Raw genomic sequence first — 56,744 nt, forward strand, 5'->3', positions numbered from 1 at the left:
GTGGCTTACGGCGTGCGGCGGGGGCCGGGGGCGGGCCGTGGCCGGTAGCCGTGGCGGGCCCGGGTGCGAGGAGCGCCGTGCTCGCGGGTGCGGCGGGTTTCCCGGGCGTGTCCGGGCCCTCGGGCCTCGCTCTCCGGGACGTCTTTCGTACGTCCTCCCGGGGTGCCGCGGTGGTCTCCGCGGAGCCCGGTCAGGACGCCGGAGTCGACGCCCCGCGGCCCGCGAAGCCGGTCCAGGGGGCCGGCTCCGTCCCCTCGCTCTCCTCCTCGTACCAGCCCGTGCCCCCGGATCCGGGAGTGGAGCCGGTCCGTGAGGCCGGGCGCGTCGAGGAGCCAGGCGTGGTCGGGGTCGCCCGGGTCGGGATCGAGGAGGAGGACGGTGGCCCGGGGCGAGCGGCAGTCCGCACAGGCCTACATGCCGCAGCCCCAGTGGGATATGGGCAGCACTCCCTCGGGCCAGGGCCGGCCGGGGTCCTCGCGGCCGCTCTCGTGGTGGGCGAGGTGCTGGGTCACGGCGGCGGGTTCACCGGAGGGTGCGCTGTCCAGCAGGGGCGGCAGTCCGTACTCGGGGCCGAATCCGCCGTCCGCTACGCGCAGCTGGAGCTCGTCGAGCAGCGGGGGCAGGGCGGAGCCCGGCGTGGCCTCGGCACGTGCCGGGGCGGCCGCGTCGATGGGGCCGGGGAGGGAAGGCCGACCCCATGGACGGGTGTTGCGGACCTTGTCCGCCACCTGTGTCGGCAACTGCTCGTGCTCGGTCATGGGTTCATGATGCGGGGCGCCACTGACATGCGCGCGGGCCTGTGGACAACCTCCGGGCTGTGGACGACTCCCGGCCCGTGGCGTGGCCGACGGCTGCGCCTTCCGGCCGGTCAGCGCTGTGTGAACGGCTGGTCGGTGCGCACGATCTCCCGGCCCAGCGGGAACAGCGAGACCGGGATCAGCTTGAAGTTGGCGATGCCGAGCGGGATTCCGATGACCGTCACGCACAGGGCGATGCCGGTGAGGATGTGGCCGAGCGCCAGCCACCAGCCCGCGAGAAGCAGCCACAGCACGTTGACGAGGAAGGAAGGGGCTCCCGCGTCCCGGCGTTCGACCGTCGTGTACCCGAAGGGCCACAGGGCGTAGACGCCGATGCGGAACGCGGCGACGCCGAAGGGGATGCCGATGACCGTGATGCAGAGCAGCGCGCCCGCGAGCAGGTAGCCGAGGAACAGCCAGAAGCCGCTGAAGACGAGCCATATGAGATTCAGGATGGTCTTCACTGGTGGTGACCTGCCATCTTCTCGAGCCGGGCGATGCGTTCCGCCATCGGCGGGTGGGTGGAGAACATTTTCGAGAGCCCCTGGCCCGGACGGAACGGGTTGGCGATCATCATGTGGCTGGCCGTCTCGATGCGGGGCTCGGGGGGCAGGGGGAGCTGTTTGGTGCCGTGTTCCAGTTTGCGCAGGGCGCCGGCGAGGGCGAGCGGATCGCCGGTGAGCTGGGCGCCGGAGGAGTCGGCCTCGTACTCCCGGGAGCGGCTGATGGCCAGCTGGATGAGGGACGCGGCGAGCGGCCCGAGGATCATGATCAGCAGCATGCCGAGGAGACCGGGGCCGTCGTCGTCGTCCGAGCGGCCGATCGGGATCAGCCAGGCGAAGTTGACCAGGAACATGATCACGGAGGCGAGGGCGCCGGCGACCGAGGAGATCAGGATGTCGCGGTTGTAGACGTGGCTGAGCTCGTGGCCGATGACACCGCGCAGCTCCCGCTCGTCGAGCAGGCGCAGGATGCCTTCGGTGCAGCACACGGCGGCGTTGCGCGGGTTGCGGCCGGTGGCGAAGGCGTTGGGGGCCTCGGTCGGGGAGATGTACAGGCGCGGCATGGGCTGGCGGGCCTGGGTGGAGAGCTCGCGGACCATGCGGTACAGCCCCGGGGCCTCGAACTCGCTCACCGGGCGGGCGCGCATCGCGCGCAGGGCCAGTTTGTCGCTGTTCCAGTACGCGTACGCGTTGGTGCCCAGCGCGATCAGGACGGCGACGACGAGCCCCGTGCGGCCGAAGAAGCCGCCGATCACGATGATGAGTGCGGACAGTCCCCCGAGGAGGACCGCTGTCCTGAGCCCGTTGTGCCGGCGGTGCACGGTACGCCCTCCAAATCGTGCGACAGGGGGACCCTCGCTTGCTGATCTTCCTTCTGACCTGCGCTGTCCACCGGTCCGGTGGTGTCACGTCCAGTGGACCCTCCCGTACCCGTCAACGCGAGGCGAAGGGCACTAGTTCCCTTGTGCGCGCGGTGGCGCGTGTCAACCGTCCGGGTGACGACCCGTCCCGGGCGTTCCTGGACCGCGCGCGTGGGGGTCGGGTGCCTCCACGCGCGTGCCGGGCGGGGCCCGGTGGTCAGAAGAGCCCGGTGCCGGTGAAGCGCAGGACCAGCTGGGGGGCGCCGGACAGGGCGACGCCGAGGACGCCGGTCAGGGCGAGGGCGGCGGTGAGGGGGGCGGGGAGCCGGTGCCTCACCGGTTCGCCCTCGGGGGCGCGGAACAGCAGGGCCGTCCACCGGAGGTAGTAGACCAGCGCGATGACGACGTTGACGGCCATGACGACGGCGAGCCAGCCCAGTCCGGCGTCGACGGCCGCGGAGAAGACGGTGACCTTGGCGAAGAGGCCGATGACGCCCGGCGGGAGCCCGGCGAGGCAGAGCAGGAAGAAGCCCAGGAGGAGCGCGGTGAGAGGGCTGGAGGCGTAGAGGCCGCGGTAGTCGGCGACGCGGTTGAGCCGGTGCGCGCGGCCGACGAGGGCGGCCACGGCGAACGCGCCCAGGTTCACGGCGCCGTACATGAGGGCGTAGGCGACGGTGGAGCCGATCGACCTCTCGGCGTCGTCGGAGTACGCGGCGGCGGCGATCGGCACCAGGAGGTAGCCGGCCTGGCCGACGGACGACCAGGCGAGGAGGCGTACCGCGCTGTGCGCGCGCGTGGCCTGCTGTCGCAGGGCCCCCACGTTGCCGACGGTCATGGTGAGGGCGGCCAGCGCGGCGAGGGCCGGGCCCCAGACGTCGGCGTACGACGGGAGGGCGACGACGGTGACGAGGACGATCCCGGAGAAGCCGACGGCCTTGCCGATGACCGACAGGTAGGCGGCGACGGGCAGGGGGGCGCCCACGTAGGTGTCGGGGACCCAGAAGTGGAAGGGGACGGCGGCGGTCTTGAAGGCGAAGCCGACGAGGGTCAGGACGACGCCGGTCTGCGTGAGGGTGTGGAGCTGTCCGTCGACGTGCTGGACGCGTTCGGCGACCAGGGTGAGGTGGAGGGTCCCGGTGGCGGCGTAGACGAAGCTGATGCCCAGCAGGCTGACCGCGGTGGCGGTGACGGAGGACAGGAAGAACTTCAGGGCCGCTTCGGAGGACTTCCGGTCCCCGTGCCGCAGGCCGACCAGGGCGAAGGCGGGCAGGGAGGCGACCTCCAGGGCGACGACGAGGGTCGCGAGGTCGCGGGAGGCGGGCAGGAGGGCGGCGCCGGCCGCGGAGGAGAGGAACAGGAACCAGTACTCGCCCTCGGGGAGCCGCTTGCCCTCGTCCTTCAGGACGGTGACCGACAGGAGGGCGGCCAGGAGGGCGCCGCCGAGGACCAGGAACTGGATGACGAGGGTGAAGCGGTCCGCGGTGTAGCTGCACGCGCCTGCGTCGCCGGCCAGGCAGAAGGTGCTGCGGTCGGCGTCGAGGAGGGGCAGCAGCATGAGCGTGGCGGCGGCGAGTCCGGCCACCGGGAGCAGGCCGAGGAGCGGCTTCCTGGCCTCGCTCACGAAGAGGTCGGCGACGAGGACGACGAGTCCGACGACCGCCGCGATGGTGGGCGGCGCGATGGCCAGCCAGTCGACGGACTGGACGAGGGAGCTCATCGGGTGCCTCCTGCGAGGAGCTGCTGCACGGCCGGGTCGGTCAGTCCGAGAAGGATCTTGGGCCAGAGCCCGGCGACGACGGTGAGGACGACGAGCGGGGTCCAGGCCGCGAACTCGTGGGAGCGCACGTCGGTGAGGCGCGGGGTGTCCTGGGGTGCGGCGCCCATGCAGACCCTGCGGACCACGATCAGCAGGTAGGCGGCCGTCAGCAGGGTGCCGAACGCGCCGATGGCCATGAAGGTGAGGAAGGCGGGGCGGCTGAGGCCTTCGGCGGGGTCGAAGGCGCCGAACAGGGCGAGCATCTCGCCCCAGAATCCGGCGAGGCCGGGCAGGCCGAGGGAGGCGACGGCGGCGAAGGCGAGCAGGCCGCCGAGGCGCGGGGCCCTGCCGTAGAGGGCGGCGCCGGTCTCCTTCGCGAGGGCGTCGAGGTCGGTGCTGCCGGTGCGGTCCTTGAGGGCGCCGACCAGGAAGAACAGCAGGCCGGTGATGAGGCCGTGGGCGACGTTGGCGAACAGGGCTCCGTTGACGCCGGTCGGGGTCATGGTCGCGATGCCGAGGAGGACGAAGCCCATGTGGCCCACGGAGGAGTAGGCGATGAGGCGTTTGAGGTCGCCCTTCGCGCCCCGCTTGGCGAGGGCCAGGCAGGCGAGGGATCCGTAGATGACGCCGACGACGGCGAACGCGGCGAGGTACGGCGCGAAGGTGCGGAAGCCGTCCGGCGCGGCGGGCAGCAGGATGCGGACGAACCCGTACGTGCCCATCTTCAGCAGGACGCCGGCCAGCAGGACGGAGCCGACGGTCGGGGCGGCGGTGTGGGCGTCGGGCAGCCAGCTGTGCAGCGGCCACATCGGGGTCTTGACCGCGAGCCCGATCCCGATCGCCAGTACGGCGATGACCTGCACGGACGCGGTCAGCGACCGGCCGTTGTCAGTGGCGAGTGCCACCATGTCGAACGTGCCCGCCTCGATTCCGATCAGGAGCAGGCCGAGCAGCATGACCACGGAGCCGAGCAGCGTGTAGAGGATGAACTTCCAGGCGGCCTCGGCCCGGCCCTCGCCGCCCCAGCGGGCGATGAGGAAGTACATCGGGACGAGGACCGTCTCGAAGGCGAGGAAGAACAGGATCAGGTCGAGGACGGCGAAGGTCGCGAGGGTGCCGGACTCGAGGACGAGCAGCAGGGCGACGAAGGCCTTCGGGGACGGTCCCGTGGGCGGCTTGACGTACGAGTGGAGCGCGCAGAGGAAGGCCAGCAGCGCGGTCAGGACCAGGAGGGGGAGGGAGATGCCGTCGGTGCCGAGGTGGATGCGCACGTCCAGTGCGGGGATCCAGCTGATGTCGGTCGTGGCCTGCATCTTCGACGGCTGGTCGTGGTCGAAGCCGAGCGCGAGGACGATCGCCGCGACGAGGATCGCGCCGGTGACGGTCACGCCGTGGCGGAGCACCGCCTGGTCGGGTGACTTCCCCTTCAGTCCGGGCGGGGCCGGCAGGAGGGCGGCGGCGGCGCCGAGGAGCGGGCCGACGACGATGAACGCCAGGAGGAACCGCATCACGGACTCGTTGATATCGATCACGCCTGCTCACGCTCCCGTGGCGACGAGGACGGCGGCGACCGCGAGGACGACGGTGCCGGCGAGCAGCACGCTCACATAGGTCTGCAGATTGCCGGTCTGGGCCCGTCGCACGGCGGCGCCGAGCCAGCGGGGCAGTGTGCCCGCGCCGCGTACGTAGGTGTCGACGACCTCGCGGTCGAGGAACCGCACGAGGCTCGCGCCGGCCCGGACCGGGCGGACGAAGAGCGCCGTGTACAGGGCGTCCAGGTGGAAGCCGGCGGCCGCGGGGCGGTGCAGCGGGCCGAGCAGCAGCCGCCCGGGGTCCGACGGGTCGGGTGCGTACGCGATGTCCCCGTAGGCCGGTTCGTGGGTGGCGATGGCCTCCGCCTCGACCAGTCCGGCGTCGCCCTCGGGGTGGGCGGCGACGGCTCCGAGGGGGACACGGGCCGCCGCGTGCGCGGTGGTGTGCCGCCAGGTGGCGTAGGTGATGATGCCGCCGACCAGGGCCACGCCCGTGCCGAGCACGGAGGTGGTGGGTGTCGGGGTCAGGTCGTGGCCGTCGAACCAGTCGGGCAGCACGCGGAAGGCGAGGCCGCCGAGCGCGAGGGACGGGACGGCGAGCACCCACAGCACCGTGGTCATCGTCAGCGGCTGCCTGCCGTGGTCGGGTGCTTCGGCGCCGTACCCGCGGAAGGCCAGCAGCCACAGGCGCATCGCGTACGCGGCGGTCAGCAGGGCGGTGACGAGGCCGGCGAGGAGGACGATCCAGCCCGCCGCGGCGGGCGCGTGTCCGGTGTGGCCGGTGACGACGTGCTCGGCGGCCCCGAGGACGGCCTCCTTGGAGAAGAAGCCGCTGAACGGCGGGATCGCGGCGAGCGCGAGGAGCGCCACGGTCATCGTCCAGTAGGCGTCGGGGACCCGGTCCCGCAGGTGGCCCATGCGGGACATGGTGGCCAGCGAGTTGGTGCCGGCGGCGTGGATGATCACGCCGGCCGCGAGGAACAGCAGTGCCTTGAAGGCGCCGTGGGACAGGAGGTGGAAGACGGCGGCCCCGCGGTCGGCGACGGCGAGGGCGCCGGTCATGTAGCCGAGCTGACCGATCGTCGAGTAGGCGAGGACGCGTTTGATGTCGTCCTGGGCGAGCGCGGCGAGCGCCGAGCCCGTCATGGTCACGGCGGCCATGACGGCGAGGACGGTCATCGCGGCCTGCGAGGCCTCGAAGAGCGGGAGGAGACGGGCGATGAAGTAGACACCGGCGGCGACCATGGTCGCGGCGTGGATCAGCGCGGAGACGGGGGTGGGGCCCGCCATCGCGTCGGGGAGCCAGGTGTGCAGCGGGAATTGCGCGGACTTGCCGGCCACGCCCGCCAGGAGCAGCAGGGCGATGAGCGTGGGGTGTTCGATGCCGCCGTTCGCGACGGCGGCGAGGATCCGGGTGACGCGGAAGGACCCGGCGTCGGTGGCCAGGGCGAACAGGCCGATGAGGAAGGGGACGTCGCCGAGCTTGGTGACCAGGAAGGCCTTGAGGGAGGCGGCGCGGGCCTCGGGGGTCTCCCAGTAGTGGCCGACGAGGAAGTAGGAGCAGATGCCCATGACTTCCCAGCCGACCAGCAGCACCATCAGGTCGCCGGAGTAGACGACCAGGAGCATCGCGGAGGTGAACAGGGAGACGAGGGCGGCGTAGGAGGGGTAGCGCGGGTCGTCGCGCAGATAGCCCGTCGAGTAGATCTGCACGCAGGCGGCGACGACGGTGACCAGGACGGCGGTCAGCGCGGCGAATCCGTCGATGTACAGGGCGAGTTCGATCGGGACCGAGCCGGTGGGGGTGAGCTCGGTCGCGGTGTCGACGGCCTGGCCCCCGCCCTGGCGCCAGGCGACCGTGGCGGCCAGGGCGAGGGAGGCGAGCGTCGGCAGGACGGCGAGCGGGCGGACGAGGCCGGGGACCGTGCGGCCCAGGAGCAGCCCGGCGAGCGCGCCGAGGAACGGAAGGAGGGGAACAAGGACGGCGAGGGTGGTCGTGGTCACGCGGTGGCCTCGGCCTTCTCGCCGGCCGTCCGGGGTACGGGGGTCTCGCGGCCGGTGGCGTCGCTGTCGGGGCCGTCGGGCTCGTGGCCCTCGGCGGTGTCGCGGAGCTTGTCGATGTCCGAGGTGCCGCGGTTGCGGTACACGGCGAGGACGATCGCCAGGCCGATGCCGATCTCGGCGGCGGCGATGGCGATGGTGAACAGGGTGAGGGCCTGGCCGGAGTGCAGGGTCTCCTCGGCGGTCCGGCTGAGCCAGACGTCGAAGGCGACCAGGTTCAGGTTGACGGCGTTGAGCATCAGCTCGACCGACATCAGGACCAGGATCGCGTTGCGGCGGGCGAGGACGCCGTACAGGCCGGTGCAGAAGAGGAGGGCGGACAGGACGGCGGGATAGGCGAGGTGCATCAGCGGGCCCCTTCCGTGTCGCGCCGGGCGTCCGTCGCGCCGGACGCGGCGTCGGCCTTCGCCTTGCGGGACAGGACGATCGCGCCGACGAGGGCGGCGAGGAGGAGGACGGAGAGTGCCTCGAAGGGGAGGACCCAGTGCTGGAAGAGGCTCGCGCCGGTCACCTCGGTGGAGCCGGCGGGGGCGCCGTCCAGGTCGATCCAGGTGGTCCGGAAGGCGTCCACGACCACCCACACCAGGGCGGCCGCGGCGGCGACGGCCACGGCCAGGGCGACCCGGCGGTTGCCGGAGTCGGCGTCCGGTGAGCGGCCGATGGGGGCCCGGGTGAGCATCAGCCCGAACAGGAGGAGGACGACGACGGAACCGACGTAGACGAGGACCTGCACCCAGGCGATGAACTCCGCGGTGAGCAGGAGGTACTCGACGGCGAGGCCGCCGAGGGCCACCACCAGCCACAGCGCGGCGTGCACCAGCTGCCGGGTGGTGACGGTGATGACGGCGGCCCCGAAGGTGACCAGGCCGACGAGGAGGAAGGCGATCTCCACCCCGGTCGGGGAGAGGAAGCCGCGGGACTCGGCCGCCAGGTTCACGGTGCCGGCCGCGAGGCCGCCGAGGGTCGCTGCGGGGGTCATTCCCGGCCCTCCTGCCGCGGCTGGTCCGCCTGTTGCTTCGACTCGCCCGCCGGTCGTGCGGGCGACTCGGCGGCACGGGCCTGTTCGTCGGCGTGCGGCTCCGTGCCGGCCGATGGCGCCGAAGGCGGGGCCGTCGCCTCCGCGGCCTGGGCGGCGAGCTTGTCGGCGGTCTTGCGGGCGGCGGCGAGTTCCTTCGGCTCCTCGGCGCCGGGGTCGAGGGCGGGCGGGGCCGGGACGGTCCACATCCATGCGCGGAGCTTGTCGCGCTCGTGGGTGAGGTCGCGGATGTCGGTCTCGGCGTACTCGAACTCCGGGGACCAGAAGAGGGCGTCGAAGGGACAGACCTCGATGCAGATGCCGCAGTACATGCACAGGGAGAAGTCGATGGCGAAGCGGTCGAGGACGTTGCGGCTGCGTTCGCGGCCGCCGGGGGCCGCCGCCGGGACCGTCTCCTTGTGGGAGTCGATGTAGATGCACCAGTCCGGGCACTCGCGGGCGCACAGCATGCAGACCGTGCAGTTCTCCTCGAACAGGCCGATCACTCCGCGGGTGCGGGGCGGGAGGTCGGGCTGGGTGTCCGGGTACGGGGCGGTGACGGACTTCCTCGTCATCGTCCGCAGGGTGACGGCCAGGCCCTTGGCCAGGCCGGAGCCGGGGATCGGGGCCACTAGAGGAACACCACCTTGACGACGCCGGTGAGGGCGATCTGAGCGAGGGACAGGGGGACGAGGAGGGTCCAGGAGAACTTCTGGAGCTGGTCCTCGCGCATGCGGGGGTAGGTGACGCGGAGCCAGATGACGACGAAGGCGAGGACCGCGGTCTTCAGCAGGGTCCAGACCCAGCCGAGCCCGTCGGCGCCCCAGGGGCCGTGCCAGCCGCCCAGGAAGAGGACGGTGGTCAGGCCGCACAGGACGACGATCCCGGCGTACTCGGCGAGGAGGAAGAGGGCGAAGCGCAGGCCGGTGTACTCGGTGTACGCGCCGAAGATGATCTCCGAGTCGGCGACCGGCATGTCGAAGGGCGGGCGCTGGAGTTCGGCGAGGCCGGCGACGAAGAAGACGAGCGCGCCGGTGATCTGCCAGGGCAGCCACCACCACTCGAACGCGTCGAGGATGCCGACGAGGGAGACGGTGCCGGCCGCCATCGCCACCGAGGCGGCGGTGAGCAGCATCGGGAGTTCGTAGGAGAGGAGCTGGGCGGCGGTGCGCAGGCCGCCGAGGAGGGAGAACTTGTTGGCGGAGGCCCAGCCGGCCATGAGCGAGCCGAGGACGCCGACCCCCATGACGGCGAGGACGAAGAACACGCCCGCGTCGATCACCTGGCCGACCGCGCCCTCGCCCGGTCCGATCGGAAGGGCGAGCAGGACGAGGAGGTACGGCAGGAGGGCGACGGCGGGGGCGAGCTGGAAGACGCGCCGGTCCGCGCCGGCCGGGACCACGTCCTCCTTCTGCGCGAACTTCACGCCGTCGGCGATGAGCTGGGCCCAGCCGTGGAAGCCGCCGGCGTACATCGGGCCGAGGCGGCCCTGCATGTGGGCCATCACCTTGTGCTCGGCCTGGCCCACGATCAGGGGGAAGGTGAGGAAGACGAGGAACACGACCAGGAGTCGCAGGGCGACGTCGAGCACGTCGTTCACCGCGCGCCTCCTGAGGGGTCTTCGGGGGTGGGGTTCCCGGGGTCGCCTTCGGTCTCCGGGCGGGGCTCGGGGGCCGCGTCGGCATCGGCGTCGGGAGCCGCTTCGGCCTCGCGTGCCGGACCGGGGCCGGCCTCGGTGCCGGCCTCGGGCTCCGCCTCCGCCTCGGGTCGGGTGAAGGCCGGGCGGGCGTGGTGCCAGGGGGCGTCCGGGCTGCGGGGAGCGGCGGGAGGCCTTCGGTCCCGGCTGTCCTCGGTGGGCACGGGGGCGGACGCGTCGCCCGCTGCCGCGGGTTCGCCGGACGCTTCCGGAGCCCTCGATGCGGCGCGCCGGCTCGCGGACCCCTCGGACGCGGTGCGCGCCCGGCGGGGGCCGTCGGCCGCGGGAGTACCGGAACGCTGCGACGCCGACCCCTCGCTCGCGCTCCGCGCACGTCGTGCGGGGGCGGCGGTCGGCTCGGGGGACGCCTCCGCGGCCTGGCTCGCGGAACCCTCCGCCGCCGTGCGGGTGCGGCGGGGCGGGGCCGTGGGCCGGTCGGGGGCCTCCGGGGCGGCCGACTGGCTCGCCGAGCCCTCCGCCGCCGTGCGGGTGCGGCGCGGGCGGTCTCCTGCCGCTCCTGCCGCTCCTGCCGCTCGTGTCGCGCCTGCCGCCGTCCGGCCCGCGCCCCGGGCCGGGCGGGCCGGGGCCGGGGGGAGCCGGCCCTTGAGAGGGCCCCATTCGTTCGGGTCGGGGACGCCGGGGGGAAGCATCTGGCGGCGCTTGGGGCCGCCGTGCGCCGCGCCCGCCGCGGGCTCCCCGGGTTCCTTGGCGCCGGGCCAGGCCTTGGCGACCCGGGCCGCGAGGACGAAGTCCTTGCGCAGGGGGTGGCCCTCGAAGTCGTCCGGCAGGAGGAGGTGGTCCAGGCCCGGGTGGCCCGTGAAGTCGACGCCGAACATCTCGTGCGTCTCGCGTTCGTGCCAGGCCGCGCCCGCGTAGACGTCCACCGCGGAGGGCAGCACCGGGGCCTCGTGCGGCACCGTGGTGCGCAGCAGCAGGCGCCGTACCGGGGCCAGGGCGGCGACGTGCGCCGTGACGCGGAACCCGGCGCCGGGTTCGTCGACCGCGCTCAGCCAGTCGAAGAAGGTGCAGCCGACCCGGTCGCGCGCGGCCTCCAGCGCGGTGATCCAGGAGGCGGGCGGTACGTCGACGGTCAGGACGCCGTACGACTCCTCCGCCGTGGCCCCCGGCCCGAACAGCTCCTCGGCGCCGGCGGGGAGCCAGCCGGCCGCGGTCATCGGCCCTCCCCCTCACCGGACGGCGCCGGCGGCCGGACCGGCCCGCTCCGCAGCGCCGCCGCGGACGGCCGCGCGCCGCCGCCGGATCCGTACCGCTCCCCCAGCGACTCCCGTGCGATCTTCTCCTGGAGCTTCAGGATCCCCTGGAGCAGCGCCTCGGGCCGGGGCGGGCAGCCGGGGACGTAGACGTCGACCGGGATGATCTGGTCCACGCCCTTGGTGACGGAGTAGGAGTCCCAGTACGGGCCGCCGCAGTTGCTGCACGCGCCGAAGGAGATGACGTACTTGGGCTCGGGCATCTGCTCGTACAGGCGCTTCACCGCGGGCGCCATCTTGTCCGTGACCGTGCCGGAGACGACCATCAGGTCGGCCTGGCGCGGTCCGGGCGCGAAGGGGATGACGCCGAGGCGGATGAAGTCGTGGCGGGCCATCGACGCGGCGATGAACTCGATCGCGCAGCAGGCGAGGCCGAAGTTGAAGACCCACAGCGAGTAGCGGCGGCCCCAGTTGAGGACCACCTTCATCGGCTCGGGGGCGAGCCGGGCGAGCGCGCCGAGCCGCTTCGGTTCCGGGAGCAGGACGGGCTCGGGGGCGGCGGGGTTCACGTCCATGTCAGGACGCCCTTCTTGTATGCGTACAGCAGTCCCACGGCGAGGAAGCCGAGGAAGACGAACATCTCCACGAGGGTGGTCGCGCCGTAGCCGTCGGCGGCGAAGACGGTCGCCCAGGGGAAGAGGAAGATCGAGTCGACGGCGAAGATCACGTAGAGGAAGGCGTAGACGTAGTAGCGGACCTGGGTGTGGGCCCAGCCCTCGCCGACGGGGTCGACTCCGCACTCGTACGTCAGGAGCTTCTCGGGCGTGGGGACCACCGGCCGCAGCAGGCGTCCCGCCCCGAAGGCGACGGCGACGAACAGCAGGCCGACGACGGCGAGCAGTCCGACGACCGAGTAGGACTGGAAGTAGTCCGCCGCGACGACGGTCGTTTCCCGCACGTCCGCCCCTCACTCCCTTGATCGGCGCCCTGACCCGTGTCTGTGCCGTGCCCGTGATCCGTACCGGTGAACGTCACGGTTCGGCGATCCGTACGCACGGGAGTCTAGGCCCTCATAAATGCACCGTAAGCAGCCCGTCATCGCTCGGCATGCGGGGGTGGGGTTTTCCTCAGTGCGTCCTGGCGGTCCGCCTCATGGCGCGGGCCCCCGGTTCCGGGCACGCTGGGCCCATGACCGAACCTTTCCCGAGTCCGGGCACGCCCGTGACGGCAGTCGCGGAACCGGCCGACCGCGGCGACCGCCCGCCACCGGCCCGCTTCGCGTACGACGTGCACACCTGGAAGGAGGTCGCCCACCTCCTGGCGAACCTGCCGGCGTCGCTGGCCGGCTTCGTCTACACGGTGACCATGCTGTCCACCGGCGCCGGGCTGACCGTGACGGTGATCGGGTTCCCGCTGCTCGCGCTCGGGCTGATGGGCTCCCGGCTGCTGGGCAGGATGGAGCGGGCGCGGGCGAGGAAGCTGCTCGGGGTGCGGGTGGAGGAGCCGAGCCGGCTGCCGTGGGGCGGCGGCACCGGAGGGTTCTGGCAGTCGCTGTGGATGGCGCTGCGGGACCCGGTGGGCTGGCGCACGGTGCTGTACGCGCTGATACGGCTGCCGTGGGGCGTCCTCACCTTCACCGTCACGCTGACCGGTCTGTTCGTGCTGTGGCCGGTGCTGCCGTTCGTCGTGCGGGGCCTGGCCAACGCCGACCGGGCGATGGTGCGCGGTCTGCTGTCGCCCTCCGACGAACTGGAGCGGCGCATCGCCGAGCTGGAGTCCGACCGGGGCGTGGTGGTCGACACGGCGGCGGCGGACCTGCGGCGCATCGAGCGCGATCTGCACGACGGGGCGCAGGCCCGGCTGGTCAATCTGGCGATGGGTCTGGGCCTGGCCAAGGAGAAGCTGCTGGAGGATCCCGACGCCGCGGCCTCGATGGTCGAGGAGGCGCACGGCGAGGTGAAGCTGGCGTTGCAGGAGCTGCGGGACCTGGCCCGCGGCATCCATCCGGCGGTGCTGACCGACCGGGGCCTGGACGCCGCGCTGTCCTCGGTCGCCTCGCGGTGCACGGTGCCGGTGCGGGTGACGGTCGACCTCGACGAGCGGCCGGCCGCCGCCATCGAGGGCATCGCCTACTTCACCGTCTCGGAGCTGCTGCAGAACATCAGCAAGCACAGCCGGGCCCGGTCGGCCTCGGTGGAGGTGTGGCGGTCGGAGGGCCGGCTGCTCGTCCAGGTGTGGGACGACGGGCGCGGGGGCGCGAGCCTGGACGGCGGGACGGGCATGCGGGGGCTCGCCGACCGGATGGGCGCGGTGGACGGGCTGTTCGTCGTGGACTCGCCGGAGGGCGGTCCGACGACGGTGACGGCGGAGCTGCCGTGGCGCGACCGTTCCGGCGCCCTGGCCGGGGACACGGGCAGGGCCGGGAGGACGGCCGAGAAGGCGTCCGTCCGCGGCCGGGGGTAGGGAAAACCCCCGCCCGGGACTGCGACGGCCTCCATGGTCCGCCGGCCTGCGGCCAAGGAGTCTGGAGGTACGACAGCACAGCCGCCGGACGAGGAGAAGGACGAAGCCGATGGCCACGGACTACGGACAGGGCTACGGGCTCCCCACGGAGCCCGGACACCCCGGGCACGCCGAGGGACGGCGGCACCGGCTGCCGGCCGCGCTGCGGGCGCCGGTCGAGGGACGCGCCTGGCGCGAGCTGGGATACGTGCTGCTGAGCCTGCCGATCAGCATCCTGCTGTTCACCTACGCGGTCACGATGGTGTCGCTGGGGGCGGGCCTGCTGGTGACGTTCCTCGGTGTCCCGGTGCTGGCGGCGGCGCTCGCCGGCTGCCGCGGGTTCGGGGCGGTGGAGCGGGCGCGGGCGCGGGGGCTGCTGGGTCTGGAGGTGGCCGAGCCGGAGCCGCTGCGGATGCGGCGGCAGGGGTTCATGGCGTGGATCGGGGCCGTGCTCAAGAGCGGCGCCTCCTGGCGGGCCCTGCTGTACGCGGTGCTGCGGCTGCCGTGGGCGGTGCTCTCCTTCGTCGTCGGCGTGACCGTCTGGACGGTGGGCTGGTCACTGCTGACGTATCCGCTGTGGTCCTGGGTCCTCCCGATGCACGCCGGGCAGGACGGCATACAGCTGTACGGCGACGAGCACCGCCAGATCTATCTGGACAACCCGTTCGAGATCGCGGTGACCGCGGGGGTGGGTCTGCTGTTCACCCTCGCCACGCCGTGGATCGTGCGGGCGCTGACGATGGTGGACCGGGTGATGGTGCACGGGCTGCTGGGACCGTCGCGGCTGGTCACGCGGGTGGTGGAGCTGGAGTCGGACCGCGGGGTCGTGGTGGACACGGCGGCGGCGGACCTGCGGCGCATCGAGCGCGATCTGCACGACGGGGCGCAGGCCCGGCTGGTGGCCCTGGCCATGGATCTGGGGCTGGCGAAGGAGAAGCTGCGGGAGGATCCGCGGGTCGCGGCGCGGATGGTGGACGAGGCGCACGGCGAGGTGAAGACGGCGCTGCAGGAGCTGCGGGACCTGGCCCGCGGCATCCATCCGGCGGTGCTGACCGACCGGGGTCTGGACGCCGCGCTGTCCTCGGTCGCCTCGCGGTGCACGGTGCCGGTGCAGGTGGAGGTGGACCTGGCGGAGCGGCCCGCGCCGGCCATCGAGGGCATCGCCTACTTCACCGTCTCGGAGCTGCTGCAGAACGTCGGCAAGCACGCGCGGGCGACCTGGGCGGCCGTGGAGGTGTGGCGGACGGAGAACCGGCTGATGCTCCAGGTCGTGGACGACGGCGTGGGCGGCGCCGAGGTGTCCGAGGGTTCCGGACTGGCCGGGCTGGCGGAGCGGCTGGACGCGGTGGACGGGATCCTGGTGGTGGACTCGCCGGCGGGCGGTCCGACGCGGGTGACCGCCGAACTGCCGTGGCGGGAGGAGCGGGCGCGGTGAGGACGGGCTGAGACCGGCGGGCCGGCTTTTCGCCGGCGGAACCGGAGGGCGGGTGCGGGCCACGGGCCCGCACCCGCCCTCCGTCGACGGCCCCCGATCGTGCGGCCCCGCCGCATCCCCTGCCGGATGCTGGAATGCTGGACCCGACGACCGGGCCCGCCACAGGGGTGGGCGCGGATCAGGGGCATGGGGGCAGAGGGACGTGGAGGACAGGGTGCGGGTGGTCATCGCCGAGGATTCGGTGCTGCTGCGGGAGGGCCTGACCCGGCTGCTGACCGACCGTGGGCACGAGGTCGTGGCCGGTGTCGGTGACGGTGAGGCGTTGATCAAGACCATCACCGAGCTGGACGGGGAGAACCTGCTCCCGGACGTCGTGGTGGCCGACGTGCGGATGCCGCCGACGCACACGGACGAGGGGGTGCGGGCCGCGGTGCAGCTGCGCAGGACGCATCCGGGCGTCGGGGTGCTGGTGCTGTCGCAGTACGTGGAGGAGCGCTACGCCACGGAGCTGCTCGCGGGTTCCAGCCGTGGCGTCGGTTACCTGCTCAAGGACCGGGTGGCCGAGGTCCGCGAGTTCGTGGACGCGGTGGTGCGCGTGGCCCGGGGCGGCACGGCCCTGGATCCCGAGGTGGTCGCGCAGCTGCTGGGGCGCAGCCGTAAGCAGGACGTGCTCGCGGGGCTCACCCCGCGTGAGCGGGAGGTCCTGGGGCTGATGGCGGAGGGCCGGACGAACTCGGCGATCGCCAGGCAGCTGGTGGTCAGCGACGGCGCCGTGGAGAAGCACGTCAGCAACATCTTCCTGAAGCTGGGGCTGTCCCCGAGCGACGGCGATCACCGGCGGGTGCTGGCCGTCCTCACCTATCTCAACTCCTGAGCGGGGACGGCTCGACGTCGTGTCCATCATGCGAATGACCCGAGGAAGGCGGCCCTTACGGACGTAGGGTTTATGCGGGGAAGGCCTGCGGGAAGGCCGTCCCGGACAGCCGCCCTCGAGGAGGTCCAGTTCAGTGACCAGTCAGGTCAGCAGCACAGCGGAGCAGGCCGACGGAGCAGTCGTAGGGGAACAGCGCACAGCGGCGGGGGCGAAGGACGTCCGCCGGCTCGACCGAGTGATCATCAGGTTCGCGGGGGACTCGGGTGACGGTATGCAGCTCACCGGTGACCGTTTCACCTCGGAGACCGCGTCGTTCGGCAACGACCTCTCCACGCTGCCGAACTTCCCGGCCGAGATCCGCGCGCCCGCCGGCACCCTGCCCGGCGTGTCGTCCTTCCAGCTCCACTTCGCCGACCACGACATCCTCACCCCCGGCGACGCGCCGAACGTGCTGGTGGCGATGAACCCGGCGGCGCTGAAGGCCAACCTCGGGGATCTGCCGCGCGGGGCGGAAATCATCGTCAACACGGACGAGTTCACCAAGCGGGCGATGCAGAAGGTCGGCTACGACAGCAGTCCGCTGGAGGACGGCTCGCTGGACGGCTACAGCCTGCATCCGGTGCCGCTGACCACGCTGACCGTGGAGGCGCTGGGGGAGTTCGACCTCACCCGCAAGGAGGCCGAGCGCAGCAAGAACATGTTCGCCCTCGGGCTGCTGAGCTGGATGTACCACCGGCCCACCGAGGGCACGGAGAGATTCCTGCGGTCGAAGTTCGCCAAGAAGCCCGAGATCGCCGCCGCCAACATCGCGGCCTACCGGGCGGGGTGGAACTTCGGCGAGACGACGGAGGACTTCGCGGTCTCCTACGAGGTGGCCCCGGCGGCGAAGGCGTTCCCGCCCGGCGTCTACCGCAACATCTCCGGGAACCTGGCCCTGTCCTACGGCCTGATCGCCGCGTCCCGCCAGGCGGACCTGCCGCTCTACCTCGGCTCCTACCCGATCACCCCGGCCTCGGACATCCTGCACGAGCTGAGCCGGCACAAGAACTTCGGCGTGCGGACCTTCCAGGCGGAGGACGAGATCGCCGGCATCGGCGCGGCGCTGGGGGCGGCCTTCGGCGGTTCGCTCGCGGTCACCACCACGTCCGGGCCGGGTGTGGCGCTGAAGTCCGAGACGATCGGGCTCGCCGTCTCGCTGGAGCTGCCGCTGCTGATCGTGGACATCCAGCGCGGCGGCCCCTCCACCGGTCTGCCGACCAAGACCGAGCAGGCGGACCTGCTGCAGGCGATGTACGGCCGCAACGGCGAGGCGCCGGTCCCGGTGGTCGCGCCCCGCACTCCGGCCGACTGCTTCGACGCCGCGCTGGAGGCGGCCCGTATCGCCCTCGCCTACCGCACGCCGGTGTTCCTGCTCTCGGACGGCTACCTCGCCAACGGCAGCGAGCCCTGGCGCGTCCCTGACCTCCAGGAGCTGCCGGACCTGACCGTGCGGTTCGCGCAGGGGCCGAACCACGCGCTGGACGACGGCACCGAGGTGTTCTGGCCGTACAAGCGGGACCCGCGGACCCTGGCCCGCCCCTGGGCGATCCCCGGCACCCCGGGTCTGGAGCACCGCATCGGCGGCATCGAGAAGCAGGACGGCACGGGCAACATCTCCTACGACCCCGCCAACCACGACTTCATGGTCCGCACCCGGCAGGCGAAGATCGACGGCATCGACGTCCCCGACGTCGAGGTCGACGACCCGGACGGGGCGAGGACCCTGGTGCTGGGCTGGGGGTCGACGTACGGGCCGATCACGGCCGCCGTGCGCCGTATCCGCAAGGAGGGCGGCCGGATCGCGCAGGCCCACCTGCGCCACCTCAACCCCTTCCCGCGCAACCTCGGCACGGTCCTCGAAAGGTACGGCAAGGTGGTGGTCCCGGAGATGAACCTGGGGCAGCTCGCCACCCTCATCCGGGCGAAGTACCTGGTGGACGCCCGCTCCCACAACCAGGTCAACGGCATGCCGTTCAAGGCGGAGCAGCTCGCCGCGGCGCTGAAGGAGGCCATCGATGACTGACGCCAACGCCCTTCTCCAGCTGGTGCCCAAGGCCGAGGGCCGGCAGTCGATGAAGGACTTCAAGTCCGATCAGGAAGTGCGCTGGTGCCCCGGTTGCGGCGACTACGCCGTCCTCGCCGCCGTGCAGGGCTTCATGCCCCAGCTCGGCCTGGCGAAGGAGAACATCGTCTTCGTCTCCGGCATCGGCTGCTCCTCCCGCTTCCCGTACTACCTGAACACCTACGGGATGCACTCCATCCACGGCCGCGCCCCCGCCATCGCCACCGGTCTGGCCACCTCCCGCCGCGACCTGTCCGTCTGGGTCGTCACCGGCGACGGCGACGCGCTGTCGATCGGCGGCAACCACCTCATCCACGCCCTGCGCCGCAACGTCAACCTCAAGATCCTGCTGTTCAACAACCGGATCTACGGCCTGACCAAGGGGCAGTACTCCCCCACCTCCGAGGTCGGCAAGATCACCAAGTCGACGCCGATGGGGTCGCTGGACGCGCCGTTCAACCCGGTGTCGCTGGCGATCGGCGCGGAGGCGTCCTTCGTGGCCCGCACCGTGGACTCCGACCGCAAGCACCTCACCGAGGTGCTGCGCCAGGCCGCCGACCATCCCGGCACCGCCCTGGTGGAGATCTACCAGAACTGCAACATCTTCAACGACGGCGCCTTCGAGGTGCTCAAGGACCGGCAGCAGGCCGAGGAGGCGGTGATCCGCCTGGAGCACGGGCAGCCGATCCGCTTCGGCGCCGACGGCTCCAAGGGCGTCGTCCGGGACCCGGCCACCGGTGATCTGAGGGTCGTCGCGGTGACGGCGGAGAACGAGGCCGACGTCCTGGTCCACGACGCCCACGCCGCGTCCCCGACCACGGCCTTCGCGCTGTCCCGGCTCGCGGACCCGAACACCCTGCACAACACCCCGATCGGGGTGTTCCGCTCCGTCGGCCGGCCCGTCTACGACACCCTCATGGCCGACCAGCTCGACACCGCCGTCGAGCAGCGGGGCAAGGGCGACCTCGCCGCGCTGCTCGCCGGCGGGGACACCTGGACCGTCGTCGGCTGAGTCCCGCCGGCGGTCGCGACGAGGCCCGGGCGCCCTACGGCGTCCGGGCCTCGTCGTACGCCTGCCGGGCGGCGAGGACGTCGGCCATGCGCCGGTCGGTCCACCGGGCCAGCTCGCGCACCTGCTCGGCCGCCTCGCGGCCCAGGCCGGTCAGGGAGTAGTCGACGCGGGGCGGGATGACCGGCTTGGCGTCGCGGTGGACCAGGCCGTCGCGCTCCAGGGTCTGGAGGGTCTGGGTGAGCATCTTCTCGCTGACCCTGCCGATCGCCCGGCGCAGTTCGCTGAAGCGGTACGGGCGCTCCAGCAGCCGGATCAGCACCAGGACGCCCCAGCGGCTGGTCACGTGCTCCAGGACCAGCCGGTGCGGGCACATCGCCTCGGCTTCGCTCCGCCGACCCTCATCACTTACCGCCATGCCAGTACCTTACTCCAAAGTGGGTACTTTCTATTAGTTAGTGCAACTCCTAGGGTGGGTGGCACACCCGCGCACACCCCCTACAGGAGTTCCGCATCATGAGCATCGTCGTCACCGGCGCCACCGGACACCTCGGCCGTCACGTCGTGGAACAGCTGCTGGAGAAGGTTCCGGCCGAGCAGATCACCGCCGTCGTCCGCAGCGCCGAGAAGGCGGCCGGCCTCGCCGGGCGCGGGGTGCGGATCGCGGTCGCCGACTACAACGCCCCCGAGACCTTCGACGGCCTGTTCGCGGCCGGCGACAAGGTCCTGCTGATCTCCGGCAACGAGTTCGACAAGGGCCGGGTGGGCCAGCACCGGACCGTCATCGACGCCGCGAAGGCCGCGGGGGTCGCCCTGCTCGCGTACACCAGCGCCCCCGGCACCCTGACCGCCGCGCTCGCCGACGACCACCGCGGCACCGAGGAGGCGCTGCTGGGCTCGGGCGTGCCGTACGTGCTGCTGCGCAACGGCTGGTACCACGAGAACTACACCGAGAACCTCGCCCCGGTGCTGGAGCACTCCGCGGTCGTCGCCGCCGCCGGCGAGGGCCGGATCTCCTCCGCCTCGCGGGCCGACTACGCGGCCGCCGCGGTCGCCGTGCTGACCGGCGAGGGACACGAGAACACCGTGTACGAGCTGGGCGGCGACGAGGCGTGGAGCTTCGCCGAGTACGCGGCCGAGCTGAGCCGGCAGACCGGTGAGGAGATCGTCTACAGCCCGGTCACGACCGAGGCGCTCGCCGGCATCCTGGCCGGCGCCGGGGTGCCCGGGCCGATGGCCGCCGTGCTGGCGGGCGTGGACGCCTCGATCGAGAAGGGGGAGCTGGTCGTCGACAGCGGCGACCTGTCCCGGCTGGCCGGCCGCCCGACCACCCCGCTCGCCGAGGCCGTCGCCGCCGCGCTCAAGGGCTGACCCGGAGGGCCGCCGAACCCGCCACCCCCGCCCGTCATGACCGTATGCCGGTACGGACATGACACGCGGGGGTGTCCGGCGTTACCGTCGTCCGGCGAGCACCGCGCGCGCGTGCGCGGGCGTCGCGGGAGAACAGGGCACGCGTCGGACACGAAGGAGGGTCCCGTGACCGGGAAGCCGGCCGCAGAGCGGCGCACAGGACTGCTGAACGGCTTCGCCGCGTACGGGATGTGGGGGCTCGTCCCGCTGTTCTGGCCCCTGCTCAAGCCCGCCGGGGCGGTGGAGATCCTGGCCCACCGGATGGTCTGGTCGCTGTTCTTCGTGGCCGCCGCCCTGCTCTTCATACGCCGCTGGGCCTGGCTCGGCGAGCTGCTGCGGCAGCCGCGCAGACTGGCGCTGATCACGGTCGCCGCGGCGGTCATCACCGTCAACTGGGGCCTCTACATCTGGTCCGTGAACTCCGGGCACGTCGTCGAGGCCTCCCTCGGCTACTTCATCAACCCGCTGGTCACGATCGCGATGGGCGTGCTGCTGCTGAAGGAACGCCTGCGGCCCGTCCAGTGGGCGGCGGTCGGGGTGGGCGCCGCGGCGGTGCTCGTCCTCACCCTCGGTTACGGCCGGCCGCCGTGGATCTCGCTCTGCCTCGCCTTCTCCTTCGCCACGTACGGGCTGGTGAAGAAGAAGGTCAACCTCGGCGGCGTCGAGTCGCTGGCCGCCGAGACCGCGGTCCAGTTCCTGCCCGCGCTCGGCTATCTGCTGTGGCTGGGCGCCCGGGGCGATTCCACGTTCGCCGCCGAGGGGCCGGGGCACACCGCGCTGCTCGTCTCGACCGGGATCGTCACGGCGCTCCCCCTGGTCTGCTTCGGCGCCGCCGCGATCCGCGTGCCGCTGTCCACGCTGGGACTGCTGCAGTACCTGGCGCCGGTCTTCCAGTTCCTGCTCGGGGTCGTCTACTTCAAGGAGGCCATGCCGCCCGAGCGGTGGGCCGGTTTCGCACTGGTGTGGCTGGCGCTCGCCCTCCTCACCTGGGACGCGCTGCGCACCGCCCGCCGGGCCGCCCGCGCGCTCGCCGGGGGGACCGGCGCGGCCGGGACCGGCGTGCCGGCCGGGACGGTGGGCGCGGCTCCGGCCCCGGACACCGGGAGCGTGCCCGCCGCGGCCGAGGCGGACCGGGTGGAGGCCAGGCCGTAGCGCCGGGCGTTGTCGGAGCGGGGCCCTATAACTGGTGGCATGACGCAGACACCGACACCGGCCACTCCCGTGCACTGGAAGATCGTCATCGACGCGGCCGACCCGCACGCGCAGGCCGACTTCTGGGCCGCCGCCCTCCGGTACGTGGTCGAGGACAACAGCGCGCTCATCGGGAGACTGCTGGGCGCGGGCGCCGTCCCGGCCGAGCTGACCGTCGAGTCCCACGGCCGCCGGGCGTGGCGCGACCTGGCGGCGGTACGGCACCCCGACGACCCGTACGAGGAGGAGAGCGGCACCGGCCGTGGACGGCGGCTGCTGTTCCAGCGCGTACCGGAGGAGAAGACGGTCAAGAACCGGCTCCACCTCGACCTGCATCCCGGCGCGGGGCGCCGTGAGGAGGAGCTCGCCCGGCTGGAAGGGCTCGGCGCGCACGTGCTGCGGCGGGTGGAGGAGCCCTCCGGGGGATGGCTCGTACTGACGGACCCGGAGGGCAACGAGTTCTGCCTGCATTAGGGGCTTCGCCCGGTCCTCCCCGGCGGCAAGGGCTCCTCAGGACCGCCGGGCGCGGGCGCGTCCGGTCAGCCGGCCCATGCGGGCGCGGGCGGACTCCAGTTCCTCGATCTCGCCGGCGGCGGGCCCGTCCTCGGCGGTGAGCTCGGTCCACAGGGCGATCAGCTCGTGCCCGAGCTCCAGTCCGAGCAGCGGGTCGCGCACCGCGCGCCATGCGGTCGCCGCGCTGCGGACGTTGCCGTAGGCGGCCTCCGCGTCCCCCGCGCGGCGGCAGATCCCGGCGAGGTCGAGGGAGATCCGGAAGGCGCGCAGCGGCTCACCGGCCAGGTAGGCGATGTACGCGGCGAGTTCGCGCAGCCGCAGCACCTCCGGGTGCTCCGGCCCCAGGGTCCCCGAGGCCTCCGCGACGGTCTCCTCGGCCAGCCCGGCCGCCTCGTCGATCCTGCCCGTCCGGACGGCGTCGTTGATCCGGGCCACGGGTCCGGCGAGGTGGCTCTCGCCGGCGACGGGGGGTTCGTCACCGAGCACCGCCTCCGCCACGGCGTCGAACCCGCGGGGCGGGGTGGGCCCGGGATCGGGGTCGGGGTCGGGCAGGGGCTCGGGGGCCGGTGCGGCCTCGGGCGCCCGGAGCCGGCCGGGAAGCGGCCGCGCGTCCATGGCCGGGGGCGGGCCGAACTCGCCCGTCGGGGGCGCGACCGTGCCGGGCGGCGCGGCCTTCGCCGACCCGGGGACGGCCCGCGGTTCGAACGTCGGCACGACGTCCCGGGGAGCCTCCGGCGCGGGCACGGGGCGCAGCTCGAAGGTGGGGGTGGCGTCCCGTACGGGAGCCGGTCCGGACGTCCCTTCCGGCGTCGGCTCGGACGCGGGGCGCGAAAGGCTCACCGGCCGGTCCGCGCCGGACTCCGGCGCCGTCAGGACGGGCTGGGCCGTGAAGTGGCTGGAGCCGTCCGGGTCGACCCGGAGCGGGACGACGCAGCCGAGGCGTTCGTCGTGCACGGTGGCGAGGACGGCGTGACCGGAGGCGATGGCGATGCGGTGGAGGCGGTTCAGCACCGCCTGCTGAATCTCCTCGCCGGGTCCGGCGATCACCGTCACCCCGCCGACCGACGCCCCGCCCGCGCCGCCCACGGGGACACGGACGTCGATCGGTGCCGCCGCAAGGTTCGCCGCATGCGCGGCCTGCTGCTGTTCCCGCTTCTTCTCGCGGCTGAGTCGAGACATCGTTCCCTCATTCGGGTCGTACACCTGCCGTCGAGTGTGTCCGCTCGCCCGCGTTTCTCACGTCACCGCGTTGTCACAGGCTCGTCCCAACGGCCGTCCGCGGCGGTTCCCCGTCCGCCGGGCGGCATGAAGACCGAGGTGACGAGCAGGATGGGGACATGGAACAGGGACCGGAGATCTGGATCCGAGGGCCGGTGGCGGTACCGGAGACGGCCCCGCCGGAGCCCGCCCACGCGCGGGCGACGGCCCGCCGCTTCTGCTGGGTCGGCCTGCACGGCGGCGCGGGCGTCTCCACGCTCGCCGCGGTCTACGGCGGTCATGACGGCGGACGTGCCTGGCCCGGCCCCGCCGGTCCGCCGTCGGTGCTGCTCGTCGCCCGGACCCACGCGGCCGGCCTGGACGCCGTGCTGCCGGTGGTGGACGCGGCCCGGCGCGGCGGGGCGCCGCGGGGAGTCGGCCTGGAGGCCGTGGTCCTGGTGGCGGACGCGCCGGGACGGTTGCCGCGTCCCCTCGCCCACCGGATCCGGCTCGTCGAGTCGGTGGTCGACGTGTACCGCGTGCCCTGGGTGGACGCGTGGCGCCTGGGCGACCTGTCCGGCCGGCCGCCCCGCGGGGCGGAGCCGCTGGCCCGCCTGACGGGCGCGGTGCGCTGAGTTCGGGGGCCCGGGCGCCGGCCGGCCGGGGACACGGCTTCCGTGCGTCCGTCCCGGTCGAGGGGATCGCGTCCGCCGTGCGCGGGCGGCGACTGCGGGCCGTGGACGTGGTCGCCCGGGTGCTGGCGCGGATCGAACGGGCCGATCCGGTGCTGTGCGCGTTCCTCGAGGTGTGGGGCGAGGAGGCGCTGCGGCGGGCGGACGAGGTGGACACGCGGGTCGTCGCCGGTGACCGTCCGCCCCTGGCCGGGGTGCCGGTCGCGGTCAAGGGGCGGCACGGGCTGCGCGCGGCGGAGCCGCTGCTCGCGGCCGGCGCCGTCGCCGTGGGCGCGACGTCGGTGCCCGGTCCGGGAACGCCCTGGCAGACCTGGGGGCTCGGGGCGCACGGCCGTACCGTCAACCCGTGGCGGGCGGACCGCACGCCGGGCGGGTCCTCGGCCGGGGCGGCCGTGGCGGTGGCGGCCGGGCTGGTGCCCCTGGCGACGGGCGGCGACGGCGCGGGCTCGGTGCGGATCCCGGCGGCGTGGTGCGGGGTCGTCGGGCTGAAGGTCACGGGTGGCCGGTTCCCCTCGGCCGACCGCACGGGCCTCGCCGCGCCCGGTGTCCTCACCCGCACGGCCGCGGACGCGGCGGCCTGGTGGCGGACGGTGTCGGGGCGGCCCACGGCCGCCCGGGCCTGTCCGCCCCTCCCCGTCCCCGCCGTCTGGTCCCCCGACCTCGGCTTCGCCGGTCCCGACGCGGAGCCCGTCGCCCTGGCCCGGGCGGCGGCCGGCCGGCTGGCCGACGCCGGGCTCGTACGGCTCGTACGGCCCTCGTCGTCGCCGGAGCTCCTCGATCCCGCGCCCGCCTGGCTCACCCTGCGCACCCCCGGCGCCGACCCCGCCGGCGCCCACCGCGTCCGGGCGGAGAACGACCGGCGCCTGGACGCCCTCTTCGCCCGTGCCGACCTGCTGCTCACCCCCACGGCGCCCACCGCGCCGCACGGCCACGACGGCCCCGGCGAGGTCTACTCGACCGCGCTCACCTGGGCGTTCAACGTCAGCGGGCACCCCGCGCTGAGCCTCCCGGCCGGATTCGGCGCCGACGGCTGCCCGGCGGGGCTCCAGCTGGTCGCGCCGCACGGGCGGGAGGACCTGCTGCTCGCGGTGGCGGCGGAGGCGGAACGACGCGGGGTCGCCACCTCCGGCTGACCTCCGCTCCTCACCAGCCGAGCTGTGCCTCGCCCAGCACCTCGCCGCCGATGTGCGCGGCGAGCTTCCGGGCGCGGGGCGGGTCGCCGAACTTGGTCACGTGGACGAAGACGGTGTGTTCCTCGGTCCAGTGGCCGTACTGGGCCTCGTCGCCGTGGAACACGACGTGGACCCCGTCGTACTTCGGGTGCCCGTCCGAGTCCGCCTCCGGGTCGTCCGGCCGGCAGCCGTGCCACTCGACGGAGGCCATGCCCTCGCCCAGCGCGGCCAGGATCCCGTCCTCGACGCGCTCCCGCCCGACCTCCTCCGAGAAGGTCAGCGGCAGGTGTCCGGCCGGCGCCGCATCGTCCAGTGCCGTCACGTCGAGGTCGAACCAGAGGTGGTCGCCCGTCGTCGGACCGGTCCGGGTGCCGGCGTAGTCGAAGGGCGGTCCGGGAGCGATCGCGGCGATCCGCCGCACGTCGCGGACCGTGGGCAGTTCGGCGAACAGCCACACCTTGTCCTCGACCTGCTCCAGCAGCGCGCACAGCCGCCCGGCCCGCCGGTACGCCTCGGCCGCGTCGGTGGTCCGGAAAACGGGGTACGCCCGTGAGGTGCCCATGGGCGGAACCGTCACACGCGCCGGTCCGCCCGTGCCACCCCGTTTCTCCTACGCGGTGATGTCCTTCGCCGTGAACCGCGCCCAGGCCGCCGAGCCGAACACGGCCGCGTAGAGGGCCTGCAGGCCGAGGTTCTTCGTCAGGTCGTCCCAGTAGACCGGTTCGCGCATCAGGTCGGCGAAGGACAGCCAGTGGTGGGAGAAGAGGTAGGGGTGCAGGGCGTGCAGCTGGGGGATCTGGTCGAGGATCTGCACCGTGATCAGCAGTCCGACCGTGGTGGCCATCGCCGCGATGCCGCTGTCGGTCAGCGTGGAGACGAACAGGCCGAGCGCCGCCACCCCGATCAGTGACACGGCGACGACCAGGGCGATCAGCAGGGCTCTGGCCAGCCCCTCGGAGAAGCTGATCCGGGTGCCCGAGATGGTGGTGAGGTCGCCCAGCGGAAACAGCAGCGCGCCGGTGACCAGCGCCGACACGGCCACCACGAGGGTGGCGACCAGACAGAAGGCCATGACCGCCGCGTACTTGGTGAGCAGCAGGCGGCTGCGGCCCGCGGGGGCGACCAGGAGGTAGCGCAGGGTGCCGGCGTTCGCCTCGCCGGCGACGGCGTCGCCCGCGACCACCCCGACCGCCATGGGCAGGAAGAACGGCAGCGTGGCGGCGAGCGCGGTGAAGACCAGGAACAGGCCGTTGTTGATGATCTGGGAGAGGAACGCCGGTCCTCCCCCGCCGCCGCCGGCCGACGTACCGTCACCGGTCTCGATCCGTACGGCGACGCCGACCAGGACCGGTACGGCGGCCAGCACCCCGAGCAGGGCGAGGGTGCGCCGGCGCCGGAAGGTGGTGATCAGCTCGCTGCGCAGCAGACCGAGGGTCCACAGCGGGCTCGCCCCGCGCACCGCTTCAGCCCGCGACATCGAAGCCCTCCCCGGTCAGTGCCACGAACGCGTCCTCCAGCGAGGCCCGTTCGACCCCGAAGCCGCGCACCCGGACGCCGGCGGCGACCAGTGCGGCGTTCACCTCGGCGAGGTCGCGCGCGGGGGCCTCGCCGGTCACCCGCTCCCCGGCCACGACGACATCGGCGATCCCCTGCTCCTCGAGCACCCTGGCCGCGTCCGCCGGGTCCGGTGTGGTCACCACCAGCCGGCCCCGGGCGCCCGCGGCCAGTTCGGAGACCGGGCCCTGGGCGATCAGCCGGCCCCGGGCCATCACGGCGGCGTGCGTGCACACCTGCTCGATCTCGTCGAGCAGGTGGGAGGAGAGGAAGACGGTGGTGCCGTCCGAGGCCAACTCGCGCACCAGCGTGCGGATCTCCCGCATGCCCTGGGGGTCGAGGCCGTTGGTCGGCTCGTCCAGGACGAGCAGCCGGCGCGGCTGGAGCAGGGCGGACGCCAGGCCCAGGCGCTGCTTCATGCCGAGGGAGTACGCCTTCGCCTTCTTGCCGGCCGCGGCCGTGAGGCCCACCCGGTCCAGGGCGGCGGCGACGCGGGCGCGCCGGGTGCGCGGATCGGCGGTCGGGTCGGCGGCGTCGTAGCGCAGGAGGTTGTCGCGGCCGGAGAGGAAGCCGTACAGGGCCGGGCCCTCGATGAGGGCGCCGACGCGGGGCAGCACGGCGCGCGCGGAGCGCGGCATGGGGCGCCCCAGGACGTGCGCCGTGCCGGAGGTCGGTTCGATCAGGCCCATCAGCATGCGGATGGTGGTGGTCTTGCCGGAGCCGTTGGGGCCGAGGAAGCCGAAGACGCTGCCCTCCGGGACGGTCAGCTGCAGACCGTCGACGGCGAGCTGCCCGCCGCGGTAGCGCTTGGTGAGCGCGCGGGTGACGATGACTCCGTCACCCGTGGCCTCCCCGTCGCGCCGCTCCGGTTCCGTGGCGGACGCCTCGCCCATCGGCTCCCTCGTTCCCTGTCGTGTCGTGAGGTCCCGGGGCCTCACTTCCCCGCGTCGGCCGCCTTCACGAGCGCGTCCTTGGTGACGGCGCCCACGTAGACCTTGCCGTCCTCGGTGATCAGGGCGTTCACCAGGCGGGTGCCGAACACCGTGCCGGTGCCGAACTCGCCCTCGACCCGGTCGCCGAGCGAGCCGAGGAAGCCTTCGAGGTCGCCGCCGGCCTCGCCGGTGGGCAGGCCGCCCGCCTCGCCGTCGTCGAAGACGGCGACGGTGTTCCAGCCCTCGCCGAGCATCTTCAGCCCGTCGAGCCCCTTGGCCAGGTCCGCCTCGGACTTCGGGGCCTTCCCCGGCTTCCCGGAGTGCTCCCGGCCCTTGTCCAGGTCGCCGTCCTCGGTCACCTCGGCGCCCTTGGGCGGGGTGAACTCGAAGGTCGACGCGGCCGGACGGTCGAAGCTCACCTTGGTGAAGCCGACGTCCACGACGGCCGCGCCGCCGCTCGACGGGGTGAGGGTGAACTTCAGCGGCATGCCCGTCTCGTGGTCCACCGCGATGCTGATCGCGCCGACCGTGGAGCCGGACTGCCTGGGCTTGACGACCAGTTTGTACGCGTCCCGGCCGGCCACCTGGGCGGTGCCGTCGACGGTCACGGACGTGGTGTCGTCGACCGACTTCAGCGCCTCCTCGGCGAAGTCCTTCGGGGTGGCCGGGGGCCGCTGCTCCCGGTCCTCGCCGGAGGCGTCGACCGTGCCGTGGTAGACCTCGTTGGACGCGCTGTCGTAGCCCCAGACGTCCTTGCCGTCGTGGATCAGGCTGTACTCGGCGGCGTTCTCCAGGAGCGACACCTTCTGCCGGTCCGGGCCGTCGGCCGCGACCCGCAGCGTGTGCGTGCCGGACGCCAGTTCGGCGAGCTTGGCGGACGGGTCGGCCGAGGAGCCGTCGTCACCGCCCTGCGCCCTCGCGCCGGACATGAGGCCGCTCTCCAGGCCGCCGAGGTCCGGCAGTCCGAGGTCGGTGGTGATCCTCACGGTGCCGGACAGCCGCTCGACGTCCGACTGCGCGATCTTCTCGATGAGCTGCGCGGCGGTGATCTCCGGCAGGTCGGGGTCGCCGGAGTCGGCGAGCGCGGGGACGAGGCCGATGGTCGCGGCCGCCACCCCCATCACGGTGACCGGGACGGCGTACCGCGCGGCCCTGCGCCGTCGCGTGCGCGGCTCGTCGGCCTCCCCCGCGGTCGTCGTGTTCTCGGATTCGTACGGTGCCATGTGTGCCCTGCCTTCGTGGTCGGCGGCGGCTTCCGTCTCGTGTCCTCGCACCAGTCTCACCCTGAGCCGCCCTTCTCACCCGAACCGGTGAGAAGTGGTGTTGTCCGTCGTGTTCCATCCGACCAAATCCGGCAGGCGGATTCGTCAGTCCCCGGACGCAACTCCACGTACTGCTGGGGTATGACACGGAGGGCGGTTCCCTCCCCCGTCCCGTAGGGGGTGCGGGGGAGTTCGGGCCGGGTCAGCCCGCGCGGTGCACCACCGCGTCGCACAGCTGCACGAGCGCCGCCTTCGCCTCGCACTCCCGCAGCGGGGCCAGCGCCGCGCGCGCCTCCTCGGCGTACCGCACGGTGTCCCGGCGGGCCTGCTCCAGCGCGGGGTGGGCGCGCAGCAGCCGCAGCGCCTCGGCGTGCCGGGTGTCGTCGGTGAGGTCGGAGTCGAGCAGTTCGCACAGGGCGACGTCGTCGGCGAGACCCAGCCGGGCCGCCCGTTCGCGCAGCCGCAGCACGGGCAGGGTGGCGATGCCCTCGCGCAGGTCGGTGCCGGGGGTCTTGCCGGACTCGTGGGAGTCGGAGGCGATGTCCAGGACGTCGTCGGCGAGCTGGAAGGCGACGCCGAGCCGCTCGCCGTACTGGGTCAGCACGTCCACGACCGTCTCCTCGGCGCCGGACATCATGGCGCCGAACCGGCAGGCGACGGCGACCAGCGAGCCGGTCTTGCCGCCGAGTACGTCGAGGTAGTGGTCGACCGGGTCGCGGCCGTCCTGCGGCCCCGCGGTCTCCAGGATCTGCCCGGTGACCAGCCGCTCGAACGCCTCGGCCTGCACCCGTACGGCCTCCGGCCCGAGGTCGGCCAGGATGTGCGAGGCCCGCGCGAAGAGGAAGTCGCCGGTGAGGACCGCGACGGAGTTGCCCCAGCGGGTGTTCGCGCTGTCGACCCCGCGCCGCACCTCGGCCTCGTCCATCACGTCGTCGTGGTACAGCGTGGCCAGATGGGTGAGCTCCACCACCACGGCCGAGGGCACGACACCGGGCGCGTAGGGGTCGCCGAACTGGGCGGCGAGCATCACGAGCAGCGGGCGGAACCGCTTGCCGCCGGCCCGCACCAGGTGCTGGGCGGCCCCGGTGATGAAGGGGACCTCACTCTTGGTGGCCTCGATCAGCCCTTCCTCGACAGCCGTCATTCCGGCCTGGACATCGGCTTCCAGAGCCTGGTCCCGCACGCTCAGCCCGAACGGCCCGACGACGGTCACGAGGGGTCTCCTGTCTGCTGGTGTCCACTGGCGATCACACGGAATGTCGATAGGTCGCTGCCCTCACTCAAGTCAGCGTATCCGGTCATGTTTCGATCACCGCCAGCGCCCGGCGTTAGGAGCGGGGCGACACGGGGGCAGGAACGGAGCACTTTTGATCATTCGATAACAACGGACATTCTCCGACTTTCCCGGACGCGGCAATCCACTCCTCGGACCGGCTCCCGACCTGCCCGTCGGGCCACATCTCGCCATGCACACCATCCTGCCCGCCCCGGCGTCCGATTTGCCGCAAATGATGAACTGATTCCCCTTGGCGAAAAATGCGCTCACAGGTGACCCCCAGTGAAGTGGGTCACGCGCGGCCCGGCACCCCCGCCACGTCCCGCCACCGGCCACCCCCCTTCCCCGGACGCGGAGTTGACTCTTGACACCCGTAAAGGATCAAGCGCCACAAAACGCCCATTACAAGATCAAAGGGGGTCTTGTGTGAGGTCCGCGCTTGTTCCCGACATGCGCTCTCGCATACGTTCCGGGCCTGCCGGGTGGACGCCTAATCCTGCCGCCGCCCGCATCAACCGACGACGACCACTCAGGACGGCAGGAGCGGGGGACCCAGGTAAGCCGCCGGGCCGGACACGCGCCGGAACGGCTAGGGGTGAAGCCATGCCCGCAGGGGCACGGCCGGGCACTCTCCCGCCCGAACCCGACAGCTCACCTCGCAGGCGTAGGAGAGGAACCCAGACATGCCTGCTTTCGGTCAGCACCGCCGCCGCCTCGCCCGCTCCCTCGCCGTCGCCGGCACCGGCGTCGCCGTGGCCGCCCTGCCACTGTTCGGCGCGACCGGCGCCTTCGCCGCCACCACCGAGCCGACGACGACCGCCGCCTCCGTGACGGCGTACCCGGACAACCTCGACGGCTGGATCCGCGAGTCGCTGGACGTCATGGCGCAGAACGGCATCCCGGGCAGCTACGAGAGCATCCACCGCAACATCATGCGCGAGTCCTCCGGCAACCCGTACGCCATCAACAACTGGGACTCCAACGCCGCCGCCGGCACGCCGTCGAAGGGCCTGCTGCAGATCATCGACCCGACCTTCGCGGCCTACCACGTGCCCGGCACCGTCTTCGACCCGTACGACCCGGTCGCGAACATCACGGCGGCCTGCAACTACGCGGCCGACCGCTACGGCTCCATCGACAACGTCTTCGGCGCGTACTGAGCCACCCGCTGACGGGCGAGCGTCACCACCCCGCCGAACAGTCGCTCGAGGACGACGGCCACGCCGTCGTCCTCGTTCGACGTGGTGACCTCGTCCGCCACCGCCTTCAGTTCGGGATGCGCGTTCGCCATGGCGACGCCGTGGGCCGCCCAGTCGAACATGGGGACGTCGTTGGGCATGTCGCCGAAGGCGATCGTCCGCTCCGGGCCCAGGCCCAGGTGCTCGGCGGCCAGCGCCAGCCCGGTCGCCTTGGTCACCCCGCACGGCTGGAGCTCCACGGTGCCCGGCCCCGACATGGTGACCGTGGCCAGTGAGCCGACCACCGACCGGGCCGCCGCCGCCAAGGCGTCGTCGGACAGGTCCGGGTGGCGCAGCAGCACCTTGCTGATCGGCCGGTCCCACAGCTGCCCGCGCCGCTCGACCCGCACCGCCGGCAGGGTCGGGTGCGGCATCAGGTAACCGGGCTCGATCAGCGTCAGCCCGTCGACCCCGTCCTGGTCGACCGCGGCGTACACCTCCCCCACCTCGGCCTCGATCTTGCCGAGCGCGGTCTCCGCCAGCTCCCGGTCCAGGGTCACGGACCACAGCATCCGGTCCGCGCCGGCGTCGTACACCTGGGCGCCCTGTCCGCACACCGCGAGCCCCGTGCAGCCGAGGACGTCCAGGAGCGGCCGCACCCTGGGGGCCGGGCGCCCCGTCACCACGAGGTGCCGCGCGCCGGCCCGCTCGACCCGCGCGAGCGCGGCGAGGGACCGGTCGGAGATGGTGTCGTCGCCGTGCAGCAGCGTCCCGTCCAGGTCGGTGGCGATGAGTGAGTACGCGGTGGGTGCGGCCATGATCAGAGAATACGGACAACCCGGCGGTCCGATTCACCCTGCCCGTTTGCGTTCGCTTTCGGTGCGGTTCCCTTCTCTCGCACTTCCCTCGACGCCGGGTAAGGACCGGTTCAGGACCCTTTCCCCGTTTGGCGAGAACATGCTCCGCTATCTACCGTCCGCCCGGTCCCGGGCGGTACCTTCCAGGAGTCCAGGGGGGACTTGATCGGGGGGTCGGGTGAGCAGTGGACGCGTGCGCGTGCTGAGGCCCGAGGAGCTCGGCGAGGGGGAACGGGAGCGCTGGCGGGAACTGCGCGCCGCGGCGGACGCACCGCGCAACCCGTTCATGGAACCGGAGTTCAGCATCGCCGTGGCCCGGGTGCGGCCGCGGGCCCGGGTCGCCGTGCTGTACGAGGGCGGACAGCCGGCGGGCTTCCTGCCGTACGAGCGGGGTGCGCTGGGACGGGGCCGGGCGATCGGGCTCGGGGTGTCGGACCGCCAGGGCGCGGTCCTGGCTCCCGGTGCCGCCCTGGAGACGGGTGAACTGCTGCGGGCCTGCTCGGTGTCGAGCCTCGCCTTCGACAACCTGGAGGCGGGCCAGGGGCTGTTCGTGCCGTACGCGGCCGAGGAGCACGCCACGTATGTCATCGACGTGGAGAAGGGCTACGAGACGTACGAGTCGGCGCTGCGCACCCGGTCGCCGAAGTTCCTGAGGACCACGCTGGCCAAGGAGCGCAGGCTGGGCCGCCGGTCCGGGCCCGTGCGGTTCGTCTTCGACGAACGCGACCCGGCCGCGCTGCGCACGCTGATGGAGTGGAAGTCGGCGCAGTACCGCAGGACCGGGCGGCGCGACCGGTTCGCGCAGGAGTGGATCGCCCGGCTCGTGGGCCGGCTCGCCGAGACCCGGACCGGCCAGTGCACGGGCACGCTGTCGGTCCTGTACGCCGGGGGCCGCCCCGTCGCCGCGCACTTCGGGCTGCGTTCGGCATCCGTCCTGGCCTGCTGGTTCCCGGCGTACGCCCCGGAGTTCGCGACGTACTCGCCGGGGCTCGTGCTGCATCTGCGGATGGCCGAGGCGGCCGCGGCCGAGGGCATCGGGATGCTCGACATGGGGCGCGGTCCGGCCGCGTACAAGGACTCGCTGAAGACCGGTGAACTCGCCGTCTACGAAGGGGCGGCGACCCGTCCGGGCGTGGGCGCCGCGCTGCACCGGCTGAGCCGCGAACCCGTGCGCCGCGCGCACGGCTTCGTCCGCGCCCGTCCGCGCCTGGCGGCGCTGGCGGCACGGACCCTGAAGGGCGCGGCACGACTGCGCCGGCCGTGAGGAGGGGGAGGGCGGGTGTCCCGGAGAACGCGTACGCAGGAGGAGATACGGCGGTTCCTGGCCATCGGCGCGGTGCAGGTCGCCGAACTGGACCTGGACGGTGACGAGTCCGCCCCGAGACCCGGCCCGGGCAGCCCCCCGGTGACCCACGGCGAGGTGTTCCTGCTGGTCAGACGGGCGGGTCGCCCGGTGGGGACCGTGCGGGCACGGGTGCCGGAGGGCGCGGATCCGCGGGCTGTGCTGACGGAGGCGGCATCCGGGGCGGCGGGGGTGGCCGTGGCGGCGGAGGGCGGCGGGGAGCCGCCGTACGCCTCGGTCGTCGTGGCCACCCGGGAGCGGGCCGGGCAGCTCGCCCGGGCGCTGGACTCGCTGCTCGCGCAGGAGCATCCGCGGTTCGAGGTCGTCGTCGTCGACAACGCGCCGGTGACCGAGGGGACCCGCGAACTGGTGGAGCGCGAGTACGGCGAGCGGGTGCGGTACGTGTGCGAGCCGGCGCCCGGACTCGCCGTCGCGCACAACAGGGGGCTGGCGGCGGCCCGGGGCGAGGTGATCGCGTTCACCGACGACGACGTGGTCGCCGATGCCCGCTGGCTCACCGAGCTGACCGCGCCGTTCGCCGCCGATCCCCGGCTCGGCTGCGCCACCGGCCTGATCCTGCCCGCCCGGCTGCGCACCCCGGCCCAGGTCCTGCTGGAGAGCCACGGCGGCTTCGCGAAGGGCTTCACGCCGACGACGTACGACCCCGGCGACCCGCCCCGCGACGATCCGCTGTTCCCCTTCACCGCGGGCCGCTTCGGCTCCGGCGCGAACATGGCCTTCCGCACGGAGGTGCTGCGTGCCGTCGGCGGCTTCGACCCGGCCACCGGCGCCGGGACACCCGCCCGGGGCGGCGACGACCTGTACGGGTTCGTCCGCGTCCTCGCCCAGGGGCACCGGCTGCACTACACGCCGTACGCGCTGGTGTGGCACCACCACCGGGAGACCTGGGCCGACCTGGAGGCCCAGGCGTACGGGTACGGCGCCGGGCTCACCGCCTGCCTCACCGCGCTCCTGGTCGACCGGCCCGCGCTGCTGCCGGCGTTCCTCGCCCGGCTGCCGCGCGGCCTCGCGCACGCCCGCGCGCTGACCGAGGCGCGCGACACGGACGGCGGCGGCGTGCCGGGCGGGCACGCCACCCGCACCCACCCCTGGCCACGCCGTCTGTCGCGGCTGCAGCGCAGGGGGATGCTGTACGGGCCGCTCGGCCATCTGCGGGCGCGGCGGGCGCTGAGAGGCGCCGCGGGGAGGAGGGCGGGATGAACCCGGCCGTACCCGTCCTCCTCTACCACGCCGTGATGGACGATCCGCCGGGCTGGATCGCCGAGTTCACCGTCACGCCCAAGGAGTTCGCGGCCCACCTCGACGCCGTCGCGGACAGCGGCCGCACGCCCGTCACCATCAGCGCCCTCGCCGACCACCTCACCGGACGGGCCCCCCTGCCGCCCCGGCCGGTGCTGCTCACCTTCGACGACGGCTTCGCCGACCTGCCCGGCCCCACCGCCGCCGTCCTGGCCGAGCGCGCGCTGCCCGCGACCGCGTACCTCACCACCGGCGCCATCGCCCCGGGCGGCCGCAGCCTGCTGCCGCCCGCCCCGATGATGAGCCTGGACCGGGCGGTGGAGCTGGAACGCTCCGGCATGGAGATCGGCAGCCACACGGTCACCCACGCCCAGCTCGACACCCTGACCGCCGGGCGGCTGCGCGCCGAACTCCTGGACTCCAGGGCCGTGCTGGAGGACGCCCTCGGCCATCCCGTCCCCCACCTCGCCTATCCGCACGGCTACAACAGCCCCCGGGTGCGCGCCATGACCGCCCGCGTCGGCTACGAGACGGCGACCGCCGTGCGGCACGCGCTCAGCTCGGGGCGGGACGAGCGCTACCGCATCGCCCGCCTGATCGTCCGCCGCGGTCACACCGTCGCCGACGTCGAGGCGTGGCTGGCGGGTGACGGCGCGCGGATCGCCCCGTACCGGGACGGGCCGAGGACCGTCGGCTGGCGGTGGTACCGCCGGGCCCGCACCCTCCTGCGCGGCCGTCCCGCCTTCGCCGGTTGACGGGGACCGGGAGGTGGGAGGACGGGCCGGGGCGTGCGGGAGGCGCCGGGCAGCCGTCACTCCTCTCGCTTCCGCCCCTTCCGCCATTTCCGTCGCTTCGTGGTGGGTTCGACGTTTTTGACGTGAAAAACAGAGGTGATTCCTATACTCGTCGCGGGGGAGGGGGTCTCGGCGTGCGACACCATGTGCCCGTACCGACCACGGAGAGCGGCGCGCTGCCCGGCCCCGGGCCGGCCACCGGCCCGAAGGAGCCGGGAGGGAACTCCGGCGGCGGCCGCGGACCCCGGCCGTTCCCGAGCGGTCCGCCCGCCGCCGGGCTGCTGACGCTGCCGCTCGCCGCCGGACTGTGGTTCCACGCCCTCCCCCGCATCGGCTTCCGGGAGATGGGCGACTACGGGCTGCTGGACCGCCTTCCGGCCACCTACTACCTGTCGCTGCTGGTCCTCACCGCCGGCTTCGTCATCGGCCTGCGGCGCGCGAACACCGCGCCCTGGTGGCCGGCCGCGCACTGCGCCGCACTGCTGTGCGCGCTCAAGGCCCCACCGGCGGTGCTGTACGACGCCGTGCGCTACCCGTGGGCCTCCAAGCACGACGCCGTCGTCGACACCCTGCTCGCCAACGGCGAACTGCGTCCGGGCGCGGCGCTGTCGGGCAACATGTCCGCGTACGACCAGTGGCCGGGCCTCTTCACGCTGAACGCCGGTCTGGTGCGCGCCGTCGGCGTGGAGAGCGCCGCCGCGTACGCCAACTGGGCGCCGATCGTCCTCGGCCTGCTGCTGCTGCCGGTGCTCGTCCTGATCTACCGCACCTTCTGCCGGGACTGGCGGCTGGTGTGGACCGCCGTGTGGATCTTCCAGCTCGCCAACTGGGTGGGCCAGGACTACTTCGCCCCCCAGGGGCTCGCGTACCTGCTGCACCTGACGGTCATCGCGATGGTGCTGCGGCACTTCGTGCGCCCCGGGTCCGCCGGGCGGCTGCGCGACCGCACCGCCCTCGACCCGGCCGCCGCCGACGTGCCGCCGCCCACGGGGACCCGGCAGCGCGCGGTCTGCGTGGTGGTCCTCGCCCCGCTGATCGCCGCCGTCAACGCCACGCACCAGCTCACCCCGGTGATGCTCTGCGTCTGCCTGTTCGCGCTCACCCTCACGCGCCGCTACCGCAATCACGGGCTGCTGGCCGTCGCCGTGCTGCTGATGCTCGCCTGGGACCTGACCATGGGGCGTCCGCTGTTCGTCGAGACGCTGTCCACCCTCGAGGAGTCGCTCGGCGAGCTGACGCGGAACTCCCGCGCGGGCTACGCGGGGCAGCTCACCGGGCCCGGCCCCGAACTCGCCGGGACCGCCAACGTGCTGATGGTGCTCGCGGTCGCCGCGCTCGCCGGGACCGCCCTCGTGCTGCGGCGCCGGCTGGTCCGCAGCGCGCTGCCGCTGCTGCTGGTCTCCGCCGCCCCGGTTCCGCTCTTCGCCGTCAACGACTACGGCGGCGAGATGCTCTTCCGCGTCTATCTGTTCGGCCTGCCGGGTGCGGCGTTCTTCGCCGCCGCCGCGCTCGTGCCCGCCGCGGGCACGCACCCCGGCCGGGCGAAGGCGCCGCGGCGCAAGGCCGCGGCCGTCGCCCTGCCGGCCGTCCTGCTGGTGCTGACGGCCGGCTTCCTGCCGTCGTACTACGGCAAGGAGACGATGTACTACACACCGCCCGAGGAGACCGCGCTGGTCACCCGGGTCCTCGACAACGCCCCCGACGGCTCGCTGATCCTCTCCACCAGCGGTTCCTTCCCGCAGGCGCTGCACCGGTACGACCGCCTCGAGCACTGGTTCTTCGCCGAGCAGGAGCTGCCCGAGAACGAGAGGATGCTGGAGGACCCGGCCCGTTACCTCGCCGACGGGATCCCGCCGGGCACCAGGACGTACGTCGTCCTCACCCGCACCCAGGACGTCTACACCGCCGGCGAGGGCCTGCTGCCCGCCGGCGGATTCGAGACGCTGCGCACCAAGCTCTCCGCCTCCCCGCTCTTCCGGACCGTCGAGAACCATTCCTACGGCGTCGTCCTGGAGTACCGTCCGACCGCCCGAGGATCGACCACGAGGTGATCGAAGTGACGTTGAAGGCCACCCGGTTCCGTCAGGTCAGCCCATGAGCGGCACCGACTCCTCGAACCCCGCCGGCTCCGCGAGCGCCTCTGGAACCGGTGCGTCCCGTGGCCGCGGAGGCATCCGGGGGCACGGGACGTACCTCAGAGTCCTCATCGGCGCCTCGGGCTGGCTCGCGCTGGCCGCCACCACCGTGTCCGGCCCCTCACCGCTGCGCTGGATCCCGGTGCTGCTCTTCACGCTGTTCGGTCCGGGCTGGGCGGCGCTGTATCCGCGGCCGGGCGGGCCGGCCACCGGCGCCCTGCTGGAGGCCGTCGCGCTCGCCGCGCCGGTCAGCCTCTCGCTCGGTGTGCTCACCGCCACCTCGCTGTTCCTGGTCGAGGGCTTCTCGACGACCTCCTTCCTGGTCCCGCTCGCCGTCTTCACCACGGTCGTCGCGGCCCTGCCGGGGCTGCCGCCGCCCGCCGCCCGGCGCGGCGCGGTGGAACGCGTCGGGCGCGGGCCCGCGGACGGCGGTGGCACGTGACGGGGCCGCACCGGCCGCGCGAGCGGTCCGGGTGGCGCGCGCCGGGGGACCCGGGGCGCGCGAGGCACGGCTGTACGGCGGTCGTCCTGCTGGTGGTCGCCGCGCTGCTGACCGGGCTCGGGTTCTGGGCCGGCCGTCCCGACGACGCGGACCCCTCCGGTCGGGGCCTGCCCGGCGACGCGGCCTCCGGCCCGCTGCCCACCGGCCCCTGCGCCCCCACCGACACGCTGGTCCCGCCCTGCGGCGCCTGGTGGGGGGCGTACGTGCCGTACGCGGCGAACGGCTCGCTCAAGGACGCCGTGCTCGGTTTCGAGAAGAGGATCGGCCGCAGGCTCGACCTCGTCTACAACTACCACGACATGTCGGGCACCGAGCTCGACGGGCAGTTGCTCACCCCCGACGAGCAGGAGCTCGGCAGGGACCGGCTGCTCATGCTGGCCTGGGAGTCCACCGTCTGGACCGAGCCGCACCACGAGAACTGGACGGAGACCCAGCTCGGCTGGGGGAACATCGCCTCGGGGAAGTACGACGAGGAGATCGTCGACCCGCAGATCCGGCGCCTCAAGGCCTACGGCAAACGCGTCTTCCTCTCCTTCGACCAGGAGACCGACGCCCGCGTCGAGGAGGGCGCCGGCACCCCGGCGGAGTTCGTCGCGGCGTACCGCCACCTCCACGACCGGTTCCGCGAACTGGGGGCCGACAACGTCGTGTGGGTGTGGACCGTCTCCGGCCACCTCGGCAGCGGGAAGGAGATGAAGGCCCTCTACCCCGGGGACGAGTACGTCGACTGGATCGCGATGGACCAGTACAACTACTACGGCTGCCACGGCACCACCGACTGGAAGGACTTCCTGCGCAGCCAGCGGCCCGGTTACGCGTGGCTGCGCGCGAACGTCACCGACGCCAGACCGATGATGCTCGCGGAGTTCGCCACCGCGCCCGACGCCGACGACCCGGGGCGCCAGCGCGACTGGTACACCGGGATCCCCGGCGCCGTGAAGGAACTCCCGGAGGTGAGGGCCCTGGTGCACTGGAACCGGCCGGCCTCCGAGAGGCCCGAGTGCGATCTGACCGTCAACGACGGTCCGGGGCTCGAGGGGTACCGGGAGGCGGGGAGGGACGGGTACTTCCAGCAGCCCGTGCCGCCCCGTTGAGCGGTGTACGGCCCCGGGCCGCTCAGTGGCCGGGCGGGCCGTTCCGTCCGCCGCGGCGCACGAGCCGGGCCCAGCGCGTGCCGTGCTCGGGGGCGGCGGTGGCCCGCTCCACGGGCCCGCCGGGCTTCTCGCGCAGCGCCGCACGCAGCCCGAACACCGAGACGACCGCGACCGGCGTCATGCCGATCAGCACGGCCCATCCGGCCCCCGCGATCCCCGCCGGGGTGAACAGCACGGCCGCGCTGCCCAGCACCAGCGCGCACATCGCGCCCTGGAGCGCGGCGAGCGCACCGGTGCGCCCCTGCACCCGCAGCACCCCGATGTACAGCTCCACGACCACGCGGGGCAGCGCGCCGAGCGCGAGCAGCCGCAGCACGGTCGAGCCGTGCTCGGCGTAGTCCGCGTCGAACGGCGTGAGGATCCGGGGCGCGAGGACGACCAGCACCGCGACCACCGGCACCAGCAGCAGCGTCATCCTGCGCAGCGCCCCCCGCACCCCGTCGGCGAGCCGGCGGGGGTCGTGCGAGGCGTGGGCGGTGAGCGACGAGGCCATGTTGACGGCCATGAACTCCATCGTGCCGCCGACGGTGTACGCCACGTAGAAGTAGCCGTTCTCCGCCGCGCCGAAGCGGACCGCGACCATCACCGGCAGCAGATTGATCATGGCGAGGCTGAACAGCGCGCCGAGCGAGTCGCCGGCCAGGAAGCGGCCCATGGCCCGCAGGCCGGGCGGTTCCACCTCGTGGTCGGCGGCGGCCTGGCGCGGGACGAGCCGGCGGAAGACCAGCCAGCCCAGCGGCAGGGTGGAGAACGCGATGGCCGCGGCCCAGGACACGAAGACGCCCAGCACGGGCAGCGCGCTCGCGAGGACCGCCAGCAGGACCAGCTTGCCGACGGAGAACACCGCGTTCCCGGCCGGCACCCACTCGGCCTTGCGCAGTCCCGTGAGCACGCCGTCCTGGAGGGTGAGCAGCGCCCACGCCACGCACGCCGCGACGAACAGCGCCCCGGTCAGTGGTGTCCCGAGGGGCGCGTAGGAGGGACCCCACCGGTCGAGCGTGAGCAGGAAGACGCCCGCGGCCAGGGTGACGACCACCGAGCTCGCCAGGTACACGCCCCACACCAGGTGTCCGGTCCCGCGGCCGGCGCGCGGTACGAAGCGGACCACGGCGCCGATCATCGTGGTCGCGGTGATGCCGGCGAGCAGCCGCATCGCGGCGATCGCGGCGGAGCCCCGGCCGACGGCGTCCTCGGAGTAGCAGCGGGCGGCCACGAGCCAGAAGCCCAGTCCGAGGACGGCGGACACGCCCGTGCTGAGCATCAGGAAGTAGGCGTTCTTGAACAGGGAGTCGGAGCCCGGCGCGTCCCCGGCGGGCCGGGGCCCGCCGTCGGCGCGCACCGCGGCGGACCCGTGCGTCCGGGTGCCGGTCACGGCCCGGCTCCGGCCCCGCCGGCCGGCGTCCCCGGCCGCGTCGGCCGCTTCGGCGGTTCGGCCGGCCGCGCCCCTGACCGCTCCAGCACCTCAACGGCCTCCCCCGCCCGCAGCGGGTCCACCGGCAGCGCGTGCCGCGCGAACCAGCGGGCCGCCCCGGGCGCGGGCGACGGGTCGGTGAACTCCTCCCCCGCGTAGTCGTCGAGGGGAGGGTCGTAGAGGTAGCCGACGACGATCCCGCGCCGGGCCAGTGCCGCCATCGCCGCGTCCCGGTCCGCCACCAGCAGCGGTACCCGGAACAACGGCTGCACCCGGCTGCCCTCCCCCGGCCGGGCCCACCGGGTCGACAGCAGCAGCTCGGTGCCGTCCCGGCAGGATCGGAGCACCTCGTCCAGCCGTTCGAGCCCGCGCCCGACGCGCCGCAGCCGCAGCGGGCCGGGCTCCCCGCGGTAGGCGTGCAGGTCGACGCGGACCCAGGGGTCGTACGCGGCCAGGTCCGGGGCCGCGCCGGCGGCCCGGGCCAGCGCCTCGGGACGCAGCGGCATCCTGATCCCGTCGCGCTCCGTCAGTCCCAGCAGCCCCAACGTGGCCCGGGCGGCCCGCCGCAGCCCCAGCCCGCGTACGGCGGCCTCCGCGTACGGCCGTAAGGCGTAGGCGAGTTCGGACGCCGAACGGGACGGGGCGAGCAGCTCGTCGCAGGTGGCCCGCACCGCCTCGGCCAGGCCCGGATCGGCGAGCGAGAGGAAGCCGCCCGCCTGGGCGTCGGCGTGTTTGGAGAGGCTGAAGACGGAGGCCTCGCCCCAGGCCCCGACCGGCCGCCCGCCGACCTCGCTGCCGATCGCGTGCGCCGCGTCCTCCAGCAGCGGGATGCCCAGCGCGTCGCAACGGGCCCGCAGCCGCGGCGCCGGATCCGGGTTGCCGTACAGGTTCGTGGTCAGGACGGCGGACAGCGAGCCCCACGTCTCCTCGGGCACGGCGTCGACGTCGACGGTCCCGTCGAACGGGTTCAACGGCGCCTGCACCGGCCGCAGTCCCGCCGCCAGCACCACGAAGAAGACGACGTCGTCGTTGACCGGCGACATCAGCACCCGGCCGCCCGGCGGGCACCAGTGGCGCAGCGCCACGAACAGCCCGAACCTGCACGACGGCACGTACACGCATTCCCGGCCGAGCCGGCCGCGCATGGTCTCCTCCAGCCGTTCCGGCTGCGATCCCGAGCGCGCCGAGCGCGGGCCGGCCTCCCCCCTGACCATCCGCCCCCCCGTGTGCCGTCGGAACGCCCCCTCCCCGAGGCCTTCCGGCACCCGCCCAGAGTCGCCCCGTTCGCACCGTTCCGTCAAGATTGCCTCCCCTCCTGTGGACAACTCCCGGTACGGAAGGGGAAGCGGGGCGCCACCACGTCGGCTCTGCCCAAGACCGCCGTCGCACCCGTAACGTGTGGCACGGCCACGGACACGTGGAGCACCTGCGCACACGAAAGCGAGGCAGCACCCGATGCCCCCCTTCGATGTCCCCGAGGGCGATCCCTTCGGCCCGCACAACCTGCCGTACGGCGTGTTCTCGCCCTCCGGTTCGTCGGAGCGGGCCGTGGGCGTCCGGCTCGGCGACCACGTCCTCGACGCCGGCGCGGCGGCGCACGCCCTGGGCTCCCCCTACGCCTCCCTGCTCGCCCGCCCGACCCTCGACCCGCTGCTGGCGGCGGGCCGTACGGCCTGGTCGGACGTGCGGCGGGCGCTCACCGCGTGGGTGACCGTCCCGGCGCACCGGGAGACCGTCGAGCCCCTGTTCCACCCGCTGTCCGAGGTGACCCTGCACCTCCCCTTCGAGGTCGCGGACTACGTCGACTTCTACGCCTCCGAGAACCACGCCCGGAACGTCGGCCGGATCTTCCGTCCCGACGCCGCCGATTCCCTGACCCCCAACTGGAAGCACCTGCCGATCGGTTACCACGGCCGCTCCGGCACGGTCGTGGTGTCCGGCACCGACGTCGTGCGCCCCTTTGGCCAGCGCAAGGCGCCCGACGCCGCAGCCCCGGTCTTCGGGCCCTCCGTCCGGCTGGACATCGAGGCCGAGGTCGGCTTCGTCGTCGGCGTGCCGTCCGAGCCGGGCCGGCCGGTGCCGCTCGGCGGCTTCCGCGACCACGTCTTCGGCCTCTGCCTCCTCAACGACTGGTCCGCCCGCGACGTCCAGGCCTGGGAGTACGTGCCCCTCGGCCCGTTCCTCGGCAAGTCCTTCGCCACCTCGGTGTCGGCCTGGATCACCCCGCTGGACGCCCTGGAGGAGGCCCGCGTCGCACCGCCGGAGCGCACCCACGAGCTGCTGCCCTACCTGGACGACGCGGCCGAGGAACCCGGCGGCTACGACCTGCGGATCACCGTCACGGTCAACGGCCACGTCGTCTCCGAGCCCCCCTTCTCCACCATGTACTGGACGGCCGCCCAGCAGCTCGCCCACATGACCGTCAACGGCGCCTGTCTGCGCACCGGCGACCTGTACGGCTCCGGCACGGTGAGCGGCCCCGCCGAGCGGGAACGCGGGTCGCTGCTCGAACTGACCTGGAACGGCCGCGACGCCCTCGAACTCCCCGACGGCAAGCGGACGTTCCTGGAGGACGGCGACGTGGTGACGCTGTCGGCCTGGGCGCCGGGTCCGGACGGCGTCCGCGTGGGCCTCGGCGAGGTCACGGGCCGGGTGGTCCCCGCGGTCTGACCCGTCCGGCCCTCGCCGATCTTCGACGACCCCTGACTCGCACCGCCCTTCGCCGTCATACTTGGCGTCGGGCGGTGTGTGCGTTCGCGCCGCGCTCCCCCGCACTTCCCGCACGCCCCAGCACGACCCGAAGCCGCCCTCTTCCGACAGGATCCGGAGCCCGTGGCATGACCGTCTGCCTGCTCCTGCTGAGCGTTGTCGCCGTGACGGCCGCCGTGCCCGTCCCCCGGGCGCTGACCCGGTCGAAGTGGCCGGAACGGGAACCGGTGGTCGCCCTGTGGGTGTGGCAGTGCCTGGTCGCCACCGTCCTGCTGTGCTGCGTCACGGCCCTCGCCCTGGGCGCCGCCGCCGTCTTCGGCACCGTCCGCGCCCAGCTCTTCGCCCCGGCCCCGCCCGCGGTCACCGCGGCGTACGACCTGTCCGCCGCCTCGCCCTGGACCATCGCCCTCACCCTGCTGCTCGCCTGCGGGGCGGCCTGGACGACGGCCATGCTCGGGCGCGAACTGGTCGAGGCCCGTCGTCGGCGCGCCCGCTCCCGGGCGCACCTGCGGGAACGCGCCCCCGACCTGCCCGCCGGTCTCCCGGCGGCCCGCGGTCCGCTCCTGGTGCTGGAGGAGGAGTACCCGGACGCCTGGTGGATGCCGGGCAGCCCGCCCCAGCTGATCGTCACCACCGGCGCCCTGCAGCGGCTCACCGACCACCAGCTCGACGCCGTCCTCACCCACGAGCGGGGGCACGCCCGCGCCCGTCACGACTGGCTGCTGCACCTCTCCACCGCGCTGGCCACCGGTTTCCCCCGGATCCCGCTGTTCGCGCACTTCTGCGACCAGACCCACCGCCTGGTGGAACTGTCCGCCGACGACACGGCCTCCCGCCGCTGCGGCCATCTGACCACCGCGCTGGCGCTGATCGAGCTCAACCAGCACCGCGGCGTGCTGTCCTGCGCCTCCAGCCGCCGCCTGCTCGGCGAACGCGTCGACCGCCTCCTGGAGCCCCCGCCCCGCCTCGACCGCCGCCACCGCGCCCTGACGACGGCCGCGGCGACCCTGGTCCCCCTCGTCCCCCTGGTGATCACCTTCGCCCCGGGCCTGACGGCCCTGCCGTAACCGTCATGCCGCGGTCGGCCGGGCGCTGGAGGTCCGCAGCCCGGCGTTCGCGGGGTGCCTCCCAGGCCCTAAGGACTGGGATCGGAATGAGGGCTTCTTCGCTCGGGAACGACGGGCTGTCAGTTCATGTCGGTACCTGCCAGACAGGGGGGTGGGTCCGGCCGAGACACGTGGTGGAAGCGAGCCGTGGCCGGCCGAGGACGCTCTGTGGGAGCGGATCGAGCCGCTGCTGCCGGTGGTCGAGCGGCGTTTCCGGTATCCGGGACGTCGGCGGATCGACGACCGTCGGGTGCTGTGCGGGACCCTGTTCGTGCTGTGCACCGGCATCCCGTGGCGGCACCTGCCGCAGGAGCTCGGCTTCGGATCGGGGATGACCTGCTGGCGGCGGCTGCGGGACGGGAACGAGGCCGGGGTGTGGCAGCGCCTGCACGAGCTGCTGCTCGGCGAGCTGCGGGCGGCCGGATGCTGGACTTCTCCAAGGCCGCCATCGACTCTTCGCACGTGCGCGCGATGAAGGGCGGACCAGCCACCGGGCGCTCCGAGATCACCCCGGTCATCGCCCGACGCGGCGCCGAACACGGCTCCTGTCTCGGAGTCCACCGCTGGGTCGTAGAGGGCGCCATCGCGCTGCTGCACCGGTTCCGGCGCCTGCGCATCCGCTGGGAGATCCGCGACGACGTCCACCAAGCCTTCATCACCCTCGGCTGCGCCATCATCTGCTGGCGACGGCTGAAGACCTCGGTCAGCCCTTAGTGCCGGGCGTCGTTGTCGCTGCCGAAGTCGGGTGCGTCGGTGGACAGCAGGTGTTCGGCGCCGCCTTCGAGGGCCTTGGCCGTCTCGGTGGAGCGGGGGAGCATGGTCTTCTCGTAGGTGCGGATCGCGTCGGCGACGGTGGTGGCGTTCGCGAGAGCGAGGGCGATTTCGCTGGCGTCGAGCATGGCGAGGTTGACGCCGACGCCGAGCGGGGGCATGAGGTGGGCGGCATCTCCGAGCAGGGTCACCGTCGGGTTGTGTTCCCACGTGTGCGGGACCGGAAGGGCGAAGATCGGACGGTCGACGTAGGGGCCGTCGTTCTCGGTGATCATCCGGCGTATGCGGGGCGACCAGTGAGCGTACTCGCCCAGGAGCAGGGAGCGGATGCCGTCGGTGTCCTCGGCTGTCAGGCCGCTCGTGCTGATCCAGTCGACCGGGACGCGTTGGATGATGTAGACGCGGATGTGGTTTCCGCTGTTGCGCTGGGCGAACAGGCCGCGCTCGCCGTCGGCTGCGTGGGCGCTGCCCTGGCCGACCAGCTCGGCCAGGTCCGGGTGCCGGTTCTCGACGTCTGAGAACCATGCTTCCAGGAAGCTCACCCCGGTGTATTCGGGGACGGCGGGGGACACCGCCGGGCGGACGCGGGAGGAGGCGCCGTCGGCGCCGATGACCAGATCGGTCTGGACGGTCGTGCCGTCGGTGAAGTGCAATTGCCGCGGACCGTCGTCGGGTCCACTGATCGTGTCGATGGCGCGGCCCCAGCGCACGGTTCCCGGTTGCAGGGAGTCGAGTAGCAGGTTGCGCAGCTGGCCACGGTCGATTTCCGGCTTGAAGAGTTCGTCGGGCGCCGGGACTTCATGGGACGTGATCGTGCCGGTCGGGTCCATCTGGCGCATTTCCTGCCCTTCGGGGCGGGCGAGCTTGAAGAACTCGTCGAGCAGACCGGCTTCGCGCAGGGCGATCTGGCCGTTGTCGGCGTGCAGGTCGAGGGTGCCGCCCTGGTTGCGGGCGTCGGGGCCCCGGTCGCGGTCGTAGACGGTGACCGCCATGCCGTGCTGCTGGAGGATGCGGGCGCAGGTCAGTCCGCCGGGGCCGGCGCCGATGACGCTGATGCGTGCCCGGGCGGGTTCTGGGGAGTTCATGGTTGTCCCTTTCAGTCGGCGAAGAGAGGCGAGCAGGCCGGGCGTTGTCGACCTCAGCACCAACACCGGATGTGCCCCGCGGAGGGCCTCTCAGGTGAACAGGTCGGCGCGGTGCAGACGATGACCAGGCCGACGAGGATGTGCCGCTCAGGTGCTCGCGCATGTCCATAAAATCAGAGCAAGTAGAAAAGTGCAACGACTCTACTTAGCGACTAACTCGACTATCGAGTACGCTGTAGTCATGACCGTGCCCTCTGTCAGCCGCCGCGACCGCAAGAAGGCGGCCACCCGGCAGGCGATCGCCGACGCCGCACTGCGACTCTTCCTGGAGCGCGGCTACGATCAGGTGAGCATCCGTGACATCGCCGACGCCGCCGACGTGTCGACCGCTACGGTGTTCAAGCACTTCAGCGGCAAGGAAGCACTGGTATTCGACCAGGACGAAGACCGGGAGTCACAGCTGATCGCCGCGGTGCGGCAGCGCCGCTCCGATCAGAGCATCCTCGATGCCCTTCGACAGCACGTCCTGGACACCTGGCCGTCGATCGAGGCACACCCCCAGGCGGCCGAGTTCACCAACCTGGTGAACTCAACGCCGGTGCTGCGCGCCTACTCCGAACGCATGTGGACCCGGTACACCGACAGCCTCAGCGCAGTCATCGCCGACGAGTTCGGCGTGGGGCACGACAACCTCGCATGTGTGGCTCTTGCCCGATTCGTACTCGAGATCCCGGTGCTCGCTCGCGGTCGGCAGGACCGTCGGGCCGCCATCGAGGCAATCTTCGACATCCTCACCCACGGCTGGGAGCCGCCGGGCAAGCCGCCCGCGCCGTAGCGCCTGGACCATTCCCTGGGCCCGTCCTCGACCAGCCTCGGCTTGCCCCACTACACCTATCGGTCGCACTCACCCTCTGCCTGGCAAACGAGACCTGACACCCCGTCATTCCAAGACGGCAAGCACCTCCTTCTGATCCCCGTCCCAAGGCACTGGGGGGAGGCACGACTGCCCGTAGCTGCGTGACAGCCGCCTACGTCCAGTCGGGCTCCTCCTCGGGCCAGTCGTCCGAGCCCCCGGAGTCCTCGGACCCGGACCCGGACCCGGACCCGGCACCGGCACCGGCACCGGCACCGGCACCGGCACCGGCACCGGCACCGGCACCGGCACCACCGTCCCCCGGCGCCGTCAACCCGGCCAGCACGGCCACCACGCCCTCCCCGTACGTCGCCAGCTTCTTCTCCCCCACCCCGCTGATCCCGCCGAGCTCGGCCACCGACGTGGGCCACACCGTGGCGATCTCCCGCAGGGTGGCGTCGTGGAAGATGACGTACGCCGGGACGCCCTGCTCGCGGGCCTGCTCGGCGCGCCAGGCGCGCAGCGCCTCGAACGCGGGCTGAAGCTCCTCGGGCAGCTCGGCCGCGGCGGCCTTGGCCTTGCGCTCGCCCCGGCCGCTCGTGCCCCGGGCCGCCGTCGGCTTCTTCGGCTCCTTGCGCAGCGGCACCTCCCGCTCCCGCCGCAGCACCGATCCGCTGGCCTCGGTCAGCACCAGCGTGCCGTACTCCCCCTCGACCGCGAGCAGTCCCTGGGCCAGCAACTGGCGTACCACGCCCCGCCATTCCGCCTCGGTCAGCTCCTCGCCGATGCCGAACACGGAGAGCTGGTCGTGGTCGAACTGGATGACCTTGGCCGTGCGCCGCCCCAGCAGGATGTCGACGATCTGCACCGCGCCGAACTTCTGTCCTCGCTCCCGCTGCAGCCGCACCACCGTGGACAGCACCTTCTGCGCCGCGACGGTCCCGTCCCAGGTCTCCGGCGGGGCGAGGCAGGTGTCGCAGTTGCCGCAGCCCGTCAGGTCCGGGTCCTGGCCGAAGTAGGCGAGGAGCCGGCCGCGCCGGCACCGGACGGTCTCGCACAGGCCGAGCATCGCGTCCAGGTGCTGGTTCGCCCGCCGCCGGAACGCCTCGTCGCCCTCGCCGGACTGGATCAGCTTGCGCTGCTGTATGACGTCGTTGAGCCCGTAGGCCATCCAGGCCGTGGACGGCAGTCCGTCACGCCCCGCGCGGCCCGTCTCCTGGTAGTAGCCCTCGACGGACTTGGGCAGGTCGAGGTGGGCGACGAACCGGACGTCCGGCTTGTCGATGCCCATGCCGAAGGCGATGGTCGCCACCACGACCAGGCCCTCCTCCCGCAGGAACCGCGCCTGGTGCGCGGCGCGCGTCCCCGCGTCGAGGCCCGCGTGGTACGGCACCGCCTCGATGCCGTTGCGGCTGAGGAACTCGGCGGTCTTCTCCACCGAGTTGCGCGACAGGCAGTAGACGATGCCCGCGTCCCCGGCGTGCTCCTCGCGCAGGAAGCCCAGCAGTTGCTTCCTGGGGTCCGCCTTGGGCACGATCCGGTACTGGATGTTGGGCCGGTCGAAGCTCGCCACGAAGTGCCGGGCGTCCGGCATGCCGAGCCGCTCGGTGATCTCCCGGTGCGTGGCGTGCGTGGCCGTCGCCGTGAGCGCGATGCGGGGCACGTCCGGCCACCGCTCGCCGAGCAGCGACAGCATGAGGTAGTCCGGCCGGAAGTCGTGCCCCCACTGGGACACGCAGTGCGCCTCGTCGATCGCGAAGACGGAGATCTTGCCGCGCGAGAGCAGGTCCTGGGCGCTGTCCAGCCGCAGCCGCTCCGGCGCGAGGTACAGCAGGTCCAGCTCGCCGGCGAGGAACTCCGCCTCGACGACGCGCCGCTCGTCGAAGTCCTGCGTGGAGTTCATGAACCCGGCCCGCACGCCCAGCGCCCGCAGCGCGTCCACCTGGTCCTGCATCAGCGCGATGAGCGGGGAGACGACGACTCCCGTACCCGGCCTGACCAGGGCCGGAATCTGGTAGCAGAGCGACTTTCCACCACCGGTCGGCATGAGCACGACGGCGTCGCCGCCCGTGATCACGTGCTCGACGACCGCTTCCTGCTCGCCGCGGAAGGCGTCGTACCCGAACACCCGGTGCAGCGCGGCCAGCGCCTCGCTCTCCCTCACTGTCATCCCGCCACTACCGCCCGTCACCCTGCCCTCGTGAGCCGTCCCTCGACCACTGCCTCCACGATAGGGGTCCGCACCGACAGCCCCGGGGTTGTCCACAGACTCACCCGTACGACGGCGGCGGCCCGGCTCCCCGAAGGGTGCCGGGCCGCCGTCGGCGTGCCGGTGGGCGCCGCGTCAGCGCACGAAGACTCCCGCGTCCCCCGCCAGCTCCAGGAAGTACTGGGGTGCGACGCCCAGGACCACCGTGACGGCCACGCCGACCCCGATCGCCGTCATCGTCAGCGGTGACGGCACCGCGACGGTCGGGCCCTCGGGGCGCGGCTCGCTGAAGAACATCAGGACGATCACGCGGATGTAGAAGAACGCCGCGATGGCCGACGAGATCACACCGACCACGACCAGCGGGGCCGCTCCGCCCTCCGCCGCCGCCTTGAACACGGCGAACTTGCCCGCGAAGCCCGAGGTCAGCGGGATGCCCGCGAAGGCCAGCAGGAACACCGCGAACACCGCCGCCACCAGCGGGGAGCGACGGCCGAGGCCCGCCCACTTCGACAGGTGCGTCGCCTCGCCGCCGGCGTCCCGGACCAGTGTGACCACCGCGAACGCGCCGATCGTCACGAACGAGTACGCCGCCAGGTAGAAGAGGACGGACGAGATGCCCGACGGCGTGGTCGCGATGACGCCCGCGAGGATGAAGCCCGCGTGCGCGATCGACGAGTACGCCAGCAGCCGCTTGATGTCGGTCTGGGTGATCGCCACGATCGCGCCGGCCAGCATGGTGACGATGGCGACGGCCCACATGACCGGCCGCCAGTCCCAGCGCAGGCCCGGCAGCACGACGTACAGGATCCGCAGCAGCGCGCCGAACGCCGCCACCTTGGTCGCCGCCGCCATGAAACCGGTCACCGGCGTCGGGGCGCCCTGGTAGACGTCGGGCGTCCACATGTGGAAGGGGACGGCGCCGACCTTGAACAGCAGGCCCATGACCAGCAGCGCGGCGCCGACCAGCAGCAGCGCGTCGTTGCCCATGGTGTCGGCGAGCGCCGGGTCGACGTCCTGGACCGTGCCGTCGACGACCTGCGCGATCGTGGAGTACGACATCGAACCCGAGTAGCCGTACAGCAGCGCGATGCCGAACAGCGTGAACGCGGAGGCGAATGCGCCGAGCAGGAAGTACTTGACCGCCGCCTCCTGCGACATCAGCCGCTTGCGGCGGGCCAGCGCGCACAGCAGGTACAGCGGGAGCGAGAGGACCTCCAGCGCCACGAACAGCGTCAGCAGGTCGTTGGCCGCCGGGAAGACCAGCATGCCGGCGACCGCGAAGAGCAGCAGCGGGAACACCTCGGTGGTGGTGAACCCGGCCCTGACCGCCTTCTTCTCGCTGTCGCTGCCCGGTACGGACGCGGCCTGCGCGACGAAGGAGTCCACCCGGTTGCCGTGCGCCTCCGGGTCGAGCCGGCGCTCGGCGAAGGTGAACAGGCCGACCAGCGCCGTCAGCAGGATCGTGCCCTGCAGGAACAGGGCCGGTCCGTCGACGGCGACGGCGCCCATCGCCGCGATGCCCGCCTTGGTCGTGCCGTAGCCGTCCGCGGCGAGCGCCACGACCGCGGCGAAGGCGGCGGCCAGCGCGACCACGGCGACGAACATCTGCGCGTAGTAGCGCGACTTGCGCGGTACGAACGCCTCGACCAGCACCCCGAGGACCGCCGCTCCGACGATGATCAGGGTGGGCGCGAGCTGCCCGTATTCGATCTTCGGCGCGTCGATCTTCGAGATCGGGTCGGCCGCCGTTGTCCACAGGCTGTGGACGGCTGTTGCGCTCACTTGGCCGCCTCCACCTCGGGCTGAGGATCCTTCTTCTGTACGTCGGACATGGTGTGCTCCACCGCCGGGTTCACGACGTCCGTGACGGGCTTCGGGTAGACGCCCAGGAAGACCAGCAGCACGACCAGCGGCGCCACCACCGCGATCTCCCGCACCCGCAGGTCGGGCATCGCGGAGACCTCGGGCTTCACCGGACCGGTCATCGTCCGCTGGTACAGGACGAGGGTGTAGAGCGCGGCGAGGACGATGCCGAAGGTGGCGATGACGCCGATCACCGGGTAGCGGGTGAACGTGCCGACCAGGACCAGGAACTCACTGACGAAGGGCGCGAGCCCCGGCAGCGAGAGGGTCGCGAGTCCGCCGATCAGGAAGGTGCCGGCGAGCACCGGGGCGACCTTCTGCACCCCGCCGAAGTCGGCGATGAGCCGGGAGCCGCGCCGCGAGATCAGGAATCCGGCGATCAGCATCAGCACGGCGGTCGAGATGCCGTGGTTGACCATGTAGAGCGTCGCCCCGGACTGACCCTGGCTGGTCATCGCGAAGATGCCCATGACGATGAAGCCGAAGTGCGAGATCGACGCGTACGCGATCAGCCGCTTGATGTCGCGCTGGCCGACCGCGAGCAGCGCGCCGTAGATGATGCTGATGACCGCCAGCACGAGGATGGCGGGCGTCGCCCACGTGCTGGCCTCGGGGAACAGCCCGAGGCAGAAGCGGAGCATCGCGAAGGTGCCCACCTTGTCGACGACCGCCGTGATCAGCACGGCCACCGGGGCGGTGGACTCCTGCATGGCGTTGGGCAGCCAGGTGTGCAGCGGCCACAGCGGCGCCTTCACCGCGAAGGCGAAGAAGAAGCCGAGGAACAGCCAGCGCTCGGTGTTCGTCGCCATGTCCAGCGAGCCGTCGGCCCGCGCCTCGGCGATCTCGGTGAGCGAGAAGTTCCCGGCGACCACGTACAGCCCGATCACCGCGGCCAGCATGATCAGACCGCCGGCCAGGTTGTAGAGCAGGAACTTCACCGCCGCGTACGACCGTTGCGTCGCCGCCTTCTCCTCGCCGTGCTCGTGGGCACGGTCCCCGAAGCCGCCGATGAGGAAGTACATCGGGATCAGCATGGCTTCGAAGAAGATGTAGAAGAGGAAGACGTCGGTGGCCTCGAAGGAGAGGATCACCATCGCCTCGACGGCCAGGATCAGGGCGAAGAAGCCCTGCGTCGGCCGCCACCGCTTGCTCCCGGTCTCCAGGGGGTCCGCGTCGTTCCAGCCGGCCAGCACGATGAACGGGATCAGCAGGGCGGTCAGCGCGATCAGCGCCACCGCGATGCCGTCCACGCCCAGCTCGTACCGGACCCCGAAGTCCGCGATCCAGGCGTGGGACTCCGTGAGCTGGTAGCGGTCGCCGTCCGGGTCGAACCGCACCAGGACGGCGATCGCCGAGGCGAGTGTGGCGAGCGAGAACAGCAGGGCCAGCCACTTGGCCGCCGTGCGCTTCGCGGCCGGTACGGCGGCCGTGGCGATCGCCCCGATGGCCGGGAGCACCGCCGTCGCTGTCAGCAGAGGAAAGGACATCGGTATCAGACCGCCCTCATCAGCAGGGTCGCGGCGACCAGGACCGCCGCGCCGCCGAACATGGAGACCGCGTAGGACCGCGCGAAGCCGTTCTGCAGCTTGCGCATCCGTCCGGACAGGCCGCCCAAGGAGGCCGCCGTGCCGTTGACGACCCCGTCGACCAGGGTGTGGTCGACGTACACCAGCGAGCGGGTGAGGTGCTCACCGCCGCGGACCAGGACCACGTGGTTGAAGTCGTCCTGGAGCAGGTCGCGCCGGGCGGCCCGGGTGAGCAGCGACCCGCGCGGGGCGACGGCCGGCACCGGACGGCGCCCGTACTGGGCCCAGGCGATCGCCACGCCGACGACCATCACCGCGACCGTGGCGGCCGTCACGGTCGCGGCGCCGATCGGCGCGTGACCGTGGTCGTGCCCGGTGACGGGCTCCAGCCAGTGCATGAAGCGGTCGCCGATGCTGAAGAAGGCGCCGCCCGCGACCGACCCGACGGCCAGCACGATCATCGGGATCGTCATGATCTTCGGGGACTCGTGCGGGTGCGGCGGGGTGTAGGCGCCGCGGGTCTCGGCGGCGGGCTCCACGTCCGGCTCCGCCGGGGACGGCGTCGGCGCGTTGCGCCACCGCTCCTCGCCGAAGAACGTCATCAGCATCACGCGCGTCATGTAGTACGCGGTGATGGCCGCGCCCAGCAGGGCGCAGGCGCCGAGGATCCAGCCCTCGGCGCCGCCCTTGGCGAACGCCGACTCGATGATCTTGTCCTTGGAGAAGAAGCCGGACAGGCCCGGGAAGCCGATGATCGCGAGGTAGCCGAGGCCGAAGGTGACGAACGTGACCGGCATGTACTTCCTGAGGCCGCCGTAACGGCGCATGTCGACCTCGTCGTTCATGCCGTGCATCACCGAGCCGGCGCCGAGGAACAGCCCGGCCTTGAAGAAGCCGTGCGTCACCAGGTGCATGATCGCGAAGACGTAGCCGATGGGGCCGAGGCCGGCGGCGAGCACCATGTAGCCGATCTGCGACATGGTCGAGCCGGCCAGCGCCTTCTTGATGTCGTCCTTCGCGCAACCGACGATCGCACCGAACAGCAGCGTGACCGCGCCGACGACGGTGACGACCAGCTGTGCGTCCGGGGCGCCGTTGAAGACGGCCGCGGACCGGACGATCAGGTACACGCCCGCCGTCACCATGGTCGCCGCGTGGATCAGGGCCGAGACGGGCGTCGGGCCCTCCATCGCGTCCCCGAGCCAGGACTGCAGCGGCACCTGGGCGGACTTGCCGCAGGCGGCGAGCAGCAGCATCAGCGCGATCGCGGTGAGCTTGCCCTCACCGGCCTGCCCGGCGAGACCGGGCTCCTCCAGGGTGCCGAGCACCGGCCCGAAGGCGAAGGTGCCGAACCACAGGAACATCAGCATGATCGCGATGGACAGGCCCATGTCGCCGACGCGGTTGACCAGGAAGGCCTTCTTCGCCGCCGTCGCCGCGCCGGGCTTGTGCTGCCAGAAGCCGATCAGCAGGTAGGAGGCGAGACCGACGCCCTCCCAGCCGACGTACAGCAACAGGTAGTTGTCGGCGAGGACGAGGATCAGCATCGCCGCGAGGAACAGGTTCAGGTAGCCGAAGAAGCGGCGGCGCCGCTCGTCGTGCTCCATGTACCCGACGGAGTACAGGTGGATCAGCGAGCCGACGCCGGTGATCAGCAGGACGAACGTCATCGACAGCTGGTCGAGCCGGAAGGCGACGTCGGCCTGGAAGCCCTCCACCGGGATCCAGCTGAACAGGTGCTGCGTGACGGTGCGTTCCTCGGCGCCCTTGCCCAGCAGGTCGGTGAACAGCACCAGGCCGAGCGCGAAGGAGACGGCCGCGAGCAGCGTGCCGACCCAGTGGCCGACGGCGTCCAGCCGGCGTCCGCCGCACAGCAGGACCACCGCTCCGAGCAGGGGCGCCGCCACCAGCAGCGCAATCAGGTTCTCCACGATTCAGCAGCCCCTCACAGCTTCATCAGGCTGGCGTCGTCGACCGAGGCCGAGTGGCGGGAACGGAACAGGGACACGATGATCGCCAGCCCGACCACGACCTCCGCGGCGGCGACGACCATCGTGAAGAAGGCGATGATCTGGCCGTCGAGGTTGCCGTGCATCCGGGAGAAGGCGACGAACGCGAGGTTGCAGGCGTTGAGCATGAGCTCGACGCACATGAAGACGACGATCGCGTTGCGCCTGATCAGTACGCCCGTGGCGCCGATCGTGAACAGCAGCGCGGCCAGGTACAGGTAGTTGACCGGATTCACTTCGACGCCTCCTCGGCCCGCTTGAAGGTCGGCGCGTCGATCGCGGTGCGCTCCAGGCGCTCCTGGGACCGCTGCTCCATCGCCCGCAGGTCGTTGATCGCCTCCTGCGACACGTCACGCATCTGGCCGCGCTCCCGCAGCGTCTTGCTGACGGTGAGCTCCGACGGGGTGCCGTCGGGCAGCAGGCCCGCGATGTCCACGGCGTTGTGCCGGGCGTACACCCCCGGCGCCGGCAGCGGCGGCAGCTGCCGGCCCTCGCGCACGCGCTGTTCGGCCAGCTCCCGCTGCGTCCTGGCGCGCTCGGTGCGCTCCCGGTGGGTGAGCACCATGGCGCCGACGGCGGCCGTGATGAGCAGGGCGCCGGTGATCTCGAAGGCGAAGACGTACCTGGTGAAGAGGAGGGCCGCGAGGCCCTCCACGTTGCCGCCCGCGTTGGCCTCGCCGATGCCGTTGAACTCGCTGAGCGAGGCGTTCCCGATCCCGCCGATCAGCAGGACGCCGAAGCCGAGACCGCACAGCAGGGCCAGCCAGCGCTGCCCCTTGATGGTCTCCTTCAGGGAGTCCGCCGCGGTGACGCCCACGAGCATCACCACGAACAGGAAGAGCATCATGATCGCGCCGGTGTAGACGACGATCTGGACGACGCCCAGGAAGTAGGCGCCGTTGGCCAGGTAGAACACCGCCAGGACGATCATGGTGCCGGCGAGGCAGAGCGCGCTGTGCACGGCCCGCCGCATGAAGACGGTGCACAGGGCGCCGATCACGGCGACCGTGCCGAGGACCCAGAACTGGAAGGCCTCTCCGGTGGAGGTGGAGTAGGCGGCGAGCTGCCCGGTCATCGCTTGATCACCTCCTCCGACGCCGGCTCCTGAGGCCCGAAGGTCGAGGCGGCCTCCTGCACGACCTCGCCCTCGGAGTGGACGGCCTGCCGCTCCGTGCCGGGCGCGGCCTCGGTGACCAGGCCCCGGTAGTAGTCCTGCTCGTCGGTGCCCGGGTACATGGCGTGCGGGGAGTCGACCATGCCCTCCTCCAGACCGGCGAGCAGCTGCTCCTTGGTGTAGATGAGGTTGGCGCGGCTGGAGTCCGCCAGCTCGAACTCGTTGGTCATCGTCAGCGCGCGCGTGGGGCACGCCTCGATGCACAGCCCGCACAGGATGCAGCGGGCGTAGTTGATCTGGTAGACGCGGCCG

General features: G+C 72.8%; 49 protein-coding genes, 3 pseudogenes and 1 riboswitch (1 of these 53 running past the window's edge). Of the genes and pseudogenes, 21 read left to right on the top strand and 31 right to left on the bottom strand.

Annotated features, from left to right (window positions below; all coding sequences use genetic code 11):
• Positions 1 to 190 precede the first annotated feature (190 nt).
• From ADK41_RS02465 to ADK41_RS02525, 13 genes and pseudogenes are all read right to left on the bottom strand, one after another.
• Positions 191 to 758 (bottom strand): annotated as a pseudogene (locus ADK41_RS02465) (SMI1/KNR4 family protein).
• Positions 759 to 868: 110 nt separating this feature from the next.
• Complete coding sequence (locus tag ADK41_RS02470) at positions 869 to 1,261, bottom strand: YccF domain-containing protein (protein WP_030823439.1); 393 nt, start codon at positions 1,259 to 1,261, stop codon at positions 869 to 871.
• Positions 1,258 to 2,121, bottom strand: coding sequence for a zinc metalloprotease HtpX (gene htpX / locus ADK41_RS02475; protein ID WP_030823436.1), 864 nt, complete (start codon positions 2,119 to 2,121; stop codon positions 1,258 to 1,260). The genes ADK41_RS02470 and htpX overlap by 4 nt, the downstream gene beginning before the upstream one ends.
• A 256-nt stretch (positions 2,122 to 2,377) precedes the next feature.
• A complete protein-coding gene (locus ADK41_RS02480; RefSeq protein WP_030823433.1) occupies positions 2,378 to 3,877 on the bottom strand; it encodes an NADH-quinone oxidoreductase subunit N in 1,500 nt (499 codons plus the stop codon).
• Positions 3,874 to 5,448 carry a complex I subunit 4 family protein gene (locus tag ADK41_RS02485; RefSeq protein WP_030823430.1) on the bottom strand — a complete coding sequence of 525 codons (1,575 nt, stop codon included), beginning with the start codon at positions 5,446 to 5,448 and terminating at the stop codon, positions 3,874 to 3,876. Before ADK41_RS02485 ends, ADK41_RS02480 begins: the two co-directional genes overlap by 4 nt.
• A gap of 6 nt (positions 5,449 to 5,454) precedes the next feature.
• Complete coding sequence (locus tag ADK41_RS02490) at positions 5,455 to 7,452, bottom strand: NADH-quinone oxidoreductase subunit 5 family protein (protein ID WP_030823427.1); 1,998 nt, start codon at positions 7,450 to 7,452, stop codon at positions 5,455 to 5,457.
• Positions 7,449 to 7,856 carry an NADH-quinone oxidoreductase subunit NuoK gene (nuoK, locus tag ADK41_RS02495; protein ID WP_030823424.1) on the bottom strand — a complete coding sequence of 136 codons (408 nt, stop codon included), beginning with the start codon at positions 7,854 to 7,856 and terminating at the stop codon, positions 7,449 to 7,451. Before nuoK (ADK41_RS02495) ends, ADK41_RS02490 begins: the two co-directional genes overlap by 4 nt.
• Entirely contained in the window at positions 7,856 to 8,488 is a 633-nt protein-coding gene (locus ADK41_RS02500; protein WP_030823421.1) for an NADH-quinone oxidoreductase subunit J family protein, read from the bottom strand. Before ADK41_RS02500 ends, nuoK (ADK41_RS02495) begins: the two co-directional genes overlap by 1 nt.
• A complete protein-coding gene (locus tag ADK41_RS02505; protein WP_030823417.1) occupies positions 8,485 to 9,156 on the bottom strand; it encodes a NuoI/complex I 23 kDa subunit family protein in 672 nt (223 codons plus the stop codon). The genes ADK41_RS02500 and ADK41_RS02505 overlap by 4 nt, the downstream gene beginning before the upstream one ends.
• Positions 9,156 to 10,124, bottom strand: coding sequence for a complex I subunit 1/NuoH family protein (locus tag ADK41_RS02510; RefSeq protein WP_030823414.1), 969 nt, complete (start codon positions 10,122 to 10,124; stop codon positions 9,156 to 9,158). The genes ADK41_RS02505 and ADK41_RS02510 overlap by 1 nt, the downstream gene beginning before the upstream one ends.
• Complete coding sequence (locus ADK41_RS02515; protein ID WP_030823411.1) at positions 10,121 to 11,395, bottom strand: NADH-quinone oxidoreductase subunit C; 1,275 nt, start codon at positions 11,393 to 11,395, stop codon at positions 10,121 to 10,123. The genes ADK41_RS02510 and ADK41_RS02515 overlap by 4 nt, the downstream gene beginning before the upstream one ends.
• Positions 11,392 to 12,006 carry an NADH-quinone oxidoreductase subunit B gene (locus tag ADK41_RS02520; protein ID WP_030823408.1) on the bottom strand — a complete coding sequence of 205 codons (615 nt, stop codon included), beginning with the start codon at positions 12,004 to 12,006 and terminating at the stop codon, positions 11,392 to 11,394. The genes ADK41_RS02515 and ADK41_RS02520 overlap by 4 nt, the downstream gene beginning before the upstream one ends.
• Positions 11,997 to 12,389 carry an NADH-quinone oxidoreductase subunit A gene (locus ADK41_RS02525; RefSeq protein WP_030823404.1) on the bottom strand — a complete coding sequence of 131 codons (393 nt, stop codon included), beginning with the start codon at positions 12,387 to 12,389 and terminating at the stop codon, positions 11,997 to 11,999. Before ADK41_RS02525 ends, ADK41_RS02520 begins: the two co-directional genes overlap by 10 nt.
• Before the next feature lie 230 nt (positions 12,390 to 12,619).
• Here ADK41_RS02525 and ADK41_RS02530 point away from each other — a divergent pair, with 230 nt between their 5' ends.
• From ADK41_RS02530 to ADK41_RS02550, 5 genes are all read left to right on the top strand, one after another.
• On the top strand, positions 12,620 to 13,894 hold the full coding sequence (locus tag ADK41_RS02530; protein WP_030823399.1) for a sensor histidine kinase: 1,275 nt from the start codon (positions 12,620 to 12,622) through the stop codon (positions 13,892 to 13,894).
• A gap of 109 nt (positions 13,895 to 14,003) precedes the next feature.
• The gene (locus tag ADK41_RS02535; RefSeq protein ID WP_030823397.1) at positions 14,004 to 15,368 is read left to right on the top strand and encodes a sensor histidine kinase; all 1,365 of its coding nucleotides are present in this window, start codon (positions 14,004 to 14,006) and stop codon (positions 15,366 to 15,368) included.
• A gap of 202 nt (positions 15,369 to 15,570) precedes the next feature.
• Positions 15,571 to 16,242, top strand: coding sequence for a response regulator transcription factor (locus ADK41_RS02540; RefSeq protein WP_030823394.1), 672 nt, complete (start codon positions 15,571 to 15,573; stop codon positions 16,240 to 16,242).
• Between the two features lie 133 nt (positions 16,243 to 16,375).
• Positions 16,376 to 18,304, top strand: a complete 1,929-nt coding sequence (locus ADK41_RS02545; protein WP_030823391.1) for a 2-oxoacid:acceptor oxidoreductase subunit alpha — start codon at positions 16,376 to 16,378, stop codon at positions 18,302 to 18,304.
• Positions 18,297 to 19,355 carry a 2-oxoacid:ferredoxin oxidoreductase subunit beta gene (locus ADK41_RS02550; protein ID WP_030823388.1) on the top strand — a complete coding sequence of 353 codons (1,059 nt, stop codon included), beginning with the start codon at positions 18,297 to 18,299 and terminating at the stop codon, positions 19,353 to 19,355. Before ADK41_RS02545 ends, ADK41_RS02550 begins: the two co-directional genes overlap by 8 nt.
• A 34-nt stretch (positions 19,356 to 19,389) precedes the next feature.
• Here the strand turns inward: ADK41_RS02550 and ADK41_RS02555 are convergent, their stop codons facing one another.
• The gene (locus tag ADK41_RS02555; RefSeq protein WP_030823385.1) at positions 19,390 to 19,770 is read right to left on the bottom strand and encodes a winged helix-turn-helix transcriptional regulator; all 381 of its coding nucleotides are present in this window, start codon (positions 19,768 to 19,770) and stop codon (positions 19,390 to 19,392) included.
• A 98-nt stretch (positions 19,771 to 19,868) separates the two neighbouring features.
• Here ADK41_RS02555 and ADK41_RS02560 point away from each other — a divergent pair, with 98 nt between their 5' ends.
• The 3 genes from ADK41_RS02560 to ADK41_RS02570 all read left to right on the top strand — a co-directional run bounded on the left by ADK41_RS02560 (position 19,869) and on the right by ADK41_RS02570 (position 22,427).
• Positions 19,869 to 20,723, top strand: coding sequence for an SDR family oxidoreductase (locus ADK41_RS02560; RefSeq protein WP_030823382.1), 855 nt, complete (start codon positions 19,869 to 19,871; stop codon positions 20,721 to 20,723).
• Between the two features lie 165 nt (positions 20,724 to 20,888).
• Positions 20,889 to 21,914: an EamA family transporter RarD gene (rarD, locus tag ADK41_RS02565; RefSeq protein WP_030823379.1), complete on the top strand. Its 1,026-nt coding sequence runs from the start codon at positions 20,889 to 20,891 to the stop codon at positions 21,912 to 21,914.
• 39 nt (positions 21,915 to 21,953) lie between these two features.
• A complete protein-coding gene (locus ADK41_RS02570) occupies positions 21,954 to 22,427 on the top strand; it encodes a VOC family protein (protein ID WP_030823376.1) in 474 nt (157 codons plus the stop codon).
• 36 nt (positions 22,428 to 22,463) lie between these two features.
• Here the strand turns inward: ADK41_RS02570 and ADK41_RS02575 are convergent, their stop codons facing one another.
• Complete coding sequence (locus ADK41_RS02575) at positions 22,464 to 23,645, bottom strand: hypothetical protein (RefSeq protein WP_030823373.1); 1,182 nt, start codon at positions 23,643 to 23,645, stop codon at positions 22,464 to 22,466.
• 158 nt (positions 23,646 to 23,803) lie between these two features.
• Between ADK41_RS02575 and ADK41_RS02580 the strand changes: the two genes are divergently transcribed.
• Positions 23,804 to 24,298: a DUF6668 family protein gene (locus ADK41_RS02580; RefSeq protein ID WP_030823370.1), complete on the top strand. Its 495-nt coding sequence runs from the start codon at positions 23,804 to 23,806 to the stop codon at positions 24,296 to 24,298.
• 77 nt (positions 24,299 to 24,375) lie between these two features.
• A complete protein-coding gene (locus ADK41_RS02585; RefSeq protein WP_280923039.1) occupies positions 24,376 to 25,488 on the top strand; it encodes an amidase in 1,113 nt (370 codons plus the stop codon).
• 10 nt (positions 25,489 to 25,498) lie between these two features.
• Here ADK41_RS02585 and ADK41_RS02590 read toward each other — a convergent pair whose 3' ends face one another.
• From ADK41_RS02590 to ADK41_RS02610, 5 genes are all read right to left on the bottom strand, one after another.
• A complete protein-coding gene (locus ADK41_RS02590) occupies positions 25,499 to 26,089 on the bottom strand; it encodes a hypothetical protein (protein WP_030823364.1) in 591 nt (196 codons plus the stop codon).
• Between the two features lie 48 nt (positions 26,090 to 26,137).
• Positions 26,138 to 27,004 carry an ABC transporter permease gene (locus ADK41_RS02595; RefSeq protein ID WP_030823361.1) on the bottom strand — a complete coding sequence of 289 codons (867 nt, stop codon included), beginning with the start codon at positions 27,002 to 27,004 and terminating at the stop codon, positions 26,138 to 26,140.
• The gene (locus ADK41_RS02600) at positions 26,991 to 27,974 is read right to left on the bottom strand and encodes an ABC transporter ATP-binding protein (RefSeq protein ID WP_030823358.1); all 984 of its coding nucleotides are present in this window, start codon (positions 27,972 to 27,974) and stop codon (positions 26,991 to 26,993) included. Before ADK41_RS02600 ends, ADK41_RS02595 begins: the two co-directional genes overlap by 14 nt.
• 41 nt (positions 27,975 to 28,015) lie before the next feature.
• On the bottom strand, positions 28,016 to 29,236 hold the full coding sequence (locus ADK41_RS02605; RefSeq protein ID WP_030823355.1) for a LolA family protein: 1,221 nt from the start codon (positions 29,234 to 29,236) through the stop codon (positions 28,016 to 28,018).
• A 241-nt stretch (positions 29,237 to 29,477) separates the two neighbouring features.
• A complete protein-coding gene (locus tag ADK41_RS02610; RefSeq protein ID WP_030823352.1) occupies positions 29,478 to 30,488 on the bottom strand; it encodes a polyprenyl synthetase family protein in 1,011 nt (336 codons plus the stop codon).
• Positions 30,489 to 31,063: 575 nt separating this feature from the next.
• Positions 31,064 to 31,231, top strand: a riboswitch (cyclic di-AMP (ydaO/yuaA leader).
• 3 nt (positions 31,232 to 31,234) lie between these two features.
• On the opposite strand from ADK41_RS02610, the gene ADK41_RS02615 reads away from it, so the two are divergent.
• Entirely contained in the window at positions 31,235 to 31,711 is a 477-nt protein-coding gene (locus tag ADK41_RS02615; RefSeq protein WP_030823349.1) for a transglycosylase SLT domain-containing protein, read from the top strand.
• On the opposite strand, the gene ADK41_RS02620 is transcribed toward ADK41_RS02615, so the two are convergent.
• Positions 31,675 to 32,547, bottom strand: a complete 873-nt coding sequence (locus ADK41_RS02620) for a Cof-type HAD-IIB family hydrolase (protein WP_030823346.1) — start codon at positions 32,545 to 32,547, stop codon at positions 31,675 to 31,677. The two genes, ADK41_RS02615 and ADK41_RS02620, sit on opposite strands and share 37 nt — an antisense overlap.
• A gap of 217 nt (positions 32,548 to 32,764) precedes the next feature.
• On the opposite strand from ADK41_RS02620, the gene ADK41_RS02625 reads away from it, so the two are divergent.
• From ADK41_RS02625 to ADK41_RS02650, 6 genes are all read left to right on the top strand, one after another.
• Entirely contained in the window at positions 32,765 to 33,850 is a 1,086-nt protein-coding gene (locus ADK41_RS02625; protein ID WP_030823343.1) for a GNAT family N-acetyltransferase, read from the top strand.
• Between the two features lie 15 nt (positions 33,851 to 33,865).
• Positions 33,866 to 35,149: a glycosyltransferase gene (locus ADK41_RS02630; protein WP_030823340.1), complete on the top strand. Its 1,284-nt coding sequence runs from the start codon at positions 33,866 to 33,868 to the stop codon at positions 35,147 to 35,149.
• Positions 35,146 to 35,943 carry a polysaccharide deacetylase family protein gene (locus ADK41_RS02635; RefSeq protein WP_030823337.1) on the top strand — a complete coding sequence of 266 codons (798 nt, stop codon included), beginning with the start codon at positions 35,146 to 35,148 and terminating at the stop codon, positions 35,941 to 35,943. Before ADK41_RS02630 ends, ADK41_RS02635 begins: the two co-directional genes overlap by 4 nt.
• 173 nt (positions 35,944 to 36,116) lie before the next feature.
• Positions 36,117 to 38,033 carry a hypothetical protein gene (locus tag ADK41_RS02640; RefSeq protein ID WP_234318652.1) on the top strand — a complete coding sequence of 639 codons (1,917 nt, stop codon included), beginning with the start codon at positions 36,117 to 36,119 and terminating at the stop codon, positions 38,031 to 38,033.
• A gap of 43 nt (positions 38,034 to 38,076) precedes the next feature.
• A complete protein-coding gene (locus tag ADK41_RS02645) occupies positions 38,077 to 38,559 on the top strand; it encodes a hypothetical protein (RefSeq protein WP_234318651.1) in 483 nt (160 codons plus the stop codon).
• Positions 38,556 to 39,713, top strand: coding sequence for a glycoside hydrolase family 26 protein (locus ADK41_RS02650; protein WP_030823328.1), 1,158 nt, complete (start codon positions 38,556 to 38,558; stop codon positions 39,711 to 39,713). Before ADK41_RS02645 ends, ADK41_RS02650 begins: the two co-directional genes overlap by 4 nt.
• A 46-nt stretch (positions 39,714 to 39,759) precedes the next feature.
• Here ADK41_RS02650 and ADK41_RS02655 read toward each other — a convergent pair.
• A pseudogene (locus ADK41_RS02655) lies at positions 39,760 to 41,112 on the bottom strand (lipopolysaccharide biosynthesis protein); the annotation flags it as partial.
• Positions 41,113 to 41,141: 29 nt separating this feature from the next.
• Positions 41,142 to 42,398 carry a DegT/DnrJ/EryC1/StrS family aminotransferase gene (locus ADK41_RS02660; protein WP_030823322.1) on the bottom strand — a complete coding sequence of 419 codons (1,257 nt, stop codon included), beginning with the start codon at positions 42,396 to 42,398 and terminating at the stop codon, positions 41,142 to 41,144.
• Between the two features lie 241 nt (positions 42,399 to 42,639).
• Between ADK41_RS02660 and fahA the strand changes: the two genes are divergently transcribed.
• The 3 genes and pseudogenes from fahA to ADK41_RS38645 all read left to right on the top strand — a co-directional run bounded on the left by fahA (position 42,640) and on the right by ADK41_RS38645 (position 45,713).
• Entirely contained in the window at positions 42,640 to 43,854 is a 1,215-nt protein-coding gene (gene fahA, locus ADK41_RS02665) for a fumarylacetoacetase (protein WP_030823319.1), read from the top strand.
• A 167-nt stretch (positions 43,855 to 44,021) separates the two neighbouring features.
• The gene (locus ADK41_RS02670) at positions 44,022 to 44,960 is read left to right on the top strand and encodes a M56 family metallopeptidase (RefSeq protein ID WP_030823316.1); all 939 of its coding nucleotides are present in this window, start codon (positions 44,022 to 44,024) and stop codon (positions 44,958 to 44,960) included.
• 151 nt (positions 44,961 to 45,111) lie between these two features.
• Positions 45,112 to 45,713 (top strand): annotated as a pseudogene (locus tag ADK41_RS38645) (transposase).
• Here the strand turns inward: ADK41_RS38645 and ADK41_RS02680 are convergent.
• Positions 45,710 to 46,855, bottom strand: coding sequence for an FAD-dependent oxidoreductase (locus ADK41_RS02680; protein WP_030823310.1), 1,146 nt, complete (start codon positions 46,853 to 46,855; stop codon positions 45,710 to 45,712). The pseudogene ADK41_RS38645 and the gene ADK41_RS02680 sit on opposite strands and share 4 nt — an antisense overlap.
• A gap of 241 nt (positions 46,856 to 47,096) precedes the next feature.
• On the opposite strand from ADK41_RS02680, the gene ADK41_RS02685 reads away from it, so the two are divergent.
• Positions 47,097 to 47,690 (top strand): TetR/AcrR family transcriptional regulator, encoded by a 594-nt coding sequence (locus ADK41_RS02685; RefSeq protein WP_030823306.1) that lies wholly within the window; start codon positions 47,097 to 47,099, stop codon positions 47,688 to 47,690.
• Positions 47,691 to 47,883: 193 nt separating this feature from the next.
• Here the strand turns inward: ADK41_RS02685 and recQ are convergent, their stop codons facing one another.
• From recQ to nuoI, 7 genes are all read right to left on the bottom strand, one after another.
• Entirely contained in the window at positions 47,884 to 49,878 is a 1,995-nt protein-coding gene (recQ, locus tag ADK41_RS02690) for a DNA helicase RecQ (protein WP_051843061.1), read from the bottom strand.
• A gap of 174 nt (positions 49,879 to 50,052) precedes the next feature.
• Positions 50,053 to 51,702 carry an NADH-quinone oxidoreductase subunit NuoN gene (nuoN, locus tag ADK41_RS02695; protein ID WP_030823300.1) on the bottom strand — a complete coding sequence of 550 codons (1,650 nt, stop codon included), beginning with the start codon at positions 51,700 to 51,702 and terminating at the stop codon, positions 50,053 to 50,055.
• Positions 51,699 to 53,270 (bottom strand): NADH-quinone oxidoreductase subunit M, encoded by a 1,572-nt coding sequence (locus ADK41_RS02700; protein WP_030823294.1) that lies wholly within the window; start codon positions 53,268 to 53,270, stop codon positions 51,699 to 51,701. The genes nuoN and ADK41_RS02700 overlap by 4 nt, the downstream gene beginning before the upstream one ends.
• 5 nt (positions 53,271 to 53,275) lie before the next feature.
• Positions 53,276 to 55,240 (bottom strand): NADH-quinone oxidoreductase subunit L, encoded by a 1,965-nt coding sequence (gene nuoL, locus ADK41_RS02705; protein WP_030823291.1) that lies wholly within the window; start codon positions 55,238 to 55,240, stop codon positions 53,276 to 53,278.
• Positions 55,241 to 55,254: 14 nt separating this feature from the next.
• Complete coding sequence (nuoK, locus tag ADK41_RS02710) at positions 55,255 to 55,554, bottom strand: NADH-quinone oxidoreductase subunit NuoK (RefSeq protein WP_004927567.1); 300 nt, start codon at positions 55,552 to 55,554, stop codon at positions 55,255 to 55,257.
• The gene (locus ADK41_RS02715; RefSeq protein WP_030823286.1) at positions 55,551 to 56,393 is read right to left on the bottom strand and encodes an NADH-quinone oxidoreductase subunit J; all 843 of its coding nucleotides are present in this window, start codon (positions 56,391 to 56,393) and stop codon (positions 55,551 to 55,553) included. The genes nuoK (ADK41_RS02710) and ADK41_RS02715 overlap by 4 nt, the downstream gene beginning before the upstream one ends.
• Positions 56,390 to 56,744 carry the 3' portion of an NADH-quinone oxidoreductase subunit NuoI gene (nuoI, locus tag ADK41_RS02720; RefSeq protein ID WP_030823284.1) on the bottom strand. It continues 287 nt past the right edge of the window, so 355 of the gene's 642 nt are visible here — the last part of the coding sequence; its start codon lies off the right edge, out of view — the gene reads right to left on this strand; it ends in the stop codon at positions 56,390 to 56,392. The genes ADK41_RS02715 and nuoI overlap by 4 nt, the downstream gene beginning before the upstream one ends.

The sequence above is a fragment of the Streptomyces caelestis genome (assembly GCF_001279005.1).
Classification (GTDB): domain Bacteria; phylum Actinomycetota; class Actinomycetes; order Streptomycetales; family Streptomycetaceae; genus Streptomyces; species Streptomyces heliomycini.

What these genes read in the sequence shown, in the direction of transcription:
- ADK41_RS02620 (WP_030823346.1), bottom strand. Translation starts at nt 32,547, where the DNA reads ATGGCCGCACCCACCGCGTACTCACTCATCGCCACCGACCTGGACGGG.
- ADK41_RS02530 (WP_030823399.1), top strand. Translation starts at nt 12,620, where the DNA reads ATGACCGAACCTTTCCCGAGTCCGGGCACGCCCGTGACGGCAGTCGCG.
- ADK41_RS02560 (WP_030823382.1), top strand. Translation starts at nt 19,869, where the DNA reads ATGAGCATCGTCGTCACCGGCGCCACCGGACACCTCGGCCGTCACGTC.
- ADK41_RS02590 (WP_030823364.1), bottom strand. Translation starts at nt 26,089, where the DNA reads ATGGGCACCTCACGGGCGTACCCCGTTTTCCGGACCACCGACGCGGCC.
- ADK41_RS02685 (WP_030823306.1), top strand. Translation starts at nt 47,097, where the DNA reads ATGACCGTGCCCTCTGTCAGCCGCCGCGACCGCAAGAAGGCGGCCACC.
- ADK41_RS02570 (WP_030823376.1), top strand. Translation starts at nt 21,954, where the DNA reads ATGACGCAGACACCGACACCGGCCACTCCCGTGCACTGGAAGATCGTC.
- ADK41_RS02480 (WP_030823433.1), bottom strand. Translation starts at nt 3,877, where the DNA reads ATGAGCTCCCTCGTCCAGTCCGTCGACTGGCTGGCCATCGCGCCGCCC.
- ADK41_RS02715 (WP_030823286.1), bottom strand. Translation starts at nt 56,393, where the DNA reads ATGACCGGGCAGCTCGCCGCCTACTCCACCTCCACCGGAGAGGCCTTC.
- ADK41_RS02670 (WP_030823316.1), top strand. Translation starts at nt 44,022, where the DNA reads ATGACCGTCTGCCTGCTCCTGCTGAGCGTTGTCGCCGTGACGGCCGCC.
- ADK41_RS02580 (WP_030823370.1), top strand. Translation starts at nt 23,804, where the DNA reads ATGGAACAGGGACCGGAGATCTGGATCCGAGGGCCGGTGGCGGTACCG.
- ADK41_RS02660 (WP_030823322.1), bottom strand. Translation starts at nt 42,398, where the DNA reads ATGGTCAGGGGGGAGGCCGGCCCGCGCTCGGCGCGCTCGGGATCGCAG.
- ADK41_RS02500 (WP_030823421.1), bottom strand. Translation starts at nt 8,488, where the DNA reads ATGACCCCCGCAGCGACCCTCGGCGGCCTCGCGGCCGGCACCGTGAAC.
- fahA (WP_030823319.1), top strand. Translation starts at nt 42,640, where the DNA reads ATGCCCCCCTTCGATGTCCCCGAGGGCGATCCCTTCGGCCCGCACAAC.
- ADK41_RS02605 (WP_030823355.1), bottom strand. Translation starts at nt 29,236, where the DNA reads ATGGCACCGTACGAATCCGAGAACACGACGACCGCGGGGGAGGCCGAC.
- ADK41_RS02615 (WP_030823349.1), top strand. Translation starts at nt 31,235, where the DNA reads ATGCCTGCTTTCGGTCAGCACCGCCGCCGCCTCGCCCGCTCCCTCGCC.
- ADK41_RS02680 (WP_030823310.1), bottom strand. Translation starts at nt 46,855, where the DNA reads ATGAACTCCCCAGAACCCGCCCGGGCACGCATCAGCGTCATCGGCGCC.
- ADK41_RS02515 (WP_030823411.1), bottom strand. Translation starts at nt 11,395, where the DNA reads ATGACCGCGGCCGGCTGGCTCCCCGCCGGCGCCGAGGAGCTGTTCGGG.
- ADK41_RS02600 (WP_030823358.1), bottom strand. Translation starts at nt 27,974, where the DNA reads ATGGGCGAGGCGTCCGCCACGGAACCGGAGCGGCGCGACGGGGAGGCC.
- ADK41_RS02700 (WP_030823294.1), bottom strand. Translation starts at nt 53,270, where the DNA reads ATGTCCTTTCCTCTGCTGACAGCGACGGCGGTGCTCCCGGCCATCGGG.
- nuoK (WP_030823424.1), bottom strand. Translation starts at nt 7,856, where the DNA reads ATGCACCTCGCCTATCCCGCCGTCCTGTCCGCCCTCCTCTTCTGCACC.
- ADK41_RS02575 (WP_030823373.1), bottom strand. Translation starts at nt 23,645, where the DNA reads ATGTCTCGACTCAGCCGCGAGAAGAAGCGGGAACAGCAGCAGGCCGCG.
- ADK41_RS02595 (WP_030823361.1), bottom strand. Translation starts at nt 27,004, where the DNA reads ATGTCGCGGGCTGAAGCGGTGCGCGGGGCGAGCCCGCTGTGGACCCTC.
- ADK41_RS02550 (WP_030823388.1), top strand. Translation starts at nt 18,297, where the DNA reads ATGACTGACGCCAACGCCCTTCTCCAGCTGGTGCCCAAGGCCGAGGGC.
- ADK41_RS02635 (WP_030823337.1), top strand. Translation starts at nt 35,146, where the DNA reads ATGAACCCGGCCGTACCCGTCCTCCTCTACCACGCCGTGATGGACGAT.
- recQ (WP_051843061.1), bottom strand. Translation starts at nt 49,878, where the DNA reads ATGACAGTGAGGGAGAGCGAGGCGCTGGCCGCGCTGCACCGGGTGTTC.
- ADK41_RS02645 (WP_234318651.1), top strand. Translation starts at nt 38,077, where the DNA reads ATGAGCGGCACCGACTCCTCGAACCCCGCCGGCTCCGCGAGCGCCTCT.
- ADK41_RS02555 (WP_030823385.1), bottom strand. Translation starts at nt 19,770, where the DNA reads ATGGCGGTAAGTGATGAGGGTCGGCGGAGCGAAGCCGAGGCGATGTGC.
- ADK41_RS02535 (WP_030823397.1), top strand. Translation starts at nt 14,004, where the DNA reads ATGGCCACGGACTACGGACAGGGCTACGGGCTCCCCACGGAGCCCGGA.
- ADK41_RS02520 (WP_030823408.1), bottom strand. Translation starts at nt 12,006, where the DNA reads ATGGACGTGAACCCCGCCGCCCCCGAGCCCGTCCTGCTCCCGGAACCG.